Annotated in this window: 55 protein-coding genes and 1 pseudogene (1 of these 56 running past the window's edge); 25 read left to right on the top strand and 31 right to left on the bottom strand. The window is 72.9% G+C overall.

The annotated features are described in order from the left end of the window. On the bottom strand, nt 1-217 hold the 5' portion of the coding sequence (locus ABD385_RS17970) for a hypothetical protein (RefSeq protein ID WP_344576942.1). The gene continues 173 nt to the left of window position 1, outside the view; only the first 217 of its 390 coding nucleotides appear in the window; it begins with the start codon at nt 215-217; the stop codon falls past the left edge of the window. Between the two features lie 423 nt (nt 218-640). On the opposite strand from ABD385_RS17970, the gene ABD385_RS17965 reads away from it, so the two are divergent. Together ABD385_RS17965 and ABD385_RS17960 are read left to right on the top strand one after the other, a co-directional pair. Continuing rightward, nucleotides 641-1,363, top strand: a complete 723-nt coding sequence (locus ABD385_RS17965) for a GntR family transcriptional regulator (protein WP_344576940.1) — start codon at nt 641-643, stop codon at nt 1,361-1,363. A gap of 36 nt (nt 1,364-1,399) precedes the next feature. Further along, nucleotides 1,400-1,706, top strand: a pseudogene (locus ABD385_RS17960) (NUDIX hydrolase); the annotation flags it as partial. Between the two features lie 96 nt (nt 1,707-1,802). Here the strand turns inward: ABD385_RS17960 and ABD385_RS17955 are convergent. Together ABD385_RS17955 and ABD385_RS17950 are read right to left on the bottom strand one after the other, a co-directional pair. Further along, nucleotides 1,803-3,200 (bottom strand): GntT/GntP/DsdX family permease, encoded by a 1,398-nt coding sequence (locus ABD385_RS17955; RefSeq protein WP_344576938.1) that lies wholly within the window; start codon nt 3,198-3,200, stop codon nt 1,803-1,805. A 192-nt stretch (nt 3,201-3,392) separates the two neighbouring features. Beyond that, on the bottom strand, nt 3,393-3,908 hold the full coding sequence (locus tag ABD385_RS17950) for a gluconokinase (RefSeq protein WP_344576935.1): 516 nt from the start codon (nt 3,906-3,908) through the stop codon (nt 3,393-3,395). Nucleotides 3,909-4,099: 191 nt separating this feature from the next. On the opposite strand from ABD385_RS17950, the gene ABD385_RS17945 reads away from it, so the two are divergent. After that, nucleotides 4,100-4,810 carry a FadR/GntR family transcriptional regulator gene (locus tag ABD385_RS17945; protein WP_344576931.1) on the top strand — a complete coding sequence of 237 codons (711 nt, stop codon included), beginning with the start codon at nt 4,100-4,102 and terminating at the stop codon, nt 4,808-4,810. A gap of 18 nt (nt 4,811-4,828) precedes the next feature. Here ABD385_RS17945 and ABD385_RS17940 read toward each other — a convergent pair whose 3' ends face one another. Further along, nucleotides 4,829-5,041, bottom strand: a complete 213-nt coding sequence (locus tag ABD385_RS17940) for a hypothetical protein (RefSeq protein WP_016575807.1) — start codon at nt 5,039-5,041, stop codon at nt 4,829-4,831. Nucleotides 5,042-5,095: 54 nt separating this feature from the next. After that, nucleotides 5,096-6,676 carry an acyl-CoA mutase large subunit family protein gene (locus tag ABD385_RS17935; RefSeq protein WP_344576929.1) on the bottom strand — a complete coding sequence of 527 codons (1,581 nt, stop codon included), beginning with the start codon at nt 6,674-6,676 and terminating at the stop codon, nt 5,096-5,098. Nucleotides 6,677-6,794: 118 nt separating this feature from the next. On the opposite strand from ABD385_RS17935, the gene ABD385_RS17930 reads away from it, so the two are divergent. After that, on the top strand, nt 6,795-7,133 hold the full coding sequence (locus ABD385_RS17930) for a peptidoglycan-binding domain-containing protein (RefSeq protein WP_344576926.1): 339 nt from the start codon (nt 6,795-6,797) through the stop codon (nt 7,131-7,133). Between the two features lie 193 nt (nt 7,134-7,326). Here ABD385_RS17930 and ABD385_RS17925 read toward each other — a convergent pair whose 3' ends face one another. The 3 genes from ABD385_RS17925 to ABD385_RS17915 form a co-directional block, all read right to left on the bottom strand. After that, on the bottom strand, nt 7,327-8,391 hold the full coding sequence (locus ABD385_RS17925) for a hypothetical protein (RefSeq protein ID WP_344576924.1): 1,065 nt from the start codon (nt 8,389-8,391) through the stop codon (nt 7,327-7,329). Beyond that, entirely contained in the window at nt 8,391-9,128 is a 738-nt protein-coding gene (locus ABD385_RS17920; RefSeq protein ID WP_344576920.1) for an RNA polymerase sigma factor, read from the bottom strand. Before ABD385_RS17920 ends, ABD385_RS17925 begins: the two co-directional genes overlap by 1 nt. A 522-nt stretch (nt 9,129-9,650) precedes the next feature. After that, a complete protein-coding gene (locus ABD385_RS17915; protein WP_344576917.1) occupies nt 9,651-11,360 on the bottom strand; it encodes a beta-N-acetylhexosaminidase in 1,710 nt (569 codons plus the stop codon). A 204-nt stretch (nt 11,361-11,564) separates the two neighbouring features. On the opposite strand from ABD385_RS17915, the gene ABD385_RS17910 reads away from it, so the two are divergent. The 5 genes from ABD385_RS17910 to ABD385_RS17890 all read left to right on the top strand — a co-directional run bounded on the left by ABD385_RS17910 (nt 11,565) and on the right by ABD385_RS17890 (nt 15,916). Further along, nucleotides 11,565-12,287, top strand: a complete 723-nt coding sequence (locus ABD385_RS17910; protein ID WP_425585425.1) for a 2-oxo-4-hydroxy-4-carboxy-5-ureidoimidazoline decarboxylase — start codon at nt 11,565-11,567, stop codon at nt 12,285-12,287. A 205-nt stretch (nt 12,288-12,492) separates the two neighbouring features. After that, the gene (gene sdhC / locus ABD385_RS17905) at nt 12,493-12,873 is read left to right on the top strand and encodes a succinate dehydrogenase, cytochrome b556 subunit (RefSeq protein ID WP_016574684.1); all 381 of its coding nucleotides are present in this window, start codon (nt 12,493-12,495) and stop codon (nt 12,871-12,873) included. Between the two features lie 6 nt (nt 12,874-12,879). Next, complete coding sequence (locus tag ABD385_RS17900; protein WP_344576910.1) at nt 12,880-13,356, top strand: succinate dehydrogenase hydrophobic membrane anchor subunit; 477 nt, start codon at nt 12,880-12,882, stop codon at nt 13,354-13,356. A 32-nt stretch (nt 13,357-13,388) separates the two neighbouring features. Further along, on the top strand, nt 13,389-15,143 hold the full coding sequence (gene sdhA, locus ABD385_RS17895) for a succinate dehydrogenase flavoprotein subunit (RefSeq protein WP_344576908.1): 1,755 nt from the start codon (nt 13,389-13,391) through the stop codon (nt 15,141-15,143). Then, complete coding sequence (locus ABD385_RS17890; protein ID WP_344576906.1) at nt 15,143-15,916, top strand: succinate dehydrogenase iron-sulfur subunit; 774 nt, start codon at nt 15,143-15,145, stop codon at nt 15,914-15,916. Before sdhA ends, ABD385_RS17890 begins: the two co-directional genes overlap by 1 nt. Nucleotides 15,917-16,021: 105 nt before the next feature. On the opposite strand, the gene ABD385_RS17885 is transcribed toward ABD385_RS17890, so the two are convergent. Next, a complete protein-coding gene (locus tag ABD385_RS17885; protein ID WP_344576905.1) occupies nt 16,022-16,459 on the bottom strand; it encodes a MerR family transcriptional regulator in 438 nt (145 codons plus the stop codon). 74 nt (nt 16,460-16,533) lie between these two features. On the opposite strand from ABD385_RS17885, the gene ABD385_RS17880 reads away from it, so the two are divergent. After that, nucleotides 16,534-17,355, top strand: coding sequence for an alpha/beta fold hydrolase (locus ABD385_RS17880; RefSeq protein WP_344576902.1), 822 nt, complete (start codon nt 16,534-16,536; stop codon nt 17,353-17,355). 46 nt (nt 17,356-17,401) lie between these two features. On the opposite strand, the gene ABD385_RS17875 is transcribed toward ABD385_RS17880, so the two are convergent. The 7 genes from ABD385_RS17875 to ABD385_RS17845 form a co-directional block, all read right to left on the bottom strand. Further along, nucleotides 17,402-17,911: an FBP domain-containing protein gene (locus ABD385_RS17875; protein WP_344576899.1), complete on the bottom strand. Its 510-nt coding sequence runs from the start codon at nt 17,909-17,911 to the stop codon at nt 17,402-17,404. A gap of 69 nt (nt 17,912-17,980) precedes the next feature. Next, nucleotides 17,981-19,408, bottom strand: coding sequence for a hypothetical protein (locus ABD385_RS17870; RefSeq protein ID WP_344576896.1), 1,428 nt, complete (start codon nt 19,406-19,408; stop codon nt 17,981-17,983). Between the two features lie 62 nt (nt 19,409-19,470). Next, a complete protein-coding gene (locus ABD385_RS17865; protein ID WP_344576893.1) occupies nt 19,471-19,782 on the bottom strand; it encodes a hypothetical protein in 312 nt (103 codons plus the stop codon). A gap of 167 nt (nt 19,783-19,949) precedes the next feature. Further along, the gene (locus ABD385_RS17860) at nt 19,950-20,705 is read right to left on the bottom strand and encodes a serine hydrolase (RefSeq protein WP_344576890.1); all 756 of its coding nucleotides are present in this window, start codon (nt 20,703-20,705) and stop codon (nt 19,950-19,952) included. A 92-nt stretch (nt 20,706-20,797) separates the two neighbouring features. Next, a complete protein-coding gene (locus ABD385_RS17855; RefSeq protein WP_344576887.1) occupies nt 20,798-21,541 on the bottom strand; it encodes an isocitrate lyase/PEP mutase family protein in 744 nt (247 codons plus the stop codon). Beyond that, nucleotides 21,538-21,987, bottom strand: coding sequence for a carboxymuconolactone decarboxylase family protein (locus tag ABD385_RS17850; protein WP_344576885.1), 450 nt, complete (start codon nt 21,985-21,987; stop codon nt 21,538-21,540). The genes ABD385_RS17855 and ABD385_RS17850 overlap by 4 nt, the downstream gene beginning before the upstream one ends. 5 nt (nt 21,988-21,992) lie before the next feature. Beyond that, nucleotides 21,993-22,496, bottom strand: coding sequence for a carboxymuconolactone decarboxylase family protein (locus ABD385_RS17845; protein ID WP_344576882.1), 504 nt, complete (start codon nt 22,494-22,496; stop codon nt 21,993-21,995). Nucleotides 22,497-22,543: 47 nt separating this feature from the next. On the opposite strand from ABD385_RS17845, the gene pdxR reads away from it, so the two are divergent. Continuing rightward, entirely contained in the window at nt 22,544-24,010 is a 1,467-nt protein-coding gene (gene pdxR / locus ABD385_RS17840; RefSeq protein WP_344576879.1) for a MocR-like pyridoxine biosynthesis transcription factor PdxR, read from the top strand. A 10-nt stretch (nt 24,011-24,020) separates the two neighbouring features. Here the strand turns inward: pdxR and ABD385_RS17835 are convergent, their stop codons facing one another. Together ABD385_RS17835 and rocD are read right to left on the bottom strand one after the other, a co-directional pair. Further along, entirely contained in the window at nt 24,021-24,902 is an 882-nt protein-coding gene (locus tag ABD385_RS17835; RefSeq protein WP_344577103.1) for a hypothetical protein, read from the bottom strand. 91 nt (nt 24,903-24,993) lie between these two features. Beyond that, nucleotides 24,994-26,199 (bottom strand): ornithine--oxo-acid transaminase, encoded by a 1,206-nt coding sequence (gene rocD, locus ABD385_RS17830; RefSeq protein WP_344576876.1) that lies wholly within the window; start codon nt 26,197-26,199, stop codon nt 24,994-24,996. Nucleotides 26,200-26,545: 346 nt separating this feature from the next. Here rocD and ABD385_RS17825 point away from each other — a divergent pair, with 346 nt between their 5' ends. From ABD385_RS17825 to ABD385_RS17810, 4 genes are all read left to right on the top strand, one after another. Then, on the top strand, nt 26,546-27,820 hold the full coding sequence (locus tag ABD385_RS17825; protein ID WP_344576873.1) for a serine hydroxymethyltransferase: 1,275 nt from the start codon (nt 26,546-26,548) through the stop codon (nt 27,818-27,820). Nucleotides 27,821-28,113: 293 nt separating this feature from the next. Further along, nucleotides 28,114-29,178 carry a tryptophan--tRNA ligase gene (gene trpS / locus ABD385_RS17820; protein ID WP_425585424.1) on the top strand — a complete coding sequence of 355 codons (1,065 nt, stop codon included), beginning with the start codon at nt 28,114-28,116 and terminating at the stop codon, nt 29,176-29,178. Between the two features lie 103 nt (nt 29,179-29,281). After that, nucleotides 29,282-29,881 (top strand): 2'-5' RNA ligase family protein, encoded by a 600-nt coding sequence (locus ABD385_RS17815; RefSeq protein WP_344576866.1) that lies wholly within the window; start codon nt 29,282-29,284, stop codon nt 29,879-29,881. Nucleotides 29,882-30,165: 284 nt separating this feature from the next. After that, nucleotides 30,166-31,065 (top strand): YihY/virulence factor BrkB family protein, encoded by a 900-nt coding sequence (locus ABD385_RS17810; RefSeq protein ID WP_344577099.1) that lies wholly within the window; start codon nt 30,166-30,168, stop codon nt 31,063-31,065. Between the two features lie 82 nt (nt 31,066-31,147). On the opposite strand, the gene ABD385_RS17805 is transcribed toward ABD385_RS17810, so the two are convergent. Next, nucleotides 31,148-32,422: a D-alanyl-D-alanine carboxypeptidase family protein gene (locus ABD385_RS17805; RefSeq protein WP_344576864.1), complete on the bottom strand. Its 1,275-nt coding sequence runs from the start codon at nt 32,420-32,422 to the stop codon at nt 31,148-31,150. 457 nt (nt 32,423-32,879) lie between these two features. Between ABD385_RS17805 and ABD385_RS17800 the strand changes: the two genes are divergently transcribed. From ABD385_RS17800 to ABD385_RS17790, 3 genes are read left to right on the top strand one after another with little or no spacing between them, the layout of a single operon-like run. Continuing rightward, nucleotides 32,880-33,071 carry a hypothetical protein gene (locus ABD385_RS17800; RefSeq protein WP_344576862.1) on the top strand — a complete coding sequence of 64 codons (192 nt, stop codon included), beginning with the start codon at nt 32,880-32,882 and terminating at the stop codon, nt 33,069-33,071. Further along, complete coding sequence (locus ABD385_RS17795) at nt 33,055-33,579, top strand: DUF6879 family protein (protein ID WP_344576860.1); 525 nt, start codon at nt 33,055-33,057, stop codon at nt 33,577-33,579. The genes ABD385_RS17800 and ABD385_RS17795 overlap by 17 nt, the downstream gene beginning before the upstream one ends. Then, nucleotides 33,576-34,409: a helix-turn-helix domain-containing protein gene (locus ABD385_RS17790; protein ID WP_344576856.1), complete on the top strand. Its 834-nt coding sequence runs from the start codon at nt 33,576-33,578 to the stop codon at nt 34,407-34,409. The genes ABD385_RS17795 and ABD385_RS17790 overlap by 4 nt, the downstream gene beginning before the upstream one ends. Nucleotides 34,410-34,820: 411 nt before the next feature. Here ABD385_RS17790 and ABD385_RS17785 read toward each other — a convergent pair whose 3' ends face one another. The 4 genes from ABD385_RS17785 to ABD385_RS17770 all read right to left on the bottom strand — a co-directional run bounded on the left by ABD385_RS17785 (nt 34,821) and on the right by ABD385_RS17770 (nt 36,420). Beyond that, nucleotides 34,821-35,084, bottom strand: coding sequence for an SCO4848 family membrane protein (locus ABD385_RS17785; RefSeq protein ID WP_344576854.1), 264 nt, complete (start codon nt 35,082-35,084; stop codon nt 34,821-34,823). Nucleotides 35,085-35,180: 96 nt separating this feature from the next. Beyond that, nucleotides 35,181-35,606 carry a hypothetical protein gene (locus ABD385_RS17780; protein WP_344576852.1) on the bottom strand — a complete coding sequence of 142 codons (426 nt, stop codon included), beginning with the start codon at nt 35,604-35,606 and terminating at the stop codon, nt 35,181-35,183. Next, nucleotides 35,591-35,965, bottom strand: coding sequence for a hypothetical protein (locus tag ABD385_RS17775; protein ID WP_344576849.1), 375 nt, complete (start codon nt 35,963-35,965; stop codon nt 35,591-35,593). Before ABD385_RS17775 ends, ABD385_RS17780 begins: the two co-directional genes overlap by 16 nt. Then, a complete protein-coding gene (locus tag ABD385_RS17770; RefSeq protein WP_344576846.1) occupies nt 35,962-36,420 on the bottom strand; it encodes an ATP-binding protein in 459 nt (152 codons plus the stop codon). The genes ABD385_RS17775 and ABD385_RS17770 overlap by 4 nt, the downstream gene beginning before the upstream one ends. Before the next feature lie 212 nt (nt 36,421-36,632). On the opposite strand from ABD385_RS17770, the gene ABD385_RS17765 reads away from it, so the two are divergent. The 3 genes from ABD385_RS17765 (at nt 36,633) to ABD385_RS17755 (ending at nt 37,989) form a co-directional block, all read left to right on the top strand. Further along, nucleotides 36,633-37,511 (top strand): helix-turn-helix domain-containing protein, encoded by an 879-nt coding sequence (locus ABD385_RS17765; protein ID WP_344576843.1) that lies wholly within the window; start codon nt 36,633-36,635, stop codon nt 37,509-37,511. After that, on the top strand, nt 37,508-37,705 hold the full coding sequence (locus ABD385_RS17760) for a DUF397 domain-containing protein (RefSeq protein WP_344576841.1): 198 nt from the start codon (nt 37,508-37,510) through the stop codon (nt 37,703-37,705). Before ABD385_RS17765 ends, ABD385_RS17760 begins: the two co-directional genes overlap by 4 nt. A gap of 86 nt (nt 37,706-37,791) precedes the next feature. After that, entirely contained in the window at nt 37,792-37,989 is a 198-nt protein-coding gene (locus ABD385_RS17755) for a DUF397 domain-containing protein (RefSeq protein ID WP_344576839.1), read from the top strand. 81 nt (nt 37,990-38,070) lie between these two features. On the opposite strand, the gene ABD385_RS17750 is transcribed toward ABD385_RS17755, so the two are convergent. Further along, nucleotides 38,071-39,306 (bottom strand): trypsin-like serine peptidase, encoded by a 1,236-nt coding sequence (locus ABD385_RS17750; protein ID WP_344576838.1) that lies wholly within the window; start codon nt 39,304-39,306, stop codon nt 38,071-38,073. Between the two features lie 232 nt (nt 39,307-39,538). Here ABD385_RS17750 and fabV point away from each other — a divergent pair, with 232 nt between their 5' ends. Then, entirely contained in the window at nt 39,539-40,756 is a 1,218-nt protein-coding gene (gene fabV, locus ABD385_RS17745) for an enoyl-[acyl-carrier-protein] reductase FabV (RefSeq protein WP_344576836.1), read from the top strand. Between the two features lie 121 nt (nt 40,757-40,877). Here fabV and ABD385_RS17740 read toward each other — a convergent pair whose 3' ends face one another. Further along, complete coding sequence (locus ABD385_RS17740) at nt 40,878-41,090, bottom strand: hypothetical protein (RefSeq protein WP_344576829.1); 213 nt, start codon at nt 41,088-41,090, stop codon at nt 40,878-40,880. 248 nt (nt 41,091-41,338) lie between these two features. Here ABD385_RS17740 and ABD385_RS17735 point away from each other — a divergent pair, with 248 nt between their 5' ends. Together ABD385_RS17735 and ABD385_RS17730 are read left to right on the top strand one after the other, a co-directional pair. Next, entirely contained in the window at nt 41,339-45,532 is a 4,194-nt protein-coding gene (locus ABD385_RS17735) for a Pls/PosA family non-ribosomal peptide synthetase (RefSeq protein ID WP_344576825.1), read from the top strand. 5 nt (nt 45,533-45,537) lie between these two features. Beyond that, nucleotides 45,538-46,287 carry a BPL-N domain-containing protein gene (locus ABD385_RS17730; protein ID WP_344576822.1) on the top strand — a complete coding sequence of 250 codons (750 nt, stop codon included), beginning with the start codon at nt 45,538-45,540 and terminating at the stop codon, nt 46,285-46,287. Between the two features lie 117 nt (nt 46,288-46,404). On the opposite strand, the gene ABD385_RS17725 is transcribed toward ABD385_RS17730, so the two are convergent. From ABD385_RS17725 to ABD385_RS17700, 6 genes are all read right to left on the bottom strand, one after another. Beyond that, nucleotides 46,405-47,418 (bottom strand): ABC transporter substrate-binding protein, encoded by a 1,014-nt coding sequence (locus ABD385_RS17725; protein ID WP_344576819.1) that lies wholly within the window; start codon nt 47,416-47,418, stop codon nt 46,405-46,407. Nucleotides 47,419-47,420: 2 nt separating this feature from the next. Beyond that, nucleotides 47,421-49,415, bottom strand: a complete 1,995-nt coding sequence (locus ABD385_RS17720; protein ID WP_344576817.1) for an ABC transporter permease subunit — start codon at nt 49,413-49,415, stop codon at nt 47,421-47,423. Further along, nucleotides 49,412-49,582 carry a hypothetical protein gene (locus ABD385_RS17715; protein ID WP_344576815.1) on the bottom strand — a complete coding sequence of 57 codons (171 nt, stop codon included), beginning with the start codon at nt 49,580-49,582 and terminating at the stop codon, nt 49,412-49,414. Before ABD385_RS17715 ends, ABD385_RS17720 begins: the two co-directional genes overlap by 4 nt. Next, a complete protein-coding gene (locus ABD385_RS17710; RefSeq protein ID WP_344576812.1) occupies nt 49,582-50,724 on the bottom strand; it encodes a quaternary amine ABC transporter ATP-binding protein in 1,143 nt (380 codons plus the stop codon). Before ABD385_RS17710 ends, ABD385_RS17715 begins: the two co-directional genes overlap by 1 nt. Further along, the gene (locus ABD385_RS17705) at nt 50,724-52,265 is read right to left on the bottom strand and encodes a GMC family oxidoreductase (RefSeq protein ID WP_344576811.1); all 1,542 of its coding nucleotides are present in this window, start codon (nt 52,263-52,265) and stop codon (nt 50,724-50,726) included. The genes ABD385_RS17710 and ABD385_RS17705 overlap by 1 nt, the downstream gene beginning before the upstream one ends. Nucleotides 52,266-52,335: 70 nt before the next feature. Further along, the gene (locus tag ABD385_RS17700) at nt 52,336-53,811 is read right to left on the bottom strand and encodes an aldehyde dehydrogenase family protein (protein WP_344577097.1); all 1,476 of its coding nucleotides are present in this window, start codon (nt 53,809-53,811) and stop codon (nt 52,336-52,338) included. Between the two features lie 335 nt (nt 53,812-54,146). On the opposite strand from ABD385_RS17700, the gene ABD385_RS17695 reads away from it, so the two are divergent. Next, entirely contained in the window at nt 54,147-54,938 is a 792-nt protein-coding gene (locus tag ABD385_RS17695; protein ID WP_344576809.1) for a hypothetical protein, read from the top strand. The last annotated feature ends 245 nt before the right edge of the window (nt 54,939-55,183 follow it).

The following is a 55,183-nucleotide window of genomic DNA, read 5'->3' as shown; positions in this document are numbered from 1 at the left end:
CGTTCAATTCCACGGCCAACAAGTGGAGTTCACCCGGCGTCCAGGACCGCCCGGCGAGCACGTCACCGGCTTCCTCGATGCACTCGGCCGCCGCGCCCATCTGCTCCGCCTCCACCCGGTCGGCAAGCCGGGAGACGTACCCGGTCCCGGTCCCACCGAGCAGGAAGCACGGCTTGCCTTCCGGACTGCTCCACGGCAGCAGCCGTGCGGTGTCCATGGGGTTCATCGCACGCTCGCCTCCCCCGCGTGGGACTGGGGGGACTTCACCGTGTCGGGCACATTGGCCGACGGCCAGAGCACCTGGCGGGGCCTACGCGCAGGGAACGTCAGTCCCCACGCGGGCGCCAGTGGCCTCGCGATAGCGTTGGTCATGTCGTCAACTCCTTGCTAGTTGATGGCCATGCCCCCGGGCCGGTCGCACGGTCGCGGGGGTCCCGTATATGGCCGGTTGCGTAGTCGAAGAGCTTCTTCAGCACGCTCATTGCAGGCCCCCGGTCCGGCCATGGCCGTGCCGTCGCCCGTCGCTCCAACCGAGTGAACTAGTTCAGTATCGGAGCGACCGAAGCACTTCCGCTACGGTTCCCGGTGCCCTAGTGTGCTGAGCGATTTCGGTGCTCAACTCACCTGAGGAGCAAGGCAGATGGCTGGTCCGAAAACATTTACGAAGATCGCGGATCACTTCCGGGAGCGCATCCTGTCGGGCGATCTGGAGCCAGGGGCGAAGCTGCCCACGAACCGGGAGATCTCGGGGCAGTGGCAGGTGGCCGCCGCGACGGTGTCCCGCGCCCTCCAGGCGCTCCAGGTCGAGGGGTACATCCGGACCACGCCACGCGGCACGTACGTCGCCGACGACCCGGTGTGGACCCTGTCGGCGCGCGACCGGCTCGCCCGCGTGCAGCGCGTGAAGTCGTTCCTCGCGGACGGCGAGACGAGCCGGGTCACGGCGGCGGAGTTGGTCGCCCCTCCGCTGTACGTCGCCGAGATCTTCGACCTGGACACGGGAGACCAGGTGGTGCGGCGGGAATGGCTGGCCGGTCGAGGCAAGACCCGGACCGTGTTCGCGGTGACGTGGTACCCGGCACCGTTCGCCGCCCTCGTGCCCGACCTGCTGAACACCGCGCCGGAGCGCAACCACGGCCTGTCGGCACGGGTGTTGGAGGCCACGGAGCGCACCATCGCGCACGCCAGGGACGACATGCACGCCCGCGCCGCCGACGCGCGCGAGGCCAGTGCCCTGGGCCTGCCCGTGGGCGCTCCGATCCTGGCGGGGGCCCACCGCTGGTCGGACGCCGACGGCGTCATCGAATACGGCGAATGGTGCCTGCCGCCCCGCTTCACGATCGGGTACGAGTACCAGCCGTGAGGGCCGTCGGGGCGCTGGAAGGCTGAGCACGCATCGGAAGAGACCGGACTGGACGTGGAGGTCACCGGCCTGGTCGGTACGCACACGGACCCCCGGCATGTCCTCGCGTACGACGACGGAGAGGTGCGGCGCCAGTTCAACGTGTGCTTCACCGCGCGGATCGTCGGGGGCGCTCGCACGGTCGGCCGAGTCCTCGGAACTCCGTTTCGTCGCGCCCGGAGCGATCGACGCGCTGCCCATGCACCACAAGCAACGGCTGCGGATCCGGCGCTTCCTGGAGCAGCGGCCAGTTCCGTACCTCGGACAGCGCCCCAAGACCACGAGCCCCCGCCGGCCCCCGTAAGGGCAACCGGCGAAGGCTCGTGCCTGTCCGTGGGTCCGCCCACCACCCATGAAGGCAGTCGGCAGGGGCTCATCCGTCGCCATGGGGACCCGCCCCCTACACCACCAGCGACAGCAACAGCACGCCCACGATCCCGACGACCGAGATCAGCGTTTCCATCACCGACCAGGTCTTGAGGGTCTGGCCGACGTCCATGCCGAAGTACTCCTTGACCATCCAGAAGCCGGCGTCGTTGACGTGGCTGAAGAAGAGCGAGCCGGCGCCGATGGCGAGGACGAGGAGGGCGGCGTGGGTGGTGCTCATCTCGGCGGCGAGGGGGGCGACCAGGCCGGCCGCGGAGATGGTGGCGACCGTGGCGGAGCCGGTGGCCAGGCGGATGGTGACCGCGATCAGCCAGGCCAGCAGCAGTGTGGAGATGTTCCAGTCCTTGGAGATCTCCAGGATCATCTGGCCGACGCCGGAGTCCACCAGGGTCTGCTTGAAGCCGCCGCCGGCGCCGACGATCAGCAGCACGCCGGCGATCGGGCCGAGCGAGGACTCGACGGTGGACGCGATCCGGCCACGGGTGAAGCCGGCCGAGCGGCCGAGCGTGAACATCGCGACGACGACGGCGGTCAGCAGCGCGATCAGCGGGGAGCCGACGACGTCGAAGATCCGCTGGACGGTGTGCGCGGGGTCGTCGACGACGACGTCCACCAGGGCCTTGGCGAGCATCATCACGACCGGCAGCAGGACGGTGGCGACGGTGATGCCGAAGCCCGGGCGCTTCTGGAGGTCGTCGGAGGTGCGCTGCGGGATCATCTTCTCGGGCGGGGCGATGTCGACCCAGCGGGCCGCGTAGCGGGAGAAGAGCGGGCCGGCGATGATCGCGGCGGGGATGGCGATGACGACGCCCAGCGCCAGCGTGACGCCGAGGTTGGCCTTGACCGCGTCGATGGCGGCCAGCGGCCCGGGGTGCGGCGGGATCAGCCCGTGCATCACGGACAGGCCGGCCAGCGCCGGGATGCCGACGCGCATGAGGGAGAAGTTGCCGCGCTTGGCGACCAGCAGCACCACCGGGATCAGCAGCACGATGCCGACCTCGAAGAAGATCGGCAGCCCGACGATGCCGGCGATCAGCACCATCGCCCAGGGCATCGCCCGCCGCCCGGCCTTCGCCAGGATCGTGTCCACGATCTGGTCCGCGCCGCCGGAGTCGGCGAGCAGTTTGCCGAGGACGGCGCCCAGCGCGATCAGCACGCCGGTGCCCGCGACCGTCGTTCCCAGCCCGGTGGAGAAGCTGGCGATGGCCTTGTCGAGCGGCGCCCCGGCCACCGCACCGAGCACCAGCGAACCGATGATCAGCGACAGGAAGGCGTGCAGCTTGAACTTGGTGATCAGCAGGACGATGACGGCGATACCCGCCAGGACGGCGATGCCCAGCTGTGCGTGACCGGCCGAGGTGATCGGTGTGGTCGCGTCCGCTGCGAGCATCTCGGCGCTGAGATGTGGCACGGCGATTCCCTTTGTCGGAGGGCCCGGTCCCTTCGCCGGAGGCCGGCGATCGGCGGACCCCTGTGTCGGAGGGCCCCTTTGTCGGAGGGGAGGGGGAACGGTGAGGAACGGTGGGGAGAAACGGTGAGGAGAGCCGGGCCCCTCCGGGGGGGGAAGGGAGGGGCCCGGCGGCTTGGGGGGCCTCGGCGCGGGTTACGCGGCCTGGGCCCGGCGGCGCAGTGCGGTGACCGCGCGGTCGGCGATCTCCTGCGGGGTGCCGGAGACGTCGACGGCCACGCCCGCCTCGTCCGGACCGAGCGGTTCGAGCGTGGCGAACTGGGAGTCCAGCAGTGCGGTGGGCATGAAGTGGCCCTTGCGTTCGGCCATCCGCGCCTCGATCAGCGCGCGGTCGCCGGCGAGGTGCAGGAAGAGCACGCCCGGGGCGGCGGCCCGCAGCCGGTCGCGGTAGGCCCGCTTGAGCGCGGAGCAGCTGACCACTCCGCCGTGGCCGGCCCGCCCGTGCGCCCAGGCGCCGATGGCGTCGAGCCAGGGGCCGCGGTCGGCGTCGTCCAGCGGAACGCCCGCCGACATCTTGGCGATGTTGGCCGGCGGGTGGAAGTCGTCGCCCTCGGCGTACGGGACGCCGAGCGCGTCGGCCACCAGGGGACCGATCGTCGTCTTGCCGGTCCCGGCCACACCCATCACGACGATGACGTCGGCGCTGCCCATCCCGAATACCTCGAAACTTCGTATACAGAACGTCTCGTGCCGGATCGCTCGTGTTGGGGCGATCGGTACGACACGGTCCTCTTCGACCTCGTGCGCCCTCCACTGAAACTCATTAGGTACGACGTATTCAAGCCCTTGTGACGCAAACGTCATACTTAATTGGCCGGAAGGCAGGAACGTAGGCTTGGCCCATGGACGCGACCGCAAACGGGGAGAAGGGGCTGCACGCCCGCGTGCTGGAGTCCCTGGGGCCCGCGATCACCGCGGGTGACCACCCTCCGGGCACGGTCCTGCGCACCGACGAGCTGGCCGAGCGGTTCGACGTCTCCCGCACGGTGATCCGCGAGGCGGTCCGGGTCCTGGAGTCCATGCACCTGGTCGCGTCCCGGCGCCGGGTCGGGGTGACGGTCCGCCCGACCGAGGAGTGGAACGTCTACGACCCGCGGGTGATCGGCTGGCGACTGGCCGGCCGGGACCGCCCCCGCCAGCTGCGTTCGCTGACCGTGCTGCGCTCGGCCGTCGAGCCGGTGGCGGCCGGGCTCGCGGCCCGCCACGCCACCCCCGCCCAGTGCGCCGCACTCACCGAGCACGCCATGGGGATGGTGGCCACCTCGCGCGGCCAGCAGCTCGACGCCTACCTCGTCCACGACACGGCGTTCCACGCGGTGGTGCTGTCCGCCTCCGGCAACGAGATGTTCGCGCGCCTCGCCGAGGTCGTCGCCGCGGTCCTGACCGGCCGCACCCAGCACCACGTGATGTTCACCGACCCCGACCCGGCCGCGGTCACCCTGCACGTCCAGGTCGCCGAGGCGATCCGCACCGGGGACGCGGCCCGCGCGGAGGCCCTCACCCGGCAGATCACCGCCGGCGCGATGGCCGAACTCGACGTCCTGGCGCCGTAGTTCGCCCCGGTCCGACCCTCAGAACAGCGGCTGCTGGCCGGGGATCGGCGGCTCCTCGGGGTCGAAGAGCTTCTCCGCGGGCGCCATCATCGGCGCGGTCCGCCGTGAGCCCGGGCAGGAGATCAGCTCGATCCCGGTCCGCCGCCCCGGCGGGTCGTGGCGGGCGTACCGGCCGCCGACCACGGCGATCTCTCGGGTGCAGATGGGGCAGCGGCGGCGGGGTGCGGACATGCCTCCAGTGTGGCGGACGCGCCTCGGGCGTCGCACCCGGCACCCGCCACGACCTCAGAAGGCGTCCGTCGGCACGTACGTCCCCCACACCTCGCGCAGCGCGTCGCACACCTCGCCCGACGTCGCCCGGGCGCGCAGCGCCTCCCGCATCGGGTAGAGCACGTTGTCCGGGCCCTCGGCGGCCTTGCGGAGCGCGCCGAGCGCCGCGGTGACCGCCTGGCGGTTGCGGTGGGCGCGCAGCCGCTCCAGCCGCTCGGCCTGCTGCGCCTCGATGGCGGGGTCCACCCGCAACGGCTCGTAGGGCTCCTCCTCGTCGGTGCGGAAGCGGTTGACGCCGACCACCACCCGCGCGCCGGCGTCGGTCTCCTGGGCGATGCGGTAGGCGTTGCGCTCGATCTCGCCCTTCTGGAAGCCCCGTTCGATGGCGGCGACCGCGCCCCCCAGGTCCTCGACCCGCGCCATCAGGGCGCGCACCGCCTCCTCGACGGCGTCGGTGAGCGACTCCACCGCGTACGAACCGGCGAACGGGTCGACGGTGGCGGTCACGTCGGTCTCGTGGGCGAGCACCTGCTGCGTCCGCAGGGCGAGCCGGGCCGCCTTCTCGGTGGGCAGCGCGATCGCCTCGTCGAAGGAGTTGGTGTGCAGCGACTGGGTCCCGCCGAGCACCGCCGCCAGCCCCTGCACGGTCACCCGCGCGAGGTTGACCTCCGGTTGCTGGGCGGTCAGCTGCACGCCCGCGGTCTGGGTGTGGAACCGCAACATCTGCGACTTGGGGTTGCGCGCCCCGAACTCCTCCCGCATCACCCGCGCCCAGATCCGCCGCGCGGCACGGAACTTGGCGACCTCCTCCAGCAGCGTGGTGCGGGCGACGAAGAAGAACGACAGCCGCGGCGCGAAGTCGTCGACGTCCATGCCGGCGGCGAGCGCGGTGCGGACGTAGGCGATGCCGTTGGCCAGGGTGAAGGCGATCTCCTGCGCGGGCGAGGCGCCGGCCTCCGCCATGTGGTAGCCGGAGATGGAGATGGTGTTCCAGCGGGGGATCTCGGCGCGGCAGTAGCGGAAGATGTCCGCGGTCAGCCGGAGCGACGGCTGTGGCGGGTAGATGTACGTGCCCCGCGCGATGTACTCCTTCAGCACGTCGTTCTGCACCGTGCCGCTCAGCTGACTCCCCGTCACTCCTTGCTGTTCGCCCACCAGTTGGTACATCAGCAGCAACAGTGCGGCCGGCGCGTTGATGGTCATCGACGTGGAGACCGACCCCAGCGGGATGCCGCCGAACAGCACCTCCATGTCGTCGACCGAGTCGATCGCCACCCCGACCCTGCCGACCTCGCCCGCCGCGATCGGGGTGTCGGAGTCGTGGCCCATCTGGGTCGGCAGGTCGAAGGCGACCGACAGGCCGGTCGTGCCGTGCTCGATGAGCCGCCGGTAGCGCGCGTTGGACTCCCGCGCGGTCCCGAACCCGGCGTACTGCCGCATCGTCCAGGGCCGCCCGGTGTACATGGTCGGGTAGACGCCCCGGGTGTACGGATAGGCGCCCGGTTCGCCCAGCGCGGCGTCGGGGCGCCAGCCCGCCAGCGCCGCCGGCCCGTACACCGGCTCGATGGGCAGTCCGCTCTCGCTCTCCCGCACCATGTCCGCTACGCCTCCCAACGGGTGAACAGTGCTGATTTGCACCGCATTCACAGCATGCCCGGAGGTTCGTCCCGACGCACCGAGGGGAAGGGGGTGGGTCATGCGGTGGAGCGGGAGAGTGCGAACGGTGGCGCTGGCGGTGCTGGTGGCGCTGACCTCGGTGACGGCCTGCCATCCGGTGCGGATCACCCCGGCGCTGCGGCCCGGCGCGCACGGCCCGGCGGTCCGTGACCTCCAGGCCCGGCTGGCTCAATTGCACCTCTTCCGCCACGACCCCACCGGCCGCTACGGCACCGGGACCACCCGCGCCGTCCGCACGTTCCAGAAGGAGGCCGGGCTGTCCGTCACCGGGGCCTTCGCGGGCGCGGACCGCTCGGCCCTCAGGTCCCGCACCCGGAAGCCGACCCACGACGAGCTGCACCACACGGGCAAGATCTGGGACCACGGCGGCAATTGAGCAACCCCGCCCACCGCCACCCCGTCCGGGCGGCGCCGGTTCGGGCGCAAGAGAGGTGGGCGCGGGCAGGGCCGGGGGAACGTGCCCCGCCCGCGCCGGGTGCGCCGAGCCACGGGTACGGGGGGAACCCAGGCTCGTGCGCCGCCGATGACCAGTCGGCTCATTTCTTACTGCGTCGCGGCGTTCAAAAACGTCACACCCGACCGGCGGGAAGGGTTCCGGTTGGGGTCGGTACGGGTGTGCTGGGGGCTGGTGCGGGGGTGGTGCCGGCCGGCGGAACGCTCGGGGCGGGCGTCGCGGTGGGCGACGAGTCGCCCTCCTCGTCGCCGCTGCCGCCACCGTTGTGACCGCCTCCGGCGTTGCCGCCGTTGCCGCCGTTCTCGCCCTGACCTCCGCCGTTGCCGCCCTTGCCGGCTCCGCCATCGTTGTCACCCGAGCCGCCGCCCTGCTGTCCGGACTGCGTGAGGTACTGGCGGCAGAAGGCGTGCACCCGGTCCGGGCCGCCGGCCTTCGATTCGAGGCGCCGCAGGGTGTCGCGGTCGATGTCGCCGCGCCTGCCGGTCTCGTAGTCCTTGCACAGGGCCAGCAGCAGCCGCCGCTTGCCCTTGCCGTCGCCGTCCTGCTGCGGCCAGCCGTCCCCGCCGGGGGTGCCGGTGCCGGGCGTCGGGGTGCCGGGCGTGGGGCCGGGGCCGTGACTGCCGCCGGGGCTGGGACTGGCGCCGGGGTCGGTGGGCCGCCCGTCGGGCGGGGTGGCCGGGGTGCGACCGGTCTCGCCGGTGGTGGCCGGCTCCCGGGTCTCGAAGGTGCTGGGGCTCTCGGCGGCCGAGACGCTGGCCCCGGGCTGCGGTTCGCCGCCCCGGAACGGGGTGGGCAGCACGCCGGTGCCGGCGGCGACCGCGATGCCGCCGATCGCGCACACCGCGAGGGCGACGGCGAAACCGCGTCTGAAGGGGCGGGCGATCCCGCCGCGTTCGGCGACCCGGCGGGTGCGGTTGCCCCGCAGGCCGGGGAGCGCGGCGCCGTGGGCGGTGTCGCCGCGGGCGCCGGGGCCGTGCCGGGCGTTCCGGAAGGCGGCCAGGGCGGCCTCCTCGCCGGGCAGCGGCGCGGATTCGGGCAGGCCGGAACCGGCCGCCGCGGCGGCCTTCAGCAGGTGTTCGAGTTCGGGTGTGCCGTCGCCGACCCGGGAACCGGCCGGCTCACCACGCAGCAGTCGCTCCGCGGCGTCCTTGTCGAGCCAGCTATACCGGTCGTCGGCCATCACATGTCCTTCTGCGTTCGTGCGGCCGTTTCCGTCACACCTGGTACGTACGAATCCGCCACACCGTCCTGGTGTCTTCGGTCCTGTACGGGCAGCTCACCGAGCGTGCCGCTGCCCGGGCCCGGACCGGCGGACAGCCGTCGCCACGCCCCGTCGCCGTCGTCCCCGCCACCGTCTTCGGTGAGGAGTTCGGCGAGCTTCTTCAGACCGCGGTGGGCCGCGGTGCGCACCGCGCCCGGCCGCTTGCCCAGGACCTGGGCCGCGCTCTTGGCGTCCAGTCCGACCACCACCCGCAGGGTCACCGCCTCGGCCTGGTCCTGTGGGAGCCGGCCTATCAGGCGGAAGGTGCGGCCGGTGCCCAGCGCCTCCAGCGCCTCGCCGGCGGTGTCGGACACGGCGGGGGTGTCGGCGAGTTCGCTCTCGTCGCCCCCGACGGCCGGTCGGCGGCCGCGCATCCGGATGTGGTCCAGGGCACGGTTGCGGGCGATCCGGGCGGTCCAGCCGCGGAAGCGGTCCGCGTCGCCGCTGAAGCGACCGAGGTCACGGGTGATCTGCAACCACGCCTCGGACGCCACGTCCTCGGCGTCCGCCTCGCCCACCAGGGTCCGCAGGTAGCCGAGGAGCCGGGGTTGTATGGCGCGGTAGACGAGCCGGAACGCCGCCTCGTCGCCGTCCTGCGCCGCCTGCACGGCAACCGTCAGCCGTCCGTCGTCCGGCTGAATGTCGTCCCCTCGCACGGGTCCATCCTGTCGCACGCTGAATGTCCGCCGCCCGGTCCTTGCCGCTTCGTGCTGTCGCTAGTTTCTTCGCTGCTGGTTGGCCGTCCGGTCCGTCCGGGCCCGCCGCGCGGCCGGTGCGGTCAGCCGCTGCGCCGGTCGTCGGACGTCCGGCCGTTCCTGCTGACCGTAACGGGTGAGACCCGGTGCCCGGCACCCGGGCCACCTCTTGGGACGGGCGGTGCACCGGCACGACGTGCACTCGCACTCATCCGAACTCCCCAGTAACCAAACGCCCTTCGGGCCGCGGAGCCGGCCGCGGGCCGTCGCGCCAACCGGCGCGTTCCGGCACGTTACGGGCCCCGCCCGGCCCGCGTCCAGACCACTGGCCGTGCCGCCACCCGTACCGCGTGTGACGCTTTCGGGTCCGCTGGCGCTGTATCGGTTAGGAGCCCTTCGCGGACTCCGCGTGAGCGACGGCCGGGGCCTCTCCTGTGGGGGGTGGCGGCCTCGGCCGTCTCTCGCGATCTTCCGCCCGGACGGTCAGATCCGGTTCGCCAGCGCCTTGAAGTCCACCCAGGACAGCGCGGGGGTGCGCGGGTCCCAGGTCTTCTGCGCCAGCGCCGCCAGCGGCATCTTGATCCCGGCCGCGATCTGCTGCGCACTCTGCGCGTCGGCGTGGTCGCACCAGACCCCGAACCGCCCGCCCGGGATGCGGTCGGCCCCGGTCTGGTCCACCGGCACGGACACCGGCGAGGTGTGGCGCAGCACCCGCGGGGTCCAGCTCTGGTAGATCCGCTCGCCCGTCGGGTACGTGAAGCCGTTGGGCTCGCCGAGCACGTAGTAGAGGTACTCGTCGTTGAGGTTGAGCACGGTGCGGCCCTCGCGCAGGAAGTCGGCGGGGTCGCGGGCGCCGATCTCCTTGCCCGTCCAGTAGGCGACCGTGCGGTTCTTGTCGGCGGCCACCTTTCCGCCGGGGAAGAAGCCGTCGTTCCACGCCTCGATCCGGGTCTTGCCGGCGGCCTGCACGGTCTTCTGCCGGTCGTTCAGCCAGCCGGTCGCGAGGTCCTTGATGGTGGCGCCGGCGCCGTACTTGTCCCGCGCGGCCTTGGCGAGCTGCGGGTACGACGCCTCGGGGTTGCGGGACATCAGCGCCTGGTACTCGTCGCCGCCCAGGTGCCAGTAGGGGCCGGGGAAGAGCTGCCCGAACTCCTTCAGCAGCGAGTCGACGAGTGCGCCGGCCTGCGGCTTGGAGATGTCGATGGCGCCGCGCAGCACGGTGCCGGAGGCGTTGTGCAGCTGGAGGTCGGGGTAGTGGTCGAGGACCGCGCCGAGGTGGCCGGGCGAGTCGATCTCCGGGATGAGGGCGACGTGCAGGTCCTGTCCGACCTTGATGAGGTGGCGGACCTGGTCCTTGGTCAGGTGGTCGGCGGAGACGATCTGCGGGTGGCTGTCGCTCTGGATGCGGAAGCCCTGGTCGTCGGAGAAGTGCAGCTGGAGCTGGTTGAGCTTGAGGTCGGCGAGCTGCCGGATGCGGGTCTCGATCCAGTCCGCGGTGAACGGCTTGCGGGCGTTGTCGAGCAGCATGCCGCGCTGGGGGCGGTCCGGGCGGTCCTCGATGGTGCCCTCGGGCAGGCCGCCGGCGTTGCGGACGGCCTGTTTGACGGTGCGGGTGCCGTTGAAGACGCCGGCGTCGGTGGGGGCGGCGAGGGTGAGCCGGCCCGCGCGGGCGGTCAGGGTGTAGGACTCGTCGGCGGTGCTGTTGGGCGGGGCGTTGTCGGGACGGTCGGCACCGCCCGATCCGCCGAGCTTCACCTCGACGTCACCGGGCCGGACCTCCTGCTTTCCCCACACCACCGCCAACCCGCCGAGATCCTTGGCCATGAGTTGCGCTTCATCGGCGACGGTGCTCTTCTGCCCGGCCGGTACCACAACCCGGGCGTCCTTGGTCGGCCGCCAGCCGTTCCCGTCCGCCGGGCGGAACTCCCGGACGGCCGGCACGATGCGCGGCGGGCCGGTCACCTTCGCCCACGTGGGGATGGGTGCGGCGGGGCTGGAGGAGCTGGGGGCGGCCCCTGGGGGCTGGGAATCGGCGCCTTGGGAGCAGCCGCCGAGCACCAGCGCGCCGGCCAGCACCGGGGCGGCCCACAGCGCGCGGCGGGCCGCCGGACCGACGGCGGGGGCGGCCGGACGCGGGGGCCGGGGGAAGGCCGAGGGCCGCGGGAAGCGCGGCGGCCGCATCGGGTTCGACATCGTGCAATCCTCACTTTTCGGGGCGAAGGCACTGCCGGGGGTGCGGGGCAGGGCGTCCACCGTGCGCGCGAAAGCTCTCTCATCCGGGTGAAAATCGCGCATCCGTCGGACAGTGGCCGGCGGGCGTCGTTAGCGTGGCCTCGCCGTCGCTCACTCCCTTCCAGGGCGCGTGGACCGCCGGAAAACCGCCGGGTGCCACCTCATGTGACGTATCACCACACCTGCTGCACATTCCGTACGTATCAGACTTTTCATCCTTTTCGCCCCACGCGCCGCTCGGTTTCCGCCAGTCGCCCGCCGCCCGCCCACCACAACCACCCTCAGCCGTCCCGTCCGCCCGAGGAGCCCACGCTGTCCGGTGACACTCCGGCCGCCCGCCCGCCGACGCGGCCCCACCCGCCTGCTCCGCGGTGCGGCATACCGTGGCAGGAACCGCGCACCGAGCCCGCGGCGGCCGGCCTCGCCCGCTTCCACGCGCTCCCCCACGACCGGGCCGTCGCCACCCTGCTGACCTGCTGCGGCTGCCTCCGGTGGGCCGAGCGGATCGCCGCCCACCGCCCCTATCCGGACCTGGCGTCCCTCCTGGCCGCCGGCGACGAGGCCGGCTACGACCTCACGCCGACCGAACAGGCCGAGGCGCTGGCCCAGGAGGCGCCCGCACCGCTGCCGCCGGCCCGCCCCGGCCCCGGCACCCTCGCCGCCCACACCGCCCTGCGCGCCGCCCACGCCGCCTACGAACTCCGCTTCCGGCACGCCTTCGTGATCTGCCTCGACGGCTACCGCGACGACGAGCTGATGGACCAGACCCTGCACGCCATCCGCACCCGCCTGGCGCACGAGCCCGACGAGGAGCGGACGGTCGCGGCCGACCACTTACGACGCCTGGCCGGTGTCCGACTGGGGCGACTCGCGGCGACTTGTCGCTGATGGGGCAGTTCGTACTTGTGTGATAGCCCGTTGGTGCCTGTTTGATCACACCTAAGGACCCCCGCGCGAGGAACCGACAACTCGTCGATACGATGACGAGCGGCCGGTGGACCGTACCCGGCCGGGCCCGACCGACAGAGCTGTACTTCTTTGGAATAGAAGATTGGCGGCGCGGCCCTAATCCCCGCTCCCGGAGGGTTCTTCCGTGCCGGCTGGAACGCTGTACCGCGGCCGGGAAGGCATGTGGTCCTGGGTGGCTCATCGAGTCACTGGCGTCCTCATCTTCTTCTTCCTGTTCGTACACGTCCTCGACACCGCTCTCGTTCGTGTCTCCCCCGACGCGTACGACAACGTCGTTGCGACTTACAAGACGCCCATCGTCAACGTGATGGAGTACGGCCTGGTGGCCGCCATCCTCTTCCACGCGCTCAACGGCCTGCGGGTCATCGCTGTGGACTTCTGGTCCAAGGGCCCGAAGTACCAGAAGCAGATGCTGTGGACCGTCGTCGGCGTCTGGGTCGTGCTGATGGCCGGTGCCTTCTACCCCGTGCTGCAGCACACGCTGCGCACGCTGTTCGGGAGCTGACGCGTGATGTCTGCTGAATCCACCGCTGTGGGCACCGCCGCGGAGAACGTCGCGCTCTACGACGCGGACAACCCGGCTCCCGTCATCGAAGCGCCCCGCAAGCGCACCGGGAAGACCCCGAAGTCGACCCGCACCAACTTCGAGCTGTACGGCTGGCTGTTCATGCGGCTGTCCGGCATCGTCCTGGTCGTCCTGGTCCTCGGCCACCTGCTGATCCAGCTGGTGCTCGACGGCGGCGTCTCCAAGATCGGCTTCGCCTTCGTGGCCGGCCGCTGGGCCTCGCCCTTCTGGCAGGTCTGGGACCTGCTGATGCTGTGGCTCGCCATGCTGCACGGAGCCAACGGCCTGCGCACCGTCATCAACGACTACGCGCAGCGGGACAACACCCGCTTCTGGCTGAAGATGCTCCTGTACACCGCCACGGTGTTCACCGTCCTTCTGGGCACGCTGGTGATCTTCACCTTCGACCCGAACATCCGCTAGGCCCCGGGCTGAGGGACAGAGGTATTCCACCCATGCAGATCCACAAGTACGACACCGTCATCGTCGGCGCCGGCGGCGCCGGCATGCGCGCCGCCATCGAGGCGACGAAGCGCAGCCGCACCGCCGTGCTGACCAAGCTGTACCCGACCCGCTCCCACACCGGTGCCGCCCAGGGCGGCATGGCCGCGGCCCTCGCCAACGTCGAGGAGGACAACTGGGAGTGGCACACCTTCGACACGGTCAAGGGTGGCGACTACCTGGTCGACCAGGACGCCGCCGAGATCCTGGCGAAGGAGGCCATCGACTCGGTCCTCGACCTGGAGAAGATGGGCCTGCCCTTCAACCGCACGCCGGAGGGCCGGATCGACCAGCGCCGGTTCGGCGGTCACTCCCGCAACCACGGTGAGGCCCCGGTCCGCCGGTCCTGCTACGCCGCGGACCGCACCGGCCACATGATCCTCCAGACGCTGTACCAGAACTGCGTCAAGGAGGGCGTGGAGTTCTTCAACGAGTTCTACGTCCTGGACCAGCTGATCACCGAGGTCGACGGCGTCAAGAAGTCGGCCGGCGTGGTCGCCTACGAGCTGGCCACCGGCGAGATCCACATCTTCCAGGCCAAGGCGGTCATCTACGCCTCCGGCGGCACCGGCAAGTTCTTCAAGGTGACGTCGAACGCCCACACGCTGACCGGTGACGGCCAGGCGGCGGTCTACCGCCGCGGGCTGCCGCTGGAGGACATGGAGTTCTTCCAGTTCCACCCGACCGGCATCTGGCGGATGGGCATCCTGCTGACGGAGGGCGCCCGTGGTGAGGGCGGCATCCTCCGCAACAAGGACGGCGAGCGCTTCATGGAGAAGTACGCGCCGGTCATGAAGGACCTCGCCTCGCGCGACGTCGTCTCCCGCTCGATCTACACCGAGATCCGTGAGGGCCGTGGCTGCGGTCCCGAGGGCGACCACGTCTACCTGGACCTGACCCACCTGCCGCCGGAGCAGCTGGACGCCAAGCTCCCGGACATCACCGAGTTCGCGCGCACCTACCTCGGCATCGAGCCCTACACGGACCCGATCCCGATCCAGCCGACCGCGCACTACGCGATGGGCGGCATCCCGACCAACGTCGAGGGCGAGGTGCTGGCCGACAACACCACCGTCGTGCCGGGCCTGTACGCCGCCGGTGAGGTCGCCTGCGTCTCGGTGCACGGCGCCAACCGCCTGGGCACCAACTCGCTGCTGGACATCAACGTCTTCGGCCGCCGCGCCGGCATCGCCGCCGCGGAGTACTCCGCCACCGCCGACTTCGTCGAGCTGCCCGAGGACCCGGCGTCGCTGGTCGCCGCGCAGGTCGAGCGGCTGCGCGACGCCACCGGCAACGAGCGGGTCACGGAGATCCGCAAGGAGCTGCAGGAGACCATGGACGCCAACGTCATGGTCTTCCGCACCGAGCAGACGATCAAGACCGCGGTCGAGAAGATCGGCGAGCTGCGCGAGCGCTACCGCAACGTGTCCATCCAGGACAAGGGCCGGCGCTTCAACACCGACCTGCTGGAGGCCATCGAGCTGGGCAACCTGCTCGACCTGGCCGAGGTCATGGCGGTCTCCGCGCTCGCCCGCAAGGAGTCCCGCGGCGGTCACTACCGCGAGGACTACCCCACTCGCGACGACGTCAACTTCATGCGGCACACCATGGCGTACCGCGAGGTGGGCGCCGACGGCTCCGAGTCGATCCGGCTCGACTACAAGCCGGTCGTGCAGACCCGCTACCAGCCGATGGAGCGTAAGTACTGATGAGCACCCCCACTCTCGACCAGCACTCCGCGGCCCTGGACGCGGCCGAGAACGACGCCGCGCACCTGGTCACGGTCACCTTCCGGATCCGCCGGTTCAACCCGGAGGTCTCCGAGGAGGCCCGCTGGGAGGACTTCCAGCTGGAGATCGACCCCAAGGAGCGCGTCCTGGACGCCCTCCACAAGATCAAGTGGGAACTGGACGGTTCGCTGACGTTCCGTCGCTCCTGCGCGCACGGCATCTGCGGTTCGGACGCCATGCGGATCAACGGCCGTAACCGGCTGGCCTGCAAGACGCTGATCAAGGACATCAACCCGGCGAAGCCCATCACCGTCGAGGCCATCAAGGGCCTGACGGTGCTGAAGGACCTCGTCGTCGACATGGAGCCCTTCTTCCAGGCGTACCGGGACGTGATGCCGTTCCTGATCACCACCGGCAACGAGCCGACCCGCGAGCGGCTGCAGTCCGCCGAGGACCGCGAGCGCTTCGACGACACCACCAAGTGCATCCTGTGCGCGGCGTGCACCTCGTCGTGCCCGGTGTTCTGGAACGACGGGCAGTACTTCGGCCCGGCGGCGATCGTCAACGCGCACCGCTTCATCTTCGACTCGCGTGACGAGGGCGGTGAGCAGCGGCTGGAGGTCCTCAACGACAAGGACGGCGTCTGGCGCTGCCGGACGACCTTCAACTGCACCGACGCCTGCCCCCGTGGCATCGAGGTCACCAAGGCGATCCAGGAGGTCAAGCGAGCCCTGATCACCCGACGGTTCTGATCCGTCGGGCCCGATCCGGGCCGCCCGCCTCCGAAAGGGCCCCGCTCCCCGTGCGTACGGGGGCGGGGCCCTTCGTCGTGCCCGGGCGGCCCGGGCCCGGGTCGCTCAGCCCGAGCGCAGCGCCCGTGCGGCCAGCGCCTCGTCCTGGGCCCCCCGCTCCCGCATGACCCGCGCGTATGCCTCCAGGGCGGCCCGGCGCTGCTGCAACTCCGCTATTTCCGCGTCGAGTTGGGCCATCTGACGCTCCACCGCGCCGCATGAGAACGCGCACGGGGTCAGCCCCGGGCCGCCCTGGGCGCAGGGCAGCAGGTCGCGGATGGACTCGGTGTTCAGGCCGGTGGCGAGCAGGTCCCGGATGCGGCCGACGGTCTCCACGGCGTCGGCGTCGTAGGTGCGGTAGCCGTTGGCGTCGCGGCCGGCGCGGAGCAGACCGCGCTGCTCGTAGTAGCGCAGGACGCGGGCGGTGACGCCGGTGCGGCGGGCCAGCGCGCCGATCCGCATCCGGCCCCCCGGGGACGTGCCCGTCCGTGTGCCGACCGTCATGTGAGGCTCCTCTCACCGCTCCTGCCCGCTCCGGCTTGACCTTCACACCGGTGTCAAACGGCAACCTCGTCGGCATGACGCAGATTCCCGCAGCGCAGACCCCGTCCGTTTCCCTCCCGCCGCTCTCCACCACCGTCGCCGGCCCGGCCGGCGGGCCCGGCGTCCTGTTGGCGCACGGCGCGACCGGCAGCGTCCGCGACAACTACGGCACGCTGATCCCGGCGTTGACCGCCACCGGCCACCGGGTGGTGGCGCCCGACTACCCGGGGTCGGGTGAATCCCCGCGCGCCACCGGCCCGTTGGAGTTGGACGCGCTGGCCGACGCGGTGGTCGCCGAGGCCGTCGCGGCCGGCTTGGAGACCTTCACGATGGTCGGCTTCTCGATGGGCACCGCGGTGTCCGTACGGGCCGCGGCCCGGCACCCGGAGCGGGTGCGCGGGCTCGTCCTGACCGCTGGGCTGGCCAAGGCGGACATCCGCGCGCAGGTCTGGCTGGACCTGTGGCTGCGGCTCCTGGACCACGGCGACTACCAGGGCTTCGCCCAGGCCCGGACGCTCAGCGGACTGTCGGCCGAGCGCCTCGCCGCGCTGTCGCCGGCGGAGTTGGCCGCCACCCTGGACCCGGACCCGACGCTGCCGCCGGTCGGCTCGGCGGAGCAGGCGGCCCTGGTCAAGGCCCTGGACACCACCGCCGACCTGCCGGGCATCGCGGTCCCCACGCTCGTCATCGCGACCACCCTGGACGCCCTGCTGGACCCGGCCCACTCCCGCTACCTGGCCGCGCACATCCCGGGCGCGCAGTACGCGGAGGTCGCCAGCGGGCACCTGCCGATGGTCGAGCGGAACGCGGAGTGGCTGGCGTTGATCGGGGACTTCCTGGCCGCGCGGGGGCTGTGACCGGGCGGGCAGGCGGCGGGGGCCCTCGCCCGCCGGGGCCCGCCCCTCAGGTCGCCTCGCCGTTCAGCACCTTGTCCAGGAAGCCGTCGAGGTTGCGGACGGTGCGCGTGATCCGGTCCGGCAGGGGGAGGGTCTCCTCGTGCCGCCCGGCCAGCTGGGACTTCTTGCGGCCGCGGACGTAGAGGGAGCAGGCGAGGTCGGCGCACAGGTAGGTGCCGACGGTGTTGCCCTGCCGGCCCGCGGGCCCGGCGCGGCGGGCGGCGAGCAGGCTCACCCCGGAGCCCGGGTGCCCGGTCAGGCAGATCGAGCACACCGTGGTCTTGGTGAAGCTGCGCCGTACGCCCTGCGGCACCCGCAGGGTCACGCCCATCAGGCCGTCGCCGCGCGGCGCGACGAGGTAGCTGCGGTCGGGGGCGCCCGGGTCGCGCCAGCCCAGGAAGTCGAGGTCCGACCAGGGCAGTGCGGCGAGCCCCACGGGCAGGTGGAGCCGGCTCGCCTCCCCCTTGGAGCAGTTCACGAAGGAGGCGCGCAGCTGTTTCTCACCGACCGGATCCATGATTCGGACGCTAACAGCGGGGCCCGGGGCGCGTCGTGCGAATTTTCCGCGTCCCGTCCCCGCGCCGGCTCACTCGATCACGGACGGCGGGATCTCCCGCGGCGGGGTGGGCTCGTCCTCGTCGAGGTACCGGGACCGCGGGGTGCCGGTGCGGGACCGGCCGCCCTTGTCGGACGTCTCGCCCGGGCCCTTGCCGTGGGCGGCCGTCGGGTCCGCGGGGGTCGCGCGGGCGCCGCCGCGGCTGCGGTGGAGTCCGCCGCCGCCCTGCCGGTTGCCGCCGGCCGGGCCGGGCGCGCCGGTCGGGCCCGTCGGCCGCGCGGTGGGGGTGCCGGGCACCTGCGGCGGCAGGGCGGCGCGGGCGGCGACCGCGTCGGGCGCACCGGCCCGGCCGCTGGCGCTGCGCCGCGCCCCGCCGGAGCCGCGGGCACCGCCGGCGGGCTTCCCGCTGCCGGTCACGCCGATGACGCCGGGCATCATCGCGCCGCCCGGGAAGCCGCCGGCGGCGGGGGCCGGGCTGCTCTGGCCGCCGGACGGCGGGCCGCTGCCGAGCGCGTGGGCACCGGCCGGCGGTGCGGTGAGGCTGCCGCCGCCGGTGCTCTCCAGGCCGGTGGTCACCGGCCGGTCGGCCCGGGGGCTGTCGAAGCCGGCCGGGACCGCGCCGCCGCCGACGCCGTTGGGCCGCTGCGCCGCGGGCGGGTGGTGCGGCTGGGGGCCGCCGGTCACCGCGGCGTTCACCGGCGGTGGGGTCGGGCCGCCGGCGGGGGCGACCGGCCAGTCGCCGTCGATCCCCCCTCCGGTGCCGTCCTGGAGCCGCTTGGTCTGTGCTTCGTAGTGGGCGGCCAGTTCGTCCATCACGATGACGGCTTCGATCTGGCGTTCCTTGCTGGGCGGGAGGCTGCCGCGGTTGAGCTCCAGCGCCATCCGGGTGTCCAGCTTGGGGTTGGCCATGTCCCGCTTGAACTGGTTCTCGTCGCCGGTGGGCGCCACCGGGTCGGGGGCGCCCCCGGCGAGCTGGAGCTTGACCATGGCCTTTTGGACTTCGCGGAGGTTGTGCGCGACGCCGACCTCGGGGCCCGTGGCGCGCGAGCCGATCAGGGTGGACTCGACGTTGCGCGCGTGCTGGTAGCTGCGGTCGAGCTTGGCCAGGACCTTGGCGGCCTCCCGGCGGAACGCCTGGGCCGCCGAGCCCTCCCAGTGCGCCGAGGCGTGGTCGACGGCGTCCTTGAACGCCTTGCGGATGCCGCCGTGGCCGTCGTCGCCGCCCAGCCGGTCGGCGGAGGACCGCCAGTGCCGGCCGGAGGTCTCGATGGCCGCGGGGCTGGCGTGGTCGGTCATCGCCCGGAGCGTGGCCAGGTCGTGTTTCTGGAAGTCGGAGGGGGAACGCGGGGTCAACCGGTGGCCCTGGAGCGACGTCAGCCGCTCCGCCCGCTCCTGCTCCGTCCCGTGCCGTTCCCTCTGCTGGGCGCCGTCGTCGCGCTCCGGCCCGGCCTGCGTCATGCCGGTCCCCCTTCGTCGTCCTCGCCGTCGTCAGGCCCGCCCGGTGCCGGGCGGCCGACGTGTCAGTCGTGCCCGGGGCGCCGGGCGTCGTGCTCCTGGTCCTCGTAGGCGCCGCGGCTGGCCTCGGTCTTCTCGCCGAAGGTGCGGATCAGGTCCTGGAGCGCGCCGAGCACGTCGGAGAGGTACGCCTGCATGCCGTCGTGCGCGCCGGCGAGCTTGCCGGCCTCGACGAAGTTGATCCCGAACGCCGCTCTCGGGATCGTCGTGTCGTAGGTGACCGTCTGGGTGGGGTCGTCCATGTCGCGCTGCAAGTGGCGCAGCTGTCGGACGACGACGTCCAGCTCTTCGAGGTCGACCCTGAATTGCTCGGCCATGTACTGCTTCTCCCCGTTCCCCCGCGGGCCTTCACCACCAAGCTATCAAGCCTGCCGGGCTGCCCGTACGCCCGTTCTCCTGATACCCGTGACGGGGCGGCTCCCAGCGTGCGACGAACGCCCCGGAGCGGGCAATTCGACAACCCGAAACGTGACCTGACGGTCCGTCAGGATTGTGTGGCGAGGCGGTGGCGGCAGTCCCAGACGCGGGACGAGATGCGGGCCAGCAGGCGGGCCGCGGGGTCGCCGGTGTCCCGGCCGTCGGCGAGCGGGCCGGTGTAGCAGACGGCGAGGACGTAGGGCGGGGCGTCGGGCGGGTAGACGACGGCGGCGCCGTGCCGCACCCCGTCGATCCAGCCGTTCTTGCTGGCCAGCCGGGTGCCGGGGGGCAGTCCCGCGGCCAGGTCGACGGCGTGTGCGTTGCGTTCCAGGCGGGCCAGTACCGCGGGTTCCAGCGACGTCAGCAGCCGGACGAGGTCGTGGGCGGTGACGAGGTTGGTCACGCCGGCGGCGCGGGCCGGGGTGTCCTCGATCCCGCGCGGGCTGCCGGAGGCGGCCGACGCCCCGGCCCGCCGCCACACCTCGGCGACCGCGGCCGGGCCCACCGCGGCCAGGCACAGGCTGCTGGCCAGGTTGGAGGAGTGGCTGACCATCCGGTCGGCGAGCCAGCCCAGCGGCGCGGTGCGGCCGAGGAGTTCCCAGGGCTCCGGGTCGCCGTCCTCGGCCCGGGAGTGCGCGTAGCTCCCGCCGACCGCCGAGCGGAAGGCGTTGACGACCGGCACCTGCCGGTCGAGGTCGAGCCCGCTGCGGTGGACGGCGGCGAGCACCGCGACCTTCATGGTGCTGGCCGCGTAGTGCGGGACGTCGGCGTTCCGCAGGATCACCGGGGGGCGCTGCCAGGGGGCTACGGCGACGGAGAGCATGGCTCATCGTAGGGCGGCGGCCCGGTCGGGCCCGGGCGCGAACGCCCCCGGGCGCCCCGCTCGGGCCCCGGACCGCCGCGCGGGGCGTCGGGTCAGTTCCCGGTGTCGGCCCGCAGTTGCCGCGCCACCTGAGCCAGGGTCGCCGTGGCCTGGTGCTGGAGGCCGCCGCCGAAGGTGATCCGGGTCGCGCCCAGGGCGCCCAGTTCGCGCGGGGACGGGCCGCCGGGCTTCGCCAGGGCGTTGAGCGGGAGGGGGACCGCCGCGGCCAGTTCGGGCAGCAGCTCGGGCGGGGCGAGGATCGGGTAGAGGCAGTCGACGCCGGCCTCGGCGTAGGCGCGGGCCCGCGCCACGGCCGCTGCCGGGCCCGGCTCGCCGCGCAGGAAGGTGTCGATCCGGGCGTTGAGGACCAGCGCGTCACCGGCCGCGGCCCGCACCTCGGCCAGCCAGCCGGCCTGCTCCTCGGGGGCGCGCAGGGCGCCGGTGGCGTGGTCGGAGTCCTCCAGGTTGCAGCCGACCGCGCCGGCCTCGGCGAGCCGGCCGACCAACTCCGCGGCGGACAGCCCGTACCCGGCCTCCACGTCCGCCGTCACCGGGACGTCCACGGCCCGCGCGATCCGGGCGATCGCCGCGAACATCTCGTCGGCCGGGGTCTGTCCGTCCGCGTACCCCAGGGACGCCGCGATGCCCATGCTGGGGGTGGCCAGCGCCGGGAAGCCGGCGTCGGCGAAGACCCGGGCGGAGGCGGCGTCCCAGACGTTGGGCAGGACCAGCGGGTCGCCGGGCCGGCGGCCGTGGTGCAGGGCGCGCAGCGTCGCCGCGGGGCCGGCGGCGGTCACAGCTCCGCCCCGGGGGGCTGGCGGACCGTGACGTTGACGCGGTTCCAGTTGTTGATGGCGACGATCACGCCCAGCAGGTGGGCGAGTTCCCCCTCGTCGAACTGGGCGGCGGCCCGCTCGTACACGGCGTCCGGTACGGCTCCCTCGGTGAGGACGGTGACCGCCTCGGTGAAGGCGAGCGCCGCCCGCTCCCGCTCGGAGTAGAGGTCGCCGGCCTCCTCCCAGGCCGGCAGCAGGTCGATCCGCCGCGCCTCGACGCCGGCTTCGCGCAGGTTGGTGACGTGCATGTCGATGCAGAACGCGCACTTGTTGAGCTGGGAGGCGCGCAGCACGACCAGTTCGGCCAGGACCGCGTCGCCCAGGCCCTTCTTCGCGGCCATGGTGAGCTTGAGCTGGGCCTGGTAGAACGCGGGGACCGCGCTCCAGAACGTCATGCGGTGGCTCATCGCGCTCACACCTGTCCCGGGACGAGGCGGGTGGTCACGCCGAACCGGTTCCACGCGTTGATGGTGGTGATCAGCGCGATCAGCTGGGCCAGTTCGGCCTCCTCGAAGGCGGCCGCGGCCTGCGCGTAGACGGCGTCGGGGACGAAGCCGTCGGTGAGCCGGGTGATCGCCTCGGTCAGGGCCAAGGCGGCGCGCTCCCGGTCGGTGAAGAAGCCGGTGGCCTCCTCCCAGGCGGCCAGGAGGGCGAGGCGCTCCTCGCTCTCGCCGGCCTTGCGGGCGTCGCCGGTGTGCATGTGGAGGCAGAAGGCGCACTGGTTGAGCTGCGAGGCGCGGATGTTGACCAGTTCGACCAGGGTCGGGTCGAGGCCCTTCTTGGCGGCCGCGTCCAGCCCGATCATGGCCTTGTAGACCTCGGGGGCGAGCTTGGCCCAGCGCATCCGGGGGCCGTGCCGGTGCCCGGCCGCGTGCGGGGCCTGCTGTGCTGCGGTGGGTGTCGTCTCGTTCGTCATGCCTTTGACGCTACGGGGTGAGTGGCGCAGGGGTATGGTCCACTTCCATGGAGAATTCGCGGGCCACTTTCGGGCGGGACCTCGGGCGGGACCTCCATCTGGACCTGACCGGTCCGGGCGGGCTGCGCTCCTCGTTGATGACGGCGCTGCGCGCGGCCGTGCGCTCCGGGCGGTTGCCCCCCGGCACCCGGCTGCCGTCCTCCCGGTCGCTCGCCGCGGACCTCGGCATCGCCCGCAACACCGTCGCCGACGCCTACGCGGAGCTGGTCGCCGAGGGGTGGCTGCGCGCCCGTCAGGGCTCCGGCACCGAGGTCGCCTGGGGGTACCTCCCGGACGGAGTCCGGGGGAGGGTCCTGCCGCGCGCCGTGGCGGCCCGGCGCACCCCGGGGCCGCCGTCCCCGACCGCCGCCGGGCCGCGCTTCGACCTCACCCCCGGCACCCCGGACGTCTCGTCGTTCCCCCGCACGGCCTGGCTGGCGGCGGCCCGCCGGGCGCTGACCGCGGCGCCCAACGAGGCGTTCGGGTACGGCACCCCGGCCGGCCGCCCCGAGCTGCGGGCGGTGCTCGCCGACTACCTCGCCCGGGCCCGCGGCGTGCGGGCCGATCCGGACCGGATCGTGATCTGTGCGGGGTTCATGCAGGGGCTGGGGCTGCTGAGCCGGGCGCTGAAGCCCCGCGGCGGCGCCCCCGGCCGGATCGCCACCGAGTCCTACGGGCTGCACCTGCACCGCGACGTGATCACCCGGGCCGGGCTCGGCACGGTCCCGCTCCCGGTCGACGCGCGCGGCGCGGACACCGGCGAACTGGCGGGCCTGGACCACCTGCGGGCGGCCCTGCTGACCCCCGCGCACCAGTTCCCCACCGGTGTCCCGCTGCACCCGGACCGGCGGGCCGCGGCGGTCAACTGGGCGCGCGCCAGCGGGGGTTACATCCTGGAGGACGACTACGACGGCGAGCTGCGCTACGACCGGCAGCCGGTCGGCGCCCTCCAGGGGCTGGACCCCGACCACGTCGTCTACCTGGGCACCGCGAGCAAGAGCCTGGCGCCGGCGCTGCGGCTGGCGTGGATGGTGGTGCCGGACCGGCTGATCGACCGGGTGCTGGAGGTCAAGGCCACCGGCGAGTGGCAGTCCGGGTCCCTGGACCAGCTGACCTTGGCGGAGTTCCTGGCGTCGGGGGCGTACGACCGGCACCTGCGCGGGATGCGGCTGCGCTACCGGCGGCGGCGCGATGAGTTGGTGGCCGCGCTGGCCGAGGCCGCCCCGCACGTGCACGTCTCGGGGATCGCCGCCGGGCTGCACGCGGTGCTGGAACTCCCGTCCGGCACCGAGCAGTCCATCGTCCAGGCCGCGCGGTGGCAGGGGTTGGCGGTGCACGGCCTGCGGGAGTTCACCGACCCGGCGTTCCCCGCGGCGGCCCGCGACGCCCTGGTGATCGCCTACGGCCGGCCGCCGGACCACTCCTTCGCGGCGGTCCTGGACGCCCTGCTGCGGGCGCTGCCGCCGGGGAGCTGACGGCGTCCGGCTACGGGCGCTCCACCACGGCCGGCGCGGGCTCGGTGCCGGGCGCGGCGGCGTCGGCGGGCCCCGTCGCGGGCGCTTCGCCGAACCGGGCCAGGGCCAGCGCGCCCGCCACGGCCAGCGCGAAGCCGATGACGGTCAGCGGGGCCAGGCCGTCGCGGGTGCGGTCGCCGAGCCAGGCGACGCCGACCAGGGCCGGGCCGAGGGTCTCGCCGATCACCATGCCGGCGGTGGCGGTGGTGACCGAGCCGCGTTGCAGGGCGGCGGTCAGCAGCAGGAAGGCGGCGCCCCCGCCGATGAGCAGCGCGTAGGTGGCGGGGTTGGTGAGCAGGTCGGCCGGCCCGAACCCGTCGATCAGGCGCACCGCGACCTCGACGACGCCGAAGCCGAGGCCCGAGCCGAGGCCGAGCGCGGCGGCACGGGCGCGGCCCGGGAGCCGGCCGGCGAGGGCGCCGCCGGCCAGGAGGGCGAGGGCGCAGACCAGCACGCCGATCCGCAGGGCCGGGCCACCGCTCCGGTGCCCCTCGGTGCCGGACGACAGCGCGAGCAGGGCCAGCCCGCCGCAGACCACCGCGACCGCGCTCCATTCGGCGCGCTTGAGGCGGGTGCCGAGGACGGGGGCGGCGACCACCGCGGTCACCGCGAGGGTGGCGGCCAGCGCGGCGCCGACCGTGTAGATCGGCAGCGTGCGCAGCGCCACCAGTTCCAGCAGGAAGCCGAGCCCGTCCAGCGCCAGCCCGAGCAGGTACCGCCACTGCGTCAGTACCCGCAGCAGCAGTCGGGCGTCGACGCCGGAGCCGGAGCCGGCCGGGGTGTCGCGGGCGGCGACGGCCTGGAAGACGGAGGCGGTGCCGAAGCACACCGCGGAGGCCAGCGCGCAGATCATCCCGAGCAGCATGGTTCCGACTGTACGGGGCCGGCGGAGCGCGGGGCAGGGGCGCCGGGCGGGGGCGTGGGGCGTGGGGGCGTGGGGGCGTCTACGCGCCCAGCACCGCGCGCAGCTGGTCCAGGCCCCAGTCCAGGTCCGCCTTGCTGATCACCAGGGGCGGGGCGATCCGGATCGTCGCGCCGTGGGTTTCCTTGACCAGGACGCCGCGGGCCAGCAGCCGTTCCGAGACGGCCCGGCCGTCGCCGCGGGAGGGGTTGACGTCGATGCCGGCCCACAGGCCGCGGCCGCGCACCGCGTCCACCGCGCCCCCGCCCACCAGCGGGGCCAGCGTGCGGTGCAGATGCGCGCCGAGTTCCGCGGCCCGCCGCTGGTACTCGCCGGTGCGCAGGAGCGCGACGACCTCCAGGCCGACCGCGCAGGCCAGCGGATTGCCGCCGAAGGTCGAACCGTGCTCGCCGGGCCGGAAGACGCCCAGCACCGCGCGGGAGGACACCACGGCGGACACCGGCACCACCCCGCCGCCCAGCGCCTTGCCCAGGACGTACACGTCGGGCACCACGCCCTCCTGCTCGCAGGCGAAGGTGGCGCCGGTGCGGCCGAGGCCGGACTGGATCTCGTCGGCGATGAAGAGCACGTTGCGGTCCCGGGTCAGTGCGCGCACGCCGGCCAGGTAGCCGGGCGGCGGCACCCGGACGCCGGCCTCGCCCTGGATCGGCTCCAGGAGCACCGCGACGGTGTCGGCGTCGACGGCCGCGTCCAGGGCGGCCAGGTCGCCGTAGGGGACGACGGTGAAGCCGGGGGTGTACGGGCCGAAGTCGGCGCGGGCCTCGGGGTCGGTGGAGAAGGAGACCAGCGTGGTGGTCCGGCCGTGGAAGTTGTTCTCCGCGACGACGATCCGGGCCCGGCCGTCGGGGACGCCCTTGATCCGGTAGCCCCACTTGCGGGCGGTCTTGACCGCGGTCTCCACCGCCTCGGCGCCGGTGTTCATCGGCAGGACGAGTTCCATCCCGCACAGGTCGGCCAGCTGGGTGCAGAAGTCCGCGAAGCGGTCGTGGTGGAACGCCCGGGAGGTCAGCGTGACGCGCTCCAGCTGGCTCCGGGCGGCGTCCAGGAGGCGGCGGTTGCCGTGGCCGAAGTTGAGCGCGGAGTACCCGGCGAGCAGGTCCAGGTAGCGGCGGCCGGTCACGTCGGTCATCCAGGCGCCCTCGGCGGTGGCCACGACGACGGGCAGCGGGCGGTAGGTGGGCGCGCTGTGGGCCTCGGCGGCGGCGATGAACGCTTCCGTGGACGTCACGGTGACTCCGTCCGGCGGGTCGGACCGCCCGGTCCGACCGGATGGGCGAGTGCCGGCCCCTCCCCGCGCGCTCCGGCTCCTCTTCGCGGTCTGTCCCCATTGTCCCGCCCGGGCGGGACAGGGTGCCGGGTGCGCGCCGGTGCGGCGGAGCCGCCGGCGGACCCGTTCGGCCGGCGGACGGGCGGGGGCGGGCCGCCAGGCCCTAGACTCGCCGTGCGCAGCCGCGACTGGCGCACGGGGAACGGACCCCGAGGGAGCGGTGCGCGGCCACACGCCTACGAGGTGCCGCCCGCCTGGGTACCCCGGGATCACGACCGACCACCGATCGATCGCCCCGGAGGACGCCATGACGGCCCATCCCGCCCGCCCCGCCCTGCACGCCGCCGACCCGGAACTGGCCGCGCTGGTCGACGCCGAGGAGCAGTTGCAGGCCGACACCCTGCGGCTGATCCCCAGCGAGAACTACGTCTCCGCCGCCGTGCTCCAGGCCACCGGCACGGTCCTGCAGAACAAGTACAGCGAGGGCTACCCGGGCCGCCGCTACTACGAGGGCCAGCAGAACATCGACCTGGTGGAGACGCTGGCCGTCGAGCGCGCCAAGGCCCTCTTCGGCGTCGAGCACGCCAACGTGCAGCCGTACTCGGGTTCGCCGGCCAACCTCGCCGCGTACCTCGCCTTCGCCTCCCCCGGCGACACCGTGCTGGGCATGTCGCTGCCGATGGGCGGGCACCTCACACACGGCTGGGGCGTCTCGGCGACCGGCACGTGGTTCAACGGGGTGCAGTACGGGGTCCGGGCCGACACCGGGCGGATCGACTTCGACGAGGTGCGCGACCTGGCCCGCAAGGAACGCCCGAAGATCATCTTCTGTGGTGGCACGGCCGTCCCGCGGACCATCGACTTCGCCGCGTTCGGCGAGATCGCGCGGGAGGTCGGCGCCGTCCTCGTCGCCGACATCGCGCACATCGCGGGCCTGGTGGCGGGCGGTGCGCACCCCTCGCCCGTGCCGCACGCCGACGTCGTGGCGACCACCACCCACAAGACGCTGCGCGGTCCGCGCGGCGCCCTGCTGATGTCGCGCGCCGCGCACGCCAAGGCGATCGACAAGGCGGTCTTCCCCGGCCTCCAGGGCGGCCCGCACAACCACACCACGGCCGCCATCGCGGTGGCGCTGCGGGAGGCGTCCGCGCCGTCCTTCCGCCAGTACGCGCACGCCGTCGTCGCCAACGCCAGGGCGCTCGCCGAGGCGCTGCTGGCGCGCGGTTTCGACCTGGTCTCCGGCGGCACCGACAACCACCTGGTGCTGATCGACCTGACCTCGAAGGAGGTGCCGGGCAAGGTCGCCGCCAAGGCCCTGGACCGGGCCGGGATCGTGGTGAACTACAACACCGTGCCGTTCGACCCGCGCAAGCCGTTCGACCCGTCCGGCATCCGGATCGGCACCCCGTCGCTGACCTCGCGCGGGCTGGGGACCGCGGACATGCCGAAGGTCGCGGAGTGGATCGACCGGGGCGTGCGGGCCGCCGGCACCGGCGACGAGGAGGCGCTCGCGGGCATCCGCGAGGAGGTCGCGGAGCTGATGGCCGCCCACCCCGCGCCGGGCCTGCCGCTCCCCCGCTGAGCCGCCCCTGGCCCGCTCCCCTCCTCCGTACGGCACCTGCTCGGCGCCACCGCTCGGCGCCACCCCACCGCGCCGGGAACACCCGCCGCCACCCCGCGCGTTGTGGCCTCGCAGGGGGCCCGCCCCTCCCCTACGGGAGGTGTTCGGCCACCCCCTACGGGGCCCCCGCGCCCGGTCCCGCCGGCCCCCGCCTGCGCGACCGCGGGCCGCACCGCGCGGGCCCACCGGCCGCTGTGTCCGGGGCCGCGGGGCTCCACGTCCGGGCCCCTCGCGGACCTGAGAGAATGCATGCCATGGCTCTCGAACGCCCGCCCGTCGCCCACCACCGCCCCAAGGGGAATGGCTCCGCCATGCAGCGTCCTCGCGTGCTCTCCGGTATCCAGCCGACCGCCGGCTCCTTCCACCTCGGCAACTACCTCGGTGCGGTGCGCCAGTGGGTGGCGCTCCAGGAGTCCCACGACGCCTTCTACATGGTGGTCGACCTGCACGCGATCACCGTCCCGCAGGACCCCGCGGAGCTGCGCCGCAACACCCGGGTCGCCGTCGCCCAGCTGCTGGCCGCCGGTCTCGACCCGGAGCGGTGCACCCTCTTCGTGCAGAGCCACGTGCCCGAGCACGCCCAGCTCGCCTGGGTGATGAACTGCGTGACGGGCTTCGGCGAGGCGTCCCGCATGACGCAGTTCAAGGACAAGTCCGCCAAGCAGGGCACGGACCGGACGACGGTCGGCCTGTTCACGTACCCCGTCCTGATGGTCGCCGACATCCTGCTCTACCAGGCCGACCAGGTCCCCGTCGGCGAGGACCAGCGCCAGCACCTGGAGCTGACCCGCGACCTCGCGGACCGCTTCAACACCCGCTACGGCGACACCTTCACGATCCCGAACCCGTACATCGTGAAGGAGACGGCGAAGATCTTCGATCTTCAGGACCCGTCGATCAAGATGAGCAAGTCGGCGTCGTCGCCCAAGGGGATCATCGACCTCCTCGACGACCCCAAGGCCACCGCGAAGAAGATCAAGAGCGCCGTGACGGACACCGACACGGTGATCCGCTTCGACCGCGAGGCCAAGCCCGGCGTCAGCAACCTCCTCACCATCCTGTCCACCCTCACCGGCGAGGACGTCCCCTCGCTGGAGCGCTCCTACGAGGGCAAGATGTACGGCGCGCTCAAGACGGACCTGGCCGGGGTGATGGTCGACTTCGTCACACCGTTCAAGACCCGTACGCAGGAATACCTCGACGACCCGGAGACGCTGGACACGATCCTGGCCAAGGGCGCCGAGAAGGCCCGGGCGGTGGCGGCGGAGACGCTGGCCGCCACCTACGACCGGATCGGGTTCCTGCCGGCCAAGCGCTGACCGTCCGCGGAAGGCCGGGCGTGCCCTCGCGGGCGCGGCCCGGCACACTGGGAAGGGTGCGCGCCCGGGCGGCGCGCACGCACACGTCTGGAGGGAGAACGCAGTGGGGACCGTAACGCTCGGCGTTTCGCTCGCGGTCCCGGAGCCGCACGGCAGCTTCCTCCAGCGGAGGCGCGAGGGCTTCGGGGACCCGGCGGCCAGCGGCATCCCCACCCACATCACCCTCCTCCCGCCGACCGAGGTGGACGCCGCGGCGCTGCCCGCCGTCGAGCGGCACCTCGCGGAGGTCGCCGCCGGCTGCCGGCCGTTCGCGCTGCGGCTGGCCGGCACCGACACCTTCCGGCCGCTCTCGCCGGTGGTCTTCGTCAAGGTCGTCGAGGGCGCCCGCGGCTGCGCCGCCCTCCAGGAGCGGGTCCGGGCCGCGTCCGGGCCGTGCGCGCGGGAGTTGCAGTTCCCGTACCACCCGCACGTGACCGTCGCGCACGGCATCGACGAGGCGGCCATGGACCGCGCCGAGACGGAGCTGGCGGGCTTCGCGGCCGCCTGGACGGTCGGCGGCTTCGCGCTCTACGAGAAGGGCGCCGACGAGGTGTGGCGGCTGGAGCGGGAGTACCCGTTCGGGACCGGGAGCGCGGCGGTGACGCTGCCCCGGCAGGCCGCGGAGGCCGCCGAGCTGTCCCGGCCGCCGGCCGCGTCCTACTGAGGCCCGCGCCCGGCCCGGCGCCGCCGCCCGCCGTCACGCTCCTGCCCGGTGCGTCGGGTGCTTCCCGCCTCCCGGGGTAGCCGGAAGCTAGTGTTCCGGATCAACCGGGGCAGCCGGCACGGAGGGGCGGTACGGGGATGACGGGCGGACGGGGCATGCCGAGCGACGGGGACGACGGTAACGACGCGGTCGCGCACGAGAACCACGGCGGCGGCAACGGGAGTCCCCACCACGGCCGGGACGTGGACCAGGGCAAGGGCAAGGACAAGAGCGAGGGCGGCCCCCTGGGTTGGGTCACCGGGCTGCCGGTCGTCGGCCCGCGGCTCGCCCCCGCCGTCCGCTGGGTCCTCGACTCCCACCCGTGGCGCAGCTACGAGCGGATGCTGCGGGTGCACTGGACCCGGCTGGCCGCCGCCATCACCTTCACCAGCTTCGTCGCGCTGTTCCCCCTGCTGACCGTCGCCGCGGCGATCGTCGCCGCCACCATCGGCGACGCCCAACTGCACACCCTGCAGACCAAGCTCGCCGAGCAGGTCCCCGGCATCTCCGGCCAGCTCGACCTCGCGGCGCTGGTCGACAACGCCGGCACGGTCGGCCTGATCGCCGGCGCCCTGCTGCTGCTCACCGGCATCGGCTGGGTGCAGTCCCTGCGCGACTGCCTGCGGGCCGTCTGGGAGCTGCCGGACGAGGACACCAACTTCTTCCTCGGCAAGCTCCGCGACGGCGGGCTGCTGCTGGGCCTCGGCGCGGTCGCCCTGGTCTCGGTGGGCTGCTCGACGTTCGCCTCGGCCGCGGTCGGCCGGGCGGCGGACGCGATCGGGCTGCCCAAGGGCGGCGCGGCCAGCCTGCTGCTGACCGCCGCGGGCTTCTGCATCGCGGTGCTCGCGGACTTCGTGATGCTGGCCTACGTCCTGACGAAGCTGGCCGGCGCCCACCCGCCGCGGCGTGCCCTGATCACCGCCTCGCTGATCGGCGCGATCGGCTTCGAACTGCTGAAACTGCTGCTCAGCGGCTATCTGCGGGGCGTCGCCGCGCGCAGCATGTACGGCGCGTTCGGCACCCCGATCGCGCTGCTGCTGTGGATCAACTTCACCGCGAAGCTGCTGGTCTTCTGCGCGGCCTGGACGGCCACCTACCGGCCGGCGCGCGCGGGCGCCGAGCCGGCGCCCGCCACCGCGGCGTAGCGGCCGGGCCCTTCCCCGCGCGGGGAGGGGCGTACCGGGGCCGGTCCCGTCGGCGCTGCGACGGGACCGGCCCCGGCGGCGTTCACTTCCGGCGCCGGCGCCCGCCGCCGCCGTCCGCCGGTGCCGGCCGCCGCCGACGGACCAGCCACGCCAGCCCGCCCAGCAGCGCCACCGCGCCGCCGCCGATTCCCGCGACCGCCCACGGCCCGCCGAGGCCGCCGGAGTCCAGCGCGGCCTGGGCCTGCGGGTCGCCGTTCTTCGCGTCCTTGTCGGACTCCTTCTCCGCGCCCTTCGCCTCGACCAGGCGGCCGACCGGTGCCACCTTGCCGTCCGCGGCGAAGCCCCAGTCGAAGAGCTTGGCGGCCTCCCGGTACGCCTCGTTGTGCTGCCTCTTCTCCGGGTTCATCACGGTGACCAGCAGCTTGCGGCCGCCGTGCTGGGCGACGCCGGTGAACGTGGACCCGGCGTTGGTCGTGGAGCCGTTCTTCACGCCCGCGATGCCCGGGTACGGCTTGATGTCGTAGTCGCCGCTGAGCAGCCGGTTGGTGTTCTGGATGCCGAAGGTGGCGCGCTTGCCATCCTTGCCGGTGTCGCCCGGGAACTGCGCGCTCGCCGTGGAGCAGTACTCCCGGAAGTCCGCGTTCTTGAGCCCGGCCCGGGCGAACAGGCTCAGGTCGTAGGCGCTGGACACCTGCCCCGGTGCGTCGTAGCCGTCCGGCGTGATCACGTGCGTGTCGGTGGCGTTGAGTTCCACCGCGCGCTTCTGCATCTCCTTGACGGTGGCGTCGGTGCCGCCGTTCATCGCGGAGAGGGTGTGCACCGCGTCGTTCCCCGACCGCAGGAAGACCCCCAGCCACAGGTCGTGGACGGTGTAGGTGAGGTTCTCCTTTATCCCGACGAGGCTGCTGCCGGCGCCCATGCCCGCCAGGTCGGTCGGCTTGACCTTGTACGTCTGCGTCTTGGGGAACTTCGGCAGCACGGTGTCGGCGAACAGCATCTTCAGCGTGCTGGCCGGCGCCAGCTGCCAGTGCGGGTTCTTGGCCGCGAGCACCTCACCGGAGTCGGCGTCCGAGACGATCCACGAGCGGGCGGTCAGCTCCTTGGCGTCCGGCAGCGCGGGCGCGCCCCCTCTCGGCTGCACCTGCACGCCCGCCTGCCCCAGCCGTTCCCCGCCGACCTGCGACATCTTCGCGGGCGGCACGGGCGCCTTCGGGGGCTGTCCGCCGTCCACGGGGGCGGCCTGCGCGGAGCCCGCGAACAGCGGCGACACCAGCAGTACGGAGGACGCCAGCGCGGCGACGGTACGAACGGCTCGTACGGCGGAGGGGGACGCGGGGGCACAGAAGGTCGTCGGCACGTCCGTGAACGTACCCGGCCGCGCCCGCCTCCCGGAACGCGCCCCACGGAAGAGTGTCCCTCCGAACGGCCGGATGGAGCCGCTGCCGCCGCCCCCACGGCTCCCTCGTCCCGCGTCCTGCTTCCCGCTCCCCCTCCGAGGGACCTGGCGCATCTGCTTCACCTTCCACAAACCACTGGCCATCACGACGTCGGGACTAGGCGAAAGAGCTGGTCCACAGGTGCCAAGACGACAACCGACCCGCCCGGGATCCCAAAACGCCGCGTCCGGGACGTGAATCACTCCGGGGGGCGGAACGGGGGGCGGAGAGGGTTGATGGGGGGAACAGCCGCGATGGGCCCACGAGCTGCAACGACGTCGCAGCGGTTTCCCGTTCCTGCAACGCCGTTTCCTTGCCTCGGGTGCAGAGCTGCCGGAACCATCGAACGAGAACCGGCATCGCGACGAAGGGGAGGCCGTGGAAGTCACCGTGCTCGCAACTTCATGCGACAAGAAGGACTGCCCAACGCTCTACAAGACGGACCGGGGCACCCTCCTGGTGCAGGGCGAGACACCCACCGATCACGGGCTGCGGATTCCCGCCCACGAGAACCTGGTCGAGATCCCGCTCGAACTAATCCGAAGGGCCATCCGTGACGACCTCATCTAGAACTCTGGGCAGCCTCTTCGACACCTTCACCCGGGAGGCATTCCGCCTGGAAACCCTGGACGACTACAGCCGCTCGGGGAGTGTCGACGCGTACCGCGCCTTCCAGGACGGCCGCGACCGGCCCGACGCCTACAACGCCGACTGGCTGGCGGAGGTCAAGGGGCACGTCGACGCCGGGCGACGGGTATACCGCGTACACGTCCTCACTCGCCCGCTGACTCCGTACCTGCGCTTCGAACTCGGCTGGGGCTACGTCACGAACGCGACGGCCGGTGAGGAATTCTTCATCCTCGACCTCACGGATCTCCCCAACCCCCTTGTCGGCGTGGGGGACTTCTGGCTCTTCGACTCCGTCACGGCCACCCCGATGAGCTACGACCCCGAGGGGGAATTCCTCGGCGCTGCGGTGCTGCCCGACGATCGCGGCCCCGAGTACGTCGCGTACCGCGACGCGGCCCTTGCCCATGCGGTTCCCTTTGCGGATTGGTGGGCAGAGCACGGCGTGTGAACCGTTCGGAATTGGGTGCGGCTCTGCGGGTACTACGGCACGCCTCGGGCAAGGAGGCCAAGACGGTGGCCCGCAGTTCCGTCATGTCCGCCAGCAAACTCAGCAAGATCGAAACGGGGAAGCTCGCCCCAAGCGCCGACGACGTGGATCGCATCCTGACTGCCATCGGCGTTTCGGACGGTGTGAAGACGGAGTACATGGAGGTCGCACGGGCGGTAGCCACCGAGTCCACGGCATGGCGACTGATCCAACGTGCCGGGCTCCACAAGGCACAAAAACAGCTTCAGGCCATGGAGAGTCGCATGGGAATGCTGCGCCTCTTCCAACCTGCGCTCGTGCCTGGCCTGCTGCAGACCCCGGAATACATGCGGGCCGTCCTGTCGCGCCATGGCGACCTGAGCGCGGAAACCGTACGACGAACCATCGGCGCCCGACTTGAACGACAGGGCGTTCTGTACGACTCGGGCAAGACTTTCCGCTTCGTGATCACAGAACCGGTACTGCGCTGGCTCATCACTCCACCGCTCGTCATGGCCGGCCAGTTGGACCGACTGATCACCTTGTCGCGACTACCCTCCGTCGATATCCGAGTGGCGCCTCTCACCGGACCCCAACATGACATTCCCAGCCACGCCTTCGTCATCAGGGACGAGCGGGTCGTATCCGTAGAAACGGTGCACGCCGCAGTCACAGTGACCGATCCCAGAGACGTATCCCTGTACGTGACGAAATTCGAAGGGTTTGCCGAACGAGCGCTTTCCAATGACGTCGCGAGAGCCATGCTCGAAGACATCCGAGACGAGTTCTTGAGACAACAGGAAACGGGATAGCGGTACACCACTCCGCACGGGACCATTGCTTTGATGAATCCGAGCGAGGAGATAAAAGGTCCGAGTCGCCCCACACCGGAGAATCCCGGGCCGGCCTCCGGCACTGCGGAGGACGGATCTAGGCGGCAGAAAAGCAACCCCGTAATCGGTCGGTCAGGCGCAACGGCCCTTGCCCCGGAGGCACAGGTACCACCGTGCCCTTTCCCGTGCTCCACCTGTCAAGCCAAGGGTCGTCAGTAGCACGGCGGGCCCATGCCCCCGGAGGCGCCCCGCGAGCCTGCCCCGCGGCCCAGCGATGCGGAGGGCTACGCGTAGGCCGTTGCCGGTCGGGGTGGCGTTCCCCGAGCGGTGAGCTCGCTCACCCGGCAGCCCGTCGCGCAGGGGGCTGCCGGCCCGGAAGGGGTTCGTCCGTCAGCCCTCCGCCACCGCCGTCTGAGGTGCCTCGCGGCGCAGGGCGCGCAGGCCGCGGAAGCCGAGGACGCCGATCGCGGTGCCGAGGAGGAAGGACACGATGGCCAGGGTGAGGTGGATCCAGAAGTAGGCGGTGGGGTTGCCGTGGTCGAAGGCGAGCCCGCTGGCGTCCTTGACCAGGTTCTTGACGAAGGTGGTCCACACCACCCATGACCAGGCGCCGAAGGCGAGGAGGAACCAGGAGACCGGGCGGCTGAGCTTCATGGGGTGTGTCCTCTGCTGCGGGGAAGCCTTGCCCTGCCAGTATCCGTGATCGATTTTCGGGGCGGCCGCGGCCCGCGCCCGCCCCGCGCCGAGTGCTCACCGCAGTGCGGCGGAGCCGAACCCCCCGCCCCGCTCGGCCGCGCTGCCGCACCGCGGCCCGGTCCGGCTGACGACCGGCAGGAACAGCACCGGGTGGGCCGACCACTCCACCCACGTGCCCGCGCAGTTGAGCGCCAGCCCGCAGGGTTCCCCGCGGTGCAGCGCGGACACCGCTCCCAGGCGGCCGTCGCCGTCCACCTCGCGCAGCGCCCGCTCGCGCGCCCGGCCGGACAGTCCGGCGGCCAGCCGGTGGGCGTCCGCGGCGATCTCGCGCACGGCCCGCAGCGGGGCGCCGACCGCGAGGGACGTCCAGGACGCCACCCCGTCCGCCTGCTCGGAGCGGTACACGGTCCGCTCGCACCAGATCCCCGGCACGGCCAGTCCCGCCCCCGGCCGTCCCGTCCGCGTCACGCCGCCAGCCATGCCGCCTCCCGCCCCTGCGGAGTGCCGGTGCCGTGGGCGCCGACGGTCCCGCCGCCGGGCCGGGCCACGAGGGCGTACGCGCACCCTTCGGCGTCAACGACGGTCAGGGTGACGGGATTTCCGGCCATCAGCCCGTACACCGCCCGACCGAAAGCGACCTGGTCGCCGAGCCAGTCCAGCGCCCCCGTCCCGGAGGGCACCGCTAACTGCTGGGCGACCTGCTCGGCCCGCGTCCGCACCCATCGCACCGCCCGGCGCGGCGAGTACGTCACCACGCCCCCGAGGTCGATCGACGGCCCGGACGGCCGGTGCACCACCAGTTCCGCCCGGTAGACCGCCACGTCCCCCACGACCGTCACGGCAGCTCCGGTGCAGGCAGCGGGAGTTCCGCCCACACCACCTTTCCGGTGCCGGCCGGGACCACCCCCCAGCCACTTGCCAAGGCGTCCACGAGCACCAACCCACGACCACATTCCGTTTCCTCCTCCTCGACCCCCGTCGATTCCTTGCGCACGGGCTCCCCGTCACCCACGTCGTGCACCTCCAGCCGCAGCCGGTCGCGCGTCAGCACGAACCGGACCCCGATCGCCGGCACGGGCGCGGCCAGGCCGGCGTGCGCGCGCACCGCGTTGGTGACGAGTTCGGACGCCAACAGCGTTGCGGATGAGGCGAGTTCACCTCCGACGCGCCATGCGTGCAGTTGCCGCCGGAGCTCTCTGCGGGCCCATCCGACGCTGCGTACGTCGGGCGGAAACCGGTAGGCGACTGCGGTCGCGACGGGCGGAGTTGCTACGAACCGGGCGCGTGCGGACATGGCTATCCCCTTGGTGCGCATGCATGACGGAGCGATGTCACTACGCAATGCGCTGACGTGCCTGCATTGCGTGACGGCCATCACGGTAGGGCGTCGAGTGACTTATCCACAAGCCCTTCTCGCGCAAGTTGCGATCGCGGTGCGTGAGCGTGCAAACTAGTTCCGTAACGACTCAACGCGGCACACTGAGGCCATCGTTGAAAGGAGCGCTCATGCCCGCAGGTGGGAGGCCGACGGTGCGCAGCCGGAGGCTCGGCAACGCACTGAGGCGCTATCGGGAGGCTGCTGGGCTGGATCAGCCGGACAGCGCCGAGGCCATCATGAAGTCCGTCTCGAAGGTCAGCCGCTTGGAGAGCGGACAGACGACCGCTTCGGCACTGGAGGTTCGAACTCTTCTGGAGCTTTACGGAGTTGGGGACCCAGACGAGCGGGCCAAATTGCTGGAGTGGGCCCGGCGCAGCAACGAACGGGGCTGGTGGATCGACTACCAGGAGGCGGTCGGGGACGGCTACGCCCACCACATCGCTCTGGAACATGAGGCGACGTACATTCGCTCGTGGGGGCCAATCCTCATCCCCGGGTTGTTGCAAACCACTGACTACATGGAATCCGTCATCGCCATAGGACCACGGACGATCCCGTCCGAGAGGGTCGTCGAGTTGGCGAAGCTGCGTCAGGAACGCCAGCGGAGGATCGAGGAGGGAGGGGCCAGCTTCGCCGCGATCATCTGGGAGCCAGCCCTCGCGTCCCTGCACCTCGATCGCAAGGTGCGGGAAGGCCAGTTGAGCCGTCTACTCGACGTGGGAGAACGGCAGAACGTCACGATTCAGCTCCTCCCGGCGACCGCGAGCCTGGTCGCCGGGATGGCAGGCGCATTCGTGGCCTTCTCGTTCGGTGTAGAGGCGAATGTGGAAGCCGTGACGCTGGAGAATCCGGCGAACACCAATGTTGTGGAAGCACCGGAAGACCTGGCCCTCTACGTCAACACGTTCGATCAGCTACGCTCGGCCGCACTGCCGCCGGACAGGAGTGCCGAGCGCATCCGCGAACTCCTTGAAGGCGGAACGCCGCACAAGGAAGTGAAGCCGTGAAGCCTGAAGAAATAGGCGCGTTCCGGAAATCCTCGTACTCCGCCCAGTCAGGTGACTGCGTGGAGATCGCCCCCACCCTCACCGGCGGCCACGCCATACGCGACAGCAAGGACCCCGCCGGGCCGCACCTCGTCTTCCCCGCCGGTGCCTGGAGCGCGTTCACCGACGCGCTCAAGGACGGCGAGCACAGCTGACTCCTGCGAGCTCCCGACCCCGCACCACTGCAACAGGCCGGGAGCCTGTCCCTTACGGCCAGAACGCCGCACAAGGAAGTGACAGCATGATGCCGCAGAGCACGGGCGTGTTTCGGAAGTCCTCGTACTCGACCCAGGAAGGCAACTGTGTAGAGGTCGCCCCCATATCCACCGGCGGCCACGCCATACGCGACAGCAAGGACCCCGCCGGGCCGCACCTCGTCTTCCCTGCCGGTGCCTGGAGCGCGTTCACCGACGCGTTGAAGGGCGGCGACCGCAGCTGACGCGAACGGGCCCCGGTGCGCGCCGCGTGAGGCGGCGGGGACCGGGGCCCGTGGTGGAGCGGCCGGGGGCGGCGGAGCGGCTTACTGTCCGGCGAACTTGCGCGTCACCGAGTCGAAGACGCGTTGCGCCTCGGGGCCCAGGTAGGGGCCGGCGAGCCAGGTGTGGGCGTTGGAGCTGATCGAGGTGTTGGAGATCAGCGTGAGCTTGCCGTTGCGGCCGACGAACCAGCCGCCGCCGGAGGTGCCGCCGGTCATGGTGCAGCCGATCCGGTCCATGGCCGGGGTGCCCTGCTGCATGGTGAGGCGGCCGGGGCGGTCGTAGCAGGACATCATGCGGGCGCCGTCGTAGGGCGGGGCCGCGGGGTAGCCGAACGCCTTGATCGAGCTGATGCGGTCGGCGTGCGGGGCGTTGAACCACACCTGCGCGGCCGCGCCGACGGTCTCCTGGAGGGACTTGCCGCCACCGTTCTCCGGCCGGACGTGCAGCACCGCGAAGTCGTACGCGGAACCGGCGTTGCCGGACTCGGTGCTGCCCATGTCGATCCACTCACCGGACGTGCTGATCCAGTCCGCCCAGAAACGACCGTAGGGGGTGACCTCCGGGGTGGGGGTGGTGCCGACCTGGCTCATCGGCACGCCGGTGTCGTTGTACGACGGGACGAAGACGATGTTGCGCATCCAGCCGCCCTGCCGGCCGGAGTGGACGCAGTGGCCCGCGGTCCACACCAGGTTGGACTTCCCCGGGTGCGCCGGGTCCTCGACGATGGTGCCGGAGCAGACCATCGGGCCCTTCGGGCTGTCGAAGAAGATCTTCCCGACCGGGGCCATGTTCCGGTGGTAGGGGCGGCCGACCTCCTGGGCGGTGACCGGCCGGGGTTCGGGGTCGGTGGCTTCGGACCCGCCGACCGCCGCGCCGGCCTCGACGCCGACGTCGGGGGCCGCCTGGGCCTGCGCCATCCGGTCGGCCTTCCAGTGGTCCTTGATGATCGGGTTGGCGAAGTCCCGGGCCTCGTGGGCCCACTTGCCCCAGTCCTTCCAGCCGCCGTCCTTCCACTTCTTCAGGTCGTCGATGCTGGTCGGGGCGTCGTCGGGCAGGTGCGGACCGCCGGCCTTCTGGTTGCCCGACGCCGAACCCCCGCCCGTGGCAGCGGAATTGCCGTCGGGTCCGCAGGCGGTCACGGTGGCGGCGAGCAGGACGGCGGCGGCCGCGGCGGCGAACCCGACGCGACCGCGGCGCGGACGGCGGGCACGTCCGCCCGGACCGGGCGGCGTGGAAGGTGCGGATGGTGCGGAAGGCGTGGCCGGTGTGGACGGCATGGGTGTGGTTCCCCCCTGGTGCGTACGACGTGCCCGGCGCGGCGCGGCACGGTGGTGGCGCCGGCGCCGGTCGGTGCTCCCCTGACGGCAGTCGCGGGCTGACTGTCATGCCCCTGATGGGGCCGCGCCCTACTATGCCGTTCCGCCGCACCGGGCGGGGCGGCGGGCCTTCTCCGGCCCAAGATCGGGACAATCGCTGGTGTCCTGTTCGAACCGTCCCGAGGACCGCACCGTGACAGAACGCGTCATCGACCGCCCCCGCAGCCGCGGGTTCCTCTTCCTCGACTCGCACCCCGCCGGGTGCCGGCAACTGGTCTCGGACATGTGGGAGGCCGTGCCCGCCCCGGCCACGCCGCCGCCGGCCGACGGCCCGGTGGCCCTGGTCATCGGCTCCTCCGCCGGCTACGGCCTGGCCGCCACCCTCGCGGGCCTCAAGCGCGCCGGCATCCGCGGCATCGGCGTCTGCTTCGAGAAGCCGGGCAGCGCCCGGCGCACCGCCACCGCCGGCTGGTACCGCACCGCGGCCACCGCCGAACTCGCCCGCGAGGCCGGGCGGGACATGGTCTTCCTCAACGGGGACGCGTTCTCCGACGCGCTGAAGGAGCAGGTCGCCGACCTGGTGGCGGAGCGGTTCGGCGGGAAGCTGGACCACCTGATCTACTCGGTGGCCGCCCCGCGGCGCACCGACCCGGAGACCGGCACCACCTACGCCTCGGTCCTCCAGCCGATCGGCGCGGCGTCCCGCACCAGGACCCTGGTCTTCGACGGCGAGGGCGCGCCCGAGGTCAAGGAGGTCCGGACCGCGCCGGCCACCGAGGAGGACATCGCGCAGACCGTGGCGGTGATGGGCGGCGCCGACTGGGAGCGTTGGATCGACCACCTGGCCGGCCGCGGCCTGCTCGCCGAGGGGTTCTCCACCGCGGCGCTGTCCTACATCGGCTCGTCGCTGACCGAGGCGATCTACCGCAAGGGCACCATCGGCGCCGCCAAGGCCCACCTGGAGGGCACCGCCCGCACCCTCGACAAGCGGCTGTCCGAGCTGGTCGGCGGGCGCGCGGTGACGTCGGTCAACGGCGCCGCGGTCACCCAGTCGTCCACCGCCATCCCCGGCATCGCGCTCTACGTCGGGCTGCTGCGCGGCGTCCTCGGCGCGCAGTTGGTGCCGCCGACCGCGCAGCTCAGCGAGTTGTGGGACCAACTCACCGGCGCCCGCCCGCTGGACCTCGACGCGGAGGGCCGGGTCCGCCTGGACGGCTGGGAGTTGACGCCGCAGGTGCAGGCCGCCGTCGCCGAGCGGTGGCAGCGCGCCACGACGGAGAACATCGCCGAACTCGCCGACCTGGACTGGTTCCACGGCGAGGTGCACCGCCTCTACGGCTTCGCGGTGCCCGGCGTGGACTACGCCGCCCCGGTGGCCACCGAGGTGGCGTGGCCGCAGGAGCCGGCCTGACGGTCGGCGGCGGCGGCGGTGGTCGCCGCGGTGGGCCCGCGGCCGGCCCACGCGACGGGCCCTTGGCCGACCCGGGCGGCAGGCCCTCGGTCGACCCGGGCGGCGGGCCGGCGGGACCGCGTCAGCAGGGGCGGGCCGGCACCCGGGGGTCCAGTCGGCCCGCCCCGACGCCGTGCCGGTACTGCGCGATCTGCTCGCGGGTCGGGTACCACTTCTTGTCGCAGCGCTGGCACCACCAGCGCCAGTTGTCCCAGTGGACCTCGGTGGTGGTGGCGTCCTTCCACAGGCTGTCGTGGCAGTCGGGGGTCGGACAGTGCGGCGGCGGCAGGGGCATGACGGGCCGGGCCTTTCGTGCGCCGGGTGGGTCCCCGGGCGGATCTGGGGCGCCCCCAGCCTGGAGCGCCGCGGGGCGACGCGGTGGCTCGGCGTGGCCACGGCCATACGATCGGGTGACGGCCGGGACCGCCGCTGACCGCCGCCGGCCGCCCGCCCGGACGGCCCGGAATCGCGCGGAAGGCGCAGGCCGACGGGGTCGTCCGGGGCCGACATGCGATCACCGGTGATCGGCGATGCGATGGAGTCATGGGCACGACCAGACGGACCGGGAGGCGGCTACCCGACCTCTTCGAGTCCACCTGTGACCGCGTGCCCACGGCGACCGCGCTGGAGTGCGGACCGCACGTCCTGACCTACGCCGCCCTCGACGCCCGGGCCAACCGACTCGCCCACCACCTGGTCGGACGCGGCATCGGGACGGGCTCCCGGGTCGCGCTCCTGGTGCCGCGGTCGGTGGACATGTACGTCGCGCTGCTGGCGGTGGGCAAGGCGGGCGCGGCGTTCGTCCCGATCGACCCGGCGGCGCCCGCCGACCGGGTCGCGTTCATCACGGCGGACGCCGGGGTGGACGCGGTGCTGACGGTGGCGGAGCTGGCCGGGTCGGTGGCCGGACGGCCGGCGCCGGTGGTGCGGCTCGACGCGCTGGCCGCCGAGTTGGCCGCCGCGCCCGACACCCGACCGGAGCCGGCGCCGGCCCCCGCCACGGACCCGGTGCCCGGCCGCCCGCCGGCGCCCCCGGGCCCGGAGGCCGACGGCCCCGACGACCCGCTGGCGTACATCATGTACACCTCGGGCTCCAGCGGCCGCCCCAAGGGCGTGGCCATCGCGCACTCCAGCATCTGCAACTTCCTCGACGTGATCCCCGGCGTCTACGACGTGCGCCCCGACGACCGCGTCTACCAGGGCATGACCCTCTCCTTCGACTTCTCGATCGAGGAGATCTGGCCCACCTGGGCGGTCGGCGCGACCCTCGTCGCGGGGCCCGTAGGAGCCGGGACGCGGCTCGGCGCCGAACTGGCCGGCGTGCTGGAGGCATCCCGGATCACGCGGTTCTACTGCGTGCCGACGCTGCTGGCGACCATCCCCCCGGACTGGGAGCTGCCGGCGGTGCGCAGCATCATCGTGGGCGGCGAGCCCTGCCCGGCCCGGCTGGTCGAACGGTGGAGCCGGCCCGGCCGCCGGATGCTCAACACCTACGGGCCGACCGAGACCACCGTCACCGCCACCGTCGCCGAACTCCGGCCGGGCCGCCCGGTGACGATCGGCCGGCCGGTGCCCACGTACACCGCGGTGCTCCTGGACGACCGGCGCCGACCGGTGCCGGACGGGGCGGTCGGCGAGATCTGCGTGGGCGGCCCGGGCGTCGCCCGCGGCTACCTGCGGCGCCCGGAACTGACCGCGGACCGCTTCGTCACGCACCCGCTGGCCCCGCCCGGCGGGCGGCTCTACCGCACCGGCGACCTGGGCCGGCGCACCGCCGACGGGGAGATCGAGTTCCTGGGGCGGGCCGACGACGAGGTGAAGGTGCGGGGCTACCGGATCGACCTCGGCGAGATCGACAACGTCCTGCTGGAGGACCCCGGGGTGGCCGAGGCGGCCACCGCGCTGGTGGCGCTGCCGGCCCGCGCCGACGGGGCGGACGGGGCCGACGACCGGGAGTTGTCCGCGTACGTGGTGCCGGCGCCCGACGGCGCCGGGCAGGGCGGCCCGGCGGACGGGGACGCGCTGGTCGCCCGGCTGCACCAGCGGCTGCGGCACCGGCTCCCGGCCTACATGGTGCCGCCGTTCCTCGACGTCCTGACGGAGCTGCCGGCCCTGCCCAGCGGCAAGGTGGACCGCCGGCGGCTGCCCGCACCGACCGGCCGGCGCCTCGGCGTCGGCGGCCAGGTGACGCCGCCGCGCGGCGCGTGGGAGGCGCGGGTGCGGGACGTGTGGGCCGAGGTCTTCGGCATGGGCCCCGACGCGCTGTCCACCGAGGCGGACTTCTTCGACGACCTCGGCGGGCACTCGCTGCTCGCCGCGCAGGTCGTGTCGTTGCTGCGCAGCCGCGACATCGCCGCCGGCGCCGCCCTGCGCGACGTCTACGCCCATCCGACGGTGCGCGGCCTGGCGGCCCACCTGGGCACAGCGGGGGCCGGAGTCGGGGTCGGGGTCGGGGTCGGCGGCGGGTCGGCCGGTGCGGGGGCGGGGAGCGGTGGCCGGGCGGCGGGCGGCGGCAGCGGTGCCGGGGCCGTCGGCGAGGTGCCGGTCCGGCCGCGCCCGTTGCGGCCGGGGCGGGCCCGGATAGCCGTCGCCGGCCTGGCCCAAGCCACCCTGATCTACCTCCTGCTGTTCGTCCTGACCCTGCCGCTGGCCACCGTCTTCAGCTGGGCGAACGGCGACTTCACCAGCCAGGACCCGCTCCCGCTGCGGCCCGTACTGGCCGTGCTGATCAGCTACTTCGGCGTCCGCTGGCTGCTGCCGGTGGCCCTCGCCCGCCCGCTGGCGGCCGGCATCCGCGCGGGCCGCTACCCGTTGTGGGGCGCGACCTACCTCCGCCTGTGGGCGCTCGCCCTCCTGCTCGGCGTCAGCCCGTTGCCCGCGCTGAGCGGCTCGCCGCTGATGGGGCGCTACCTGCGGCTGCTGGGCGCCCGGATCGGCCCGCGCACGACCATCGCCACCGGAGTCGTCCCGCTGCCGTCGCTGCTCCGGATCGGCGCGGACGCCGCGATCGGCTACGGCGTCACGCTGCGCGCCTGGCGGGTGGCGGACGGCTGGGTGACCGTCGCCCCGATCGACATCGGGCCGCGCGCCTACGTGGGGGCGCACGCGGTGCTGGAACCCGGCGCCCGGCTGGCGGCGGGCGCCGGCCTCGGCGAGCAGTCGGTGGTCGGGCAGGGGGAGGTGGTGCCGCCCGGTGCCCGCTGGGCCGGCTCCCCGCCCGCCCCGGTACCGGCCCTGGACCCGCACGTGGAGGACATGCTGCGGGCCGGCGGCACGACCGAGCCCGGGCGGGCCCGGCACGTCGCCGCCGCGGTGCTCGGCGTCGCCTTCCTCGAACTCCTCACCCTGGGCGCCCTGGTGCCGGGCGCCGCACTGGTGTGGTGCGTCTGGCTGGCCTGGGGCAGCGGCCCGGCCGTCGCGGTCACCCTGGTCCTCGCGGCGCCGCTGTACGTCCTGACCGTCTGTGCGGCGATCGCCTGCGGCAAGCGGCTGGTGCTGCCCCGCACCCCGGTCGGCACGCACCCGGTGCGCTCCGCCCTGGGCGTGCGCAAGTGGCTCTCCGACAAGCTGCTGGAGTCCAGCCTCACCTTCACCAACTCCCTCTACGCCACCCTCTACACCGTCCCGTGGCTGCGGCTGCTGGGCGCCCGGATCGGTCCCGGCGCCGAGGTCTCCACCGCCTCCCACCTCGATCCGGACCTGCTCACCCTCGGCGAGGGCAGCTTCGTGGCGGACATGGCGGGGGTCGGCGGCGCGGCGTTCGCCGGCGGCCGGGTCACCTGCCACCGCACCGAGGTCGGGCGCCGCGCGTTCCTCGGCAACGCGGCGTACCTGCCGGCCGGGACGCGGACCGGGTCGGGGTCCCTGATCGGCGTCGGCACCGTCCCACCCGGCGACGACGTGCCGCCCGGCACCTCCTGGCTGGGCTCCCCCGCCATCCACCTGCCCCAACGCCAGAGCAGCGGCACCTTCCCCGAGGAGCTGACCTTCCGCCCCACCCGGCAGGCGGTCCGCCGCCGCCTGGCCATCGAGTACCTGCGCGCCACGATGCCGGCGTCCCTCCTGGGCGCCGCCACCTTCCTGTTCCTCCTCGCGCTCACCGCCGTCGCCCGCGCGCCCTCCCGGACCGTCCCCCTCCTCCTCGCCCCGCTCCTGCTGATGGCCAGCGGCCTCGCCGTCGTCGGCGCCTGCGCCCTGCTCAAGCGCCTGGTGATCGGCCGCTACCGGCCCCGCACCGAGCCGCTGTGGAGCTGGTTCGTGCGCCGCAGCGAGTTCGTCACCGGCCTGTACGAGGCGGCCGCCGTGCCGGCCGGGCTCGCGCCCCTGACCGGCACCCCGTTCCTGCCGCCGGCGCTGCGGCTGTTCGGCGCCCGGATCGGCCGCCGGACGTGGCTCGGCACCACCTTCCTCACCGAGTTCGACCTGGTCGACATCGGCGACGACGCGGCGATCGGCGCCGGCGTAAGCTTGCAGACGCACCTGTTCGAGGACCGGGTCATGAAGATGTCGAAGGTCACCGTCCAGGCCGGCGCGTCGGTCGGCAGCCGCTCGGTCGTGCTCTACGACGGCGTCGTCGGCGAAGGCGTCTGGCTTGACGCGCTCTCCCTGGTCATGAAGGGCGAGTACCTCACCCCCGGGACCGCGTGGCGCGGCATCCCCGCCCAGGGCCTGGCCCTCGGCGTCGGCACGCGCCCCTCCCCCGAGTTGACCCCGCACCCCACCAGCCCCGCACGGTGAGCGCCATGTCTCCCCCCACCCGCATCCTCGACTCCGTCCGCCGGGCCTTCGGCGCCCGCACCGAGCCACCGCCCCCGCCGCTGCCCGCACCGGGCGGACGCCGCCTGGCCCTGGTCTACCGCGGACCGGCCGCCCGCCCCGCCGGCTGCTCCGAGGCGGTCGCCGCACTGTTGACGGCCGGCCCCTGGGACCTCGACGTCCGCTACGCCGGCCCGTCCGAGGACATCCCGCTCTCCCTGACGTCCCTGGCGCACGCGCACCTCTACGCACAGCCCGGCGGCGGTTCGCTCGGCCCCGCCTACCGCCGGCTGCGCAAGCACGGCGACGAGATCCGCGCCTACGTCCAGGGCGGCGGCCGCTACCTGGGCTTCTGCCTCGGCGGCTACCTGGCCGGCGACGACCCGGGCTTCGACCTGCTCCCCGGCGACACCGACCAGTACATCGTCACGCCCGGCGCGACCGTCACCCACGACGGCGACACCGTCGTGGAGACCCGGTGGCGCGGCCTGCCCCGCACCGTCTACTTCCAGGACGGCCCGCACTTCCTCCTCGACCCGGGCGCCGACGCCACCGTCCTGGCCACCTACCCCAACGGCACCGTCGCCGCCGTCGTCGCCCCCTGCGGCGCCGGCAAGATCGCCGTCGTCGGCCCCCACCCCGAGGCCACCGACGACTGGTTCCTGGACGAGGGCCTCCCGGTACACCGCACCCACGACCTGGCGGTGGACCTGGTGGACGAACTGCTGGCGGACTGAGCGGCCCACCGAACGCCCTTGACTCGAAGCCGAGTTGAGGCCCCGGTACGCCGGGAACGACGCCGGGCGGAGCCGTCGATGACGGCCCCGCCCGATTTCACCACGCCACCGAGACGGCTACTTCTTCGAAGTGTTCGTCAGCCAGGGCTTCCACACGTCGGGGTGTTCCGCGACCCACTTCTTGGCCGCCTCGTCGGCCGGGAGGCCGTTGGAGGCGATCATTTCGGAGACCTCGTTCTGGTCCTTCTTGTCCCAGTGGAACTTCTTCAGGAACTGCGCCGCGGAGCTGCCGCTCTTGGCGAAGTCGGTGTTGAAGTACTTCTGCAGCGGGGTGGTGGGGTACGCGCAGTCGATGGACTGCGGGTCCTTGGCCCCCTTCGCCGCGCAGGCGTCGCTGTACGGAGGCAGCTTGACCTCCACCATCGGCACCTGGTTGAAGAGCCACTGCGGTTCGTACCAGTAGGAGAGGAACGGCTTCTTCTGCTTGGCGAACTGCTGGATCTGGGTGATCTGGGCGGCCTCGGAGCCGGCGAAGACGACCTGGTAGTCCAGGCCGAGGTTCTTCACCAGCGCCTTGTCGTTGGTGACGTAGGACGGCGAACCGTCCATCAACTGGCCCTTGTCGCCGCTCTCCGAGGTGCGGAGCTGCTTGGCGTACTTGTTGAGGTTCTTCCAGTTGGTGACCTCGGGGTGCGCGTCCGCCCAGTACTTCGGGACCCACCAGCCGATGTGCCCGGTGACGCCGTTGCCGCCGCCGGCGGTGATGGTCTTCTTGTCCTGGACGTAGCGCTTCTCCTGGTCGGGGTGGCCCCAGTCCTCCAGGATGGCGTCGACCCGGCCCTGGCTGAGCGCGTCCCAGGCGGGGATCTCGTCGACCTGGACGGTGTCGACGTGGTAGCCCAGCTCGTGTTCGAGCAGGTACTTCGCCACCGCGACGTTGGCCTGGGCGCCGACCCAGGTCTGCACGGACAGGGTCACGGACTTGGACCCCTTGGCCGCGGCGAACGGGGACGCCTGCTTGGTCATGTCGGCCTTGCCGCAGGCGGACAGGGACACCAGCAGGGCACCGGTCGCGGCCGTGGCGGCCAGCGCCCTGGTCAGCATCCGGGTGCGTGTCGGAGTGCGGGACATGGTCAGGCTCCCTTCCCGGTCGTGCGCCGTTCCGTGGGCTGGGTGACCCGGTCGAGCATCAGGCCCAGGCACACGATGGCGACGCCGGCGACCAGGCCGATGGCGAGGTCGCCGGTGGCCAGGCCGGTTACCACGTCGTAGCCGAGGGCCCCGCCGCCGACCAGACCGCCGATGATGACGACGGCCAGCACCAGGACCACGCCCTGGTTGACGGCCAGCAGCAACGCCGGCCGGGCGAGCGGCAGTTGGACCTGGCGGAGGGTCTGCCAGCGGGTGGCGCCGAGCGAACGGGCGGACTCCATGGCGCCGGGGTCCACCTGGCGCAGGCCCTGGGTGGTGATCCGGATGACCGCCGGCAGCGCGTAGACGACCGCCGCGGCGGCGGCCGGCGCACGGCCCACCGCGAACAGCGCCACGACCGGGATCAGGTAGACGAACTGCGGCATGGTCTGCATGACGTCCAGGACCGGGCGCAGCACCGTCTCGAAACGCTTGCTGCCGGCCGCGAGGATGCCGACGCCGACGCCCAGCACCAGGGTGACCACCAGGGCGGCCAGGACCTGCGAGAGGGTGTCCATGGACGGCTTCCACACGCCCAGCACGCCGATGGCGGCCATGGCCAGCACGGCGGTGAGCGCGGTGCGCCAGGTGCCGATGAGCCAGGCGAGGGCGGCGACGACGAGCAGCACGCCGTACCAGGGCAGGGCGGTCAGGCCGTCCCGCAGCGGGTTGAGGACCCAGTTGGTGAAGTGCGCGGCCCAGTCGGCGGTGCCGCCGACGACCGGGACGCCGGAGTAGAGGTGGTTGACCATCCACTCCTTGACGTCGTTGACCGGCCGGGCGATGGCGAGCGTGGCGCCGGCGGGCCAGATGGTGGAGCCGGCCAGTCGACCGACGAGCGCGACCACCGCGGTGATCGCGGCGATGCCGGCCCAAACGGGCCAGCCGCGCAGCAGCCGGGGGCCGGCGGCGGTCGGGGCGGCGCCCAGCTTCTCGCCGGCCGCTGCGGTGGTGCGGTCCATGACGATGGCCAGCAGCACGATCGGGATGGCGGCGGCCAGCGCGGAGCCGACGTCGACCGAGGCGAGCGCCTGGTAGACGCGGTCGCCGAGGCCGGCGGCGCCGATCATCGAGGCGATCACGGCCATGGACAGCGCCATCATGATCGTCTGGTTGACGCCGAGCAGCAGTTCCTTGCGGGCCAGCGGCAGGCGCGCGGTGAGCAGCCGCTGGCGTCCGGTGGCGCCGAGCGAGGAGACCGCCTCCAGCACGCCGGCGTCCGCGCCGCGCAGGCCGAGCGCGGTGAGCCGGGCCATCGGCGGCGCGGCGTAGACCACGGTGGCCAGCAGCGCGGCGGGCACGCCGATGCCGAAGATCAGCACGACCGGCAGCAGGTAGGCGAAGGCGGGGAGCACCTGCATGGTGTCGAGGACCGGGCGCAGGATCTTGAAGAGCCGGGGGGACAGGCCGGCGGCGAGGCCGAGCAGCGCGCCGACGACGACCGAGGCGAGCACCGCCACGATCATCAGGGCCAGCGTCTGCATGGTCGGGACCCACATCCCCAGGGCCCCGCTGACCAGGAAGGACACCAGCGCGACGGCGGCGATGCGCAGGCCGGCGACGCGCCAGGCCAGCAGCGTCACACCGGCCGTCACACCGGTCCAGCCGAGTGCGAGCAGCAGCAGGTAGACGCCGCGGACGGAGAGCACCACGGCGTTGCTGAGGTGGCCCAGGACGTAGACGAACAGCCAGTTGCTGTCGCGGTTGTCGATGATCCAGTTGCTGGCGTGGTCGAGCGGTCCGGAGAGGTCCACGGTCAGCGCGGTGGGCCAGGCGCCGCCGGGCCAGGCGGCCGCGGCGAGCGGGACGAGCACGGCCGCGGCGACGGCGAGCAGCAGGAGCTTGGCGAGGCCGCGGCGGCGCAACAGACCCTGGAGAGGTCCGGGCTTCCCGGCGCCGAGCACGCCGGCAGTGGTGGGGGGTGCGGCGGTGCTCATGCGCGGCCCCGCTTCACGGTGCCGGCCGCCACGTTCAGCGCGGCGGCCCGCTGGGCCTGGCGCCACTGGCGCAGGAGGGCGGCGCGCAGGCGGGCCCGGGGGCTCGCGGCGGGCGGGCGGGTGGCGACGGCGCGGGCGGCGCCGCGGTGGGGTGCGGCGGCGTACATCAGGCGGCCACCTCCCCCGACGCGTCGTGGTGCGGCTGGGATATCCGGGCCACGACGTTCAGCAGGCAGGCGCTGTCCACGACGCCCAGGCAGCGGCCGTCGTCGACGATGCGGGCCGGGCCGCCGGAGCGGGCCACCGCCTCGATGGCGTCGGAGATCAGGGTGTCGGGGGCGAGCGCGGGGCCCGCCTCGGCCTCGCCGGCCTCGGCGGGGCGCATCGCGCGGCGGACCGTCAGCACCTGCTCGCGCGGGACGTCCCGGACGAAGTCGCGGACGTAGTCGTCGGCGGGCGAGCCGACGATCTCCTCGGGGGTGCCCAGCTGGACGATCTGCCCGTCGCGCATCAGGGCGATCCGGTCGCCGATCCGCAGCGCCTCGGCCAGGTCGTGGGTGATGAAGACCATGGTCCGCCCCTCCTCGCGGTGCAGGCGGACCACCTCCTCCTGCATGTCGCGCCGGATGAGCGGGTCGAGCGCGCTGAACGGCTCGTCGAACAGCAGGACTTCGGGGTCCACGGCGAGCGCGCGGGCCAGGCCGACCCGCTGCTGCTGGCCGCCGGAGAGCTGGCCGGGGCGGCGCTTCTCCAGGCCGGCCAGGCCGACCTTGTCGACCATCTCGGCGGCCTTCTCGCGGCGTTCGGACTTGCCCATGCCCTGGATCTCCAGGCCGTAGGCGACGTTGTCGACGACGGTGCGGTGCGGCAGCAGGCCGAAGTGCTGGAAGACCATCGCGGCCCGGCGGCGGCGCAGTTCGCGCAGCGCGGTGCGGTCCATGGCGCGGACGTCCTCGCCGTCCATCTCCAGTACGCCGCTGGTCGGCTCGATCAGCCGGGTCAGGCAGCGGACGAGGGTGGACTTGCCGGAGCCGGAGAGCCCCATGACCACGAAGACCTCGCCCTTGCGGACGTCGAAGGAGACGTCGCGGACGGCGGCGGTGCAGCCGGTCTGCTCGCGCAGCTCACGGGCGTCCAGTTCGGCGACCGAGGCGTCCTCGGGGATGCGTTCGGCCTTCGGTCCGAAGACCTTCCACAGGTGGCGCACGGAGAACACCACGGGCTGCTCGCCCGCGCCGTCCGCGGCCGAACCCGCCGGGTCCTTGCGGGGGTTGGGGACGGAAGTCGCGTCGACGGAAGAACCGGTCATCACGCATCACCCCCCTGGGTCGGGGCCTCGACGAGCAGTTCGGCGCACTTCTCCCCCACCATCAGCACGCCGATCATCGGGTTCACCGCGGGCATCGTCGGGAAGACGGAGGCGTCGGCGATGCGGATGCCGGACAGGCCGCGGATCTTCAACTCCGGGTCGACGACGGCGAGCCGGTCGTCCTTGGCGCCCATCTTGCAGGTGCCGGCCGGGTGGTAGACGGTGTGCGCGGCCTTGCGGACCAGTTCGCTGATCTGCGCGTCGTCGGTGACCTCGGGGCCGGGGAAGACCTCCCGCTTGAGCCACTTCTTGAACGGCTCGGCCTGGGCGACCTTGCGGGCCAGCTTGATGCCGTCGACGAGGGTCTGCCCGTCGTAGTCGCCCTCGTCCTCGAAGTACTTGAAGTCCAGGGCAGGCTTGACCTCCGGGTCGGCGGAGGTCAGGTAGAGCCGGCCGCGGGCGCGGGACTTGGGGATGTTGGGCGTCATCGAGACGCCGTGCTCGGGCCGCTCGTAGCCCAGTCGCTCCGGGTTGTCGGTGAACGGGATCTGGTAGAAGTGGAACATCAGGTCCGGGCCCTTGTGGTCCGGGTCCCGCTTGATGAACAGACCGGCGTCCGAGTCCATCGCGGAGTTGCCGGGCAGCGGCCCGTTGGTCTCCCAGACGATGACCGACTCGGGGTGGTCGATCAGGTTCTCGCCGACGCCCGGCAGGTCCAGGACGCACTCGATGCCCAGCGCCTCCAGGTCCTTCCTGGGGCCGATGCCGGAGTGCATCAGCAGCCGCGGGGTGTCCACCGCGCCGGCGCACACCAGCACCTCGCGGGCGGCCTCGACGTAGACCTCCTCACCGTCCTTGGTGCGGACGTGGACGCCCTTGGCGGTGGTGCCGTCCAGCTCCAGCTTGTGTGCCCAGGTCTCCAGCATCAGCGTGAGGTTGGGCCGGTCGCCGGCCTCCATGTGGGGGTGGAGGTAGGCGACGGAGGCGGAGGACCGCTTGTTGTTCTCCGGGTGGTAGGAGAGGTCGAAGAAGCCGACGCCCTCGTCGAAGGGCCGGTCGTTGAAGCCGACGACCTCCGGGACGCCGAGGGCGGTCTTCGTCGCCTCGATCCAGTCCGTGGCGATCTGGTTCTGGTCCTTCTTGGCCACCCGCACGATGTTGTTGCGCAGCTTGCCGTAGTAGGGGTCCATCGCGTTCGCGCCCCAGCCGGTGGCGCCGGCCGCCTCCCACTCGTCCCAGTCCGACGGCAGCGGCTTGAAGGAGATCAGGGTGTTGTGCGAGGAGCAGCCGCCGAGGACCTTGGCGCGGCTGTGCAGGATGTGCGAGTTGCCGCGGGGCTGCTCGGTGGTCGTGTACTCGTAGTCCAGGTCGCCGCCGAGCAGTCCGAGCCACTTGCGCAGCGTCAGGACGTCCTCGCGGTCGATGTCGGTGGGGCCGCCCTCGATCACGGCGACGGTGACGTTCGGGTCCTCGGTGAGGCGGGAGGCGATGACGGATCCGGCAGTGCCACCGCCGACGACTACGTAGTCGTACACGGGCATGGGGGGTGCTCCTTACTGCGAAGTGCGCGCGGGGCCCGGGCGGCGCGCGCCCGGGCCGGGGACGGACCGGTCAGCCGGCGAACCAACGGACGGGCTGGGGCCGCAGGTTCTCGTAGACGTGCTTGCCCTCCCGGTACTCGTCGAGTCCGGACGGACCGAGCTCGCGCCCGATGCCGGACTTCCCGAAGCCGCCCCATTCGGCCTGCGGGAGGTAGGGGTGGTAGTCGTTGATCCACACGGTGCCGTGCCGCAGTCGGGCCGCGACCCGGCGGGCGCGGGCGGTGTCGGCGGAGAAGACCGCACCGGCCAGCCCGTACTCGGTGTCGTTGGCCAGCGTGACGGCCTCGTCCTCGGTGGTGAAGGTCTCGACGGTGAGGATCGGCCCGAAGGTCTCCTCGCGGACGACCTTCATCCCGCGGTGGCAGCCGTCCAGGACGGTCGGCCGGTAGAAGTAGCCGCCGGCCGGCCGGACGTCGCTGGGCTCGGGGCGGGCGCCGCCGCTGCGCAGGTTGGCGCCCTCGGCCAGTGCGGAGGCGACGTACGCCTCGACCTTGTCCAACTGCTGCTGGGAGACCAGCGGGCCGCACTCCACGCCCTGTTCGGTCCCCCGACCCAGCTTGATCTTCTCGGCGCGGCGGGCGAGTTCGGCGACGAAGCGGTCGCGCACCGACTCCTCGATGATCAGCCGGGCGCCGGCCGAGCACACCTGCCCGCTGTGGATGAACGCCGCGTTCAGCGCCTGGTCGACGGCGGTGTCGAAGCCCTCGTCGGTCGCGCAGGCGTCGGCGAAGACCACGTTGGGGTTCTTGCCGCCCAGCTCCAGGGCGATCTTCTTGGCGCCGGAGACCGCCGCCGCGCCCGCCTTCGTGCCGCTGGCCAGGCCACCGGTGAAGGAGAACAGGTCCACGTCCGGGTGCTCGGCCAGCCGCTGGCCGACCGGCAGCCCGGCGCCGGTGACGATGTTGGCGACGCCCGCCGGCAGACCCGCCTCGACCAGCAGCCGGACCAGGTGCACCGTGGAGAGCGGGGTGACCTCGCTCGGCTTGATGACGAAGGTGTTGCCGGTCGCCAGCGCCGGCGCGACCTTCCAACTCGCCTGGAGCAGCGGGTAGTTCCACGGGGTGATCAGCGCGCAGACGCCGACCGGCTCGTGCACCACGACGCTGTGCACGTCCGGCGAACCGGCGTCGACGACCCGGCCGCCGCTCTCGTTGACGACGAGGTCGGCGAAGTAGCGGAAGGCGTTGGTGACGTCGTCGACGTCGACCCGGCCCTCCTCCAGGGTCTTGCCGGTGTCCCGGCTCTCGATCAGGGCGATCTGCTCGCGGTCGCGCTGGAGCAGGTCCGCGACCCGGCGCAGCAGTGCCGCCCGCTCACCCGCGGAGGTGCGGGGCCACGCCCCCGTGCCGCCGTCGAAGGCCGCCTTGGCTGCCGCGACCGCCGCGTCGGCGTCCTCGGCGCCGCCCTCGGCGACCACCTGGAGCGTTGTGGCGTCGGCAGGGTCCAGGACCTCGCGCGTGGCACCGGATGCAGCCGCCCGCCACACCCCGCCTACGTGAATGGTCTCGTTTGTCTCAGTTACCGACACGACGTCCTTCTGCCTTCCACTTTCCGGTGAGTTGCGCCGGCGGTCCGGGCTGCTCCGGTGTTCATCACTGGTTCAACCTCTGGCCCACTAGCAACGGGGACCCCTAACCCAATGCCCCGGTCCTATGCCCAAACATTCATCGAAAGTGACCCGAGTCACCCAAAGCCGCCCGACAGCTCCACATGCGCCCGAATGGACCGGAAAGTACGCTGAATAGCCTTATGCCCACCGGGGAGCCTTTCGGAGGGCCCACCGCGGTCCCCGGGAGCCCCTCCCGTACCGGAGGTGCCGAGATGCCCCGCAGACACCGCTCCCGCACCGCGCTGACCTGTGGCGCGGCCGGTGTGGTCCTGATCGCCACCTGCGCCGCCGCGGCACCCGCCGACGACCCCGGCGACGAGGGCGACCTCGCCGGCAAGACGGCGCAGCAGATCTCCGACGACGCCCTGCACGCCCTCCTCGGCGCGCAGTCGCTGCGGCTGCGCACCGCCAGCTCCACCGACGCCACCAAGCTCGACCTCACCCTCGACCGGGCGGGCAACTGCGCCGGCAACGTCAGCAAGGGCCCGCAGGGCCGGGTCGACCTGATCAAACGCGGCAAGGACGTCTGGCTCAAGCCCGACGCGGCCTTCTGGAAGAGCCAGCTGCCCGGCGACGAGGGGACCACCGCGGCCCGGAACTACGAGGGCCGGTTCCTGCACGGCACCACCGACGACGCGTTCCTCCAGAGCATCGCCACCGCCTGCGACCTCACCGCCTTCCAGAAGTCGGTCGCCCCGCAGTCCCCCGCGCCCCAGGACCCGTCGTCGCCCGCCACCTCCGCCGTCACCCTGAGCAAGGGCCGCCCCACCACGCACGAGGGCACCCGGGTGCTGCCCGTCGTCAAGAAGGTCGGCGACGCCACCCAGACCGTCTACGTCGCGATCCAGGGCACGCACTACCCGCTGAAGCTCACCACCCAGGTCGACGGCGAGAGCAGCACCGTCCTGCTCAGCAACTACGACCGTCCGGTCCCCGCACACACCCCACCGCCCGGCCAGACCGCCGACATCTCCGTCCTGGAGGGCGGCGTCCACTCCGCGTGAGTCGACACCCCACGTGACGCTCGCACATACGTATCGTTGAACCGTGCGGCTCCCCGCATCCCGCGGCGGAGCGGGGAGGAGCGGCACGATGACCATCAGCCGTGAGCGGACCGACAGGATCGAGATGGCCGAGCCCGGTGAACTGACGTTGGACCAGCTGTTCGAGCGGCCCCCGTCCACCTCATCGTCGGCTACGTAGGCCGCTGCCGGGTCTTCACGCACCCGCAGGACGGCGAGTACAAGCG

It is taken from the genome of Streptomyces lunalinharesii (assembly GCF_039532155.1).
Taxonomy (GTDB): domain Bacteria; phylum Actinomycetota; class Actinomycetes; order Streptomycetales; family Streptomycetaceae; genus Streptomyces; species Streptomyces lunalinharesii.
This window is presented reverse-complemented; position numbering and strand designations above follow the sequence as displayed.

What these genes read in the sequence shown, in the direction of transcription:
- ABD385_RS17965 (WP_344576940.1), top strand. Translation starts at nt 641, where the DNA reads ATGGCTGGTCCGAAAACATTTACGAAGATCGCGGATCACTTCCGGGAG.
- ABD385_RS17950 (WP_344576935.1), bottom strand. Translation starts at nt 3,908, where the DNA reads ATGGGCAGCGCCGACGTCATCGTCGTGATGGGTGTGGCCGGGACCGGC.
- ABD385_RS17945 (WP_344576931.1), top strand. Translation starts at nt 4,100, where the DNA reads ATGGACGCGACCGCAAACGGGGAGAAGGGGCTGCACGCCCGCGTGCTG.
- ABD385_RS17940 (WP_016575807.1), bottom strand. Translation starts at nt 5,041, where the DNA reads ATGTCCGCACCCCGCCGCCGCTGCCCCATCTGCACCCGAGAGATCGCC.
- ABD385_RS17935 (WP_344576929.1), bottom strand. Translation starts at nt 6,676, where the DNA reads ATGGTGCGGGAGAGCGAGAGCGGACTGCCCATCGAGCCGGTGTACGGG.
- ABD385_RS17925 (WP_344576924.1), bottom strand. Translation starts at nt 8,391, where the DNA reads ATGGCCGACGACCGGTATAGCTGGCTCGACAAGGACGCCGCGGAGCGA.
- ABD385_RS17915 (WP_344576917.1), bottom strand. Translation starts at nt 11,360, where the DNA reads ATGTCGAACCCGATGCGGCCGCCGCGCTTCCCGCGGCCCTCGGCCTTC.
- ABD385_RS17900 (WP_344576910.1), top strand. Translation starts at nt 12,880, where the DNA reads ATGTCTGCTGAATCCACCGCTGTGGGCACCGCCGCGGAGAACGTCGCG.
- sdhA (WP_344576908.1), top strand. Translation starts at nt 13,389, where the DNA reads ATGCAGATCCACAAGTACGACACCGTCATCGTCGGCGCCGGCGGCGCC.
- ABD385_RS17890 (WP_344576906.1), top strand. Translation starts at nt 15,143, where the DNA reads ATGAGCACCCCCACTCTCGACCAGCACTCCGCGGCCCTGGACGCGGCC.
- ABD385_RS17885 (WP_344576905.1), bottom strand. Translation starts at nt 16,459, where the DNA reads ATGACGGTCGGCACACGGACGGGCACGTCCCCGGGGGGCCGGATGCGG.
- ABD385_RS17880 (WP_344576902.1), top strand. Translation starts at nt 16,534, where the DNA reads ATGACGCAGATTCCCGCAGCGCAGACCCCGTCCGTTTCCCTCCCGCCG.
- ABD385_RS17875 (WP_344576899.1), bottom strand. Translation starts at nt 17,911, where the DNA reads ATGGATCCGGTCGGTGAGAAACAGCTGCGCGCCTCCTTCGTGAACTGC.
- ABD385_RS17870 (WP_344576896.1), bottom strand. Translation starts at nt 19,408, where the DNA reads ATGACGCAGGCCGGGCCGGAGCGCGACGACGGCGCCCAGCAGAGGGAA.
- ABD385_RS17865 (WP_344576893.1), bottom strand. Translation starts at nt 19,782, where the DNA reads ATGGCCGAGCAATTCAGGGTCGACCTCGAAGAGCTGGACGTCGTCGTC.
- ABD385_RS17860 (WP_344576890.1), bottom strand. Translation starts at nt 20,705, where the DNA reads ATGCTCTCCGTCGCCGTAGCCCCCTGGCAGCGCCCCCCGGTGATCCTG.
- ABD385_RS17850 (WP_344576885.1), bottom strand. Translation starts at nt 21,987, where the DNA reads ATGAGCCACCGCATGACGTTCTGGAGCGCGGTCCCCGCGTTCTACCAG.
- ABD385_RS17845 (WP_344576882.1), bottom strand. Translation starts at nt 22,496, where the DNA reads ATGACGAACGAGACGACACCCACCGCAGCACAGCAGGCCCCGCACGCG.
- pdxR (WP_344576879.1), top strand. Translation starts at nt 22,544, where the DNA reads ATGGAGAATTCGCGGGCCACTTTCGGGCGGGACCTCGGGCGGGACCTC.
- ABD385_RS17835 (WP_344577103.1), bottom strand. Translation starts at nt 24,902, where the DNA reads ATGATCTGCGCGCTGGCCTCCGCGGTGTGCTTCGGCACCGCCTCCGTC.
- ABD385_RS17825 (WP_344576873.1), top strand. Translation starts at nt 26,546, where the DNA reads ATGACGGCCCATCCCGCCCGCCCCGCCCTGCACGCCGCCGACCCGGAA.
- trpS (WP_425585424.1), top strand. Translation starts at nt 28,114, where the DNA reads ATGGCTCTCGAACGCCCGCCCGTCGCCCACCACCGCCCCAAGGGGAAT.
- ABD385_RS17785 (WP_344576854.1), bottom strand. Translation starts at nt 35,084, where the DNA reads ATGAAGCTCAGCCGCCCGGTCTCCTGGTTCCTCCTCGCCTTCGGCGCC.
- ABD385_RS17780 (WP_344576852.1), bottom strand. Translation starts at nt 35,606, where the DNA reads ATGGCTGGCGGCGTGACGCGGACGGGACGGCCGGGGGCGGGACTGGCC.
- ABD385_RS17770 (WP_344576846.1), bottom strand. Translation starts at nt 36,420, where the DNA reads ATGTCCGCACGCGCCCGGTTCGTAGCAACTCCGCCCGTCGCGACCGCA.
- ABD385_RS17765 (WP_344576843.1), top strand. Translation starts at nt 36,633, where the DNA reads ATGCCCGCAGGTGGGAGGCCGACGGTGCGCAGCCGGAGGCTCGGCAAC.
- ABD385_RS17755 (WP_344576839.1), top strand. Translation starts at nt 37,792, where the DNA reads ATGATGCCGCAGAGCACGGGCGTGTTTCGGAAGTCCTCGTACTCGACC.
- ABD385_RS17750 (WP_344576838.1), bottom strand. Translation starts at nt 39,306, where the DNA reads ATGCCGTCCACACCGGCCACGCCTTCCGCACCATCCGCACCTTCCACG.
- ABD385_RS17740 (WP_344576829.1), bottom strand. Translation starts at nt 41,090, where the DNA reads ATGCCCCTGCCGCCGCCGCACTGTCCGACCCCCGACTGCCACGACAGC.
- ABD385_RS17735 (WP_344576825.1), top strand. Translation starts at nt 41,339, where the DNA reads ATGGGCACGACCAGACGGACCGGGAGGCGGCTACCCGACCTCTTCGAG.
- ABD385_RS17730 (WP_344576822.1), top strand. Translation starts at nt 45,538, where the DNA reads ATGTCTCCCCCCACCCGCATCCTCGACTCCGTCCGCCGGGCCTTCGGC.
- ABD385_RS17725 (WP_344576819.1), bottom strand. Translation starts at nt 47,418, where the DNA reads ATGTCCCGCACTCCGACACGCACCCGGATGCTGACCAGGGCGCTGGCC.
- ABD385_RS17720 (WP_344576817.1), bottom strand. Translation starts at nt 49,415, where the DNA reads ATGAGCACCGCCGCACCCCCCACCACTGCCGGCGTGCTCGGCGCCGGG.
- ABD385_RS17715 (WP_344576815.1), bottom strand. Translation starts at nt 49,582, where the DNA reads ATGTACGCCGCCGCACCCCACCGCGGCGCCGCCCGCGCCGTCGCCACC.
- ABD385_RS17710 (WP_344576812.1), bottom strand. Translation starts at nt 50,724, where the DNA reads ATGACCGGTTCTTCCGTCGACGCGACTTCCGTCCCCAACCCCCGCAAG.
- ABD385_RS17705 (WP_344576811.1), bottom strand. Translation starts at nt 52,265, where the DNA reads ATGCCCGTGTACGACTACGTAGTCGTCGGCGGTGGCACTGCCGGATCC.
- ABD385_RS17695 (WP_344576809.1), top strand. Translation starts at nt 54,147, where the DNA reads ATGCCCCGCAGACACCGCTCCCGCACCGCGCTGACCTGTGGCGCGGCC.